Genomic DNA, 43,225 nt, shown 5'->3' with positions numbered 1-43,225 from the left:
GGCCTGGTGGCCATTGCGGGGACCTCAACACCCGATCCCATCCCGAACTCGGCCGTGAAACGCCCCAGCGCCAATGGTACTGCGTCTCAAGACGTGGGAGAGTAGGTCGCCGCCAGGCCCGCTAAGCGCAAACAAAAAAACTCTCTACTATAAACATGCGTCCGTAAGTCGCGGACGACAGGAAAAGGCATCGGAATTCCGCATGCCATTGCCCACCCCCCGATCTCCTGCCAAACCTTATGCAACCGTCGATGACGTCTGTCTCGAACGCGGGCAACGGGCCGTTTTGCGCGAGATTACCGTCTCGCTGCAGGAACATCGGATCGGCCTCGTCGGCCTGAACGGCGCCGGCAAGAGTACCTTCCTCAGACTGTTGAATGGGCTCGTCCGCCCTGATCAGGGCACGGTCGAGGTGTTCGGCCATGACAGCGTGCGCGATGCAAAGCTGCTGCCGCGCCTCGTCGGCATGATGTTCCAGAACCCGGACCATCAGATCATCTTTCCCACCGTGCTGGAGGAAATCGCCTTCGCGCCGCGCCAGTTTGGCGCGAGCAAACGCGAGGCGGAATCCGCCGCGCGGCAATTGTTGCGCGCCCATGGCTGTGAAGACTGGGCAGAGCGACCGGTATCGCTGCTCTCCGAAGGGCAGAAACAGCTGGTCTGCCTGCTGGCGGTGGTGGTGGTCGAGCCCCGGTTGTTGTTGCTCGACGAGCCGTTCGCCAATCTCGACCCGGCTCTGCGGCTGCATTTTCACAAGCTGATGATGCAATTGCCGCAAAAACTGGTGTTGATCAGCCACGATCTTGACTGTCTCGACGGGTTCGACCGGATCCTCTGGTTCGACGCCGGACGTATCATTGGCGATGGGGCTCCTGAGGAGATCCTGCCGCGGTTTCGCGCCCATGCACAGGAGCGGGCGGCGCGACTTTCGGCGGATATGCTGTGACGGGGGTCTATCTGGAAGGGCGCAGCTGGCTGCATCGCTTGCCGGCCTGGGTTAAACTCGTGTGCCTTGCCGTCATGTCGATGCTGCTGTTTCCGGTCACCGACCTCACTCTTCTTGCGGGCGCATTGGCCGGAACCCTCTCCATTTACGCGAGCCTTGGACGCTCGGCTCTGGCGGCCTTGACCGCGTTGCGTCCGGTGTTTTTCCTGCTTGTCTGTCTGTTGCTGTTTCACCTGGTGCTCGGTTCGCTCGCGACCGGGCTGGTGATGTTGCTGCGGCTCGTCTGTCTCGTGCTGCTTGCCTCCATCGTCAGCCTGACCACACGGCTAGACGACATGATCGACGCGCTGGCGCCGGTATTGCGTCCGGCGGAATTGGTTGGTCTTTCCCGGCGGCGGCTGGCGCTGGCGATCGCGCTGGTGCTCCGGTTCGCACCGCAACTTGCGGCGGCGGGCGGGCAACTCGGTGCGGCCTACCGGGCGCGGACAGGGCGGCGCGGCGGGCTCAGATTGGTTGCTCCCCTAGCCCTTCAGGCTCTAAATACCGCCGATCATGTAGCGGAAGCCATTGCCGCGCGCGGCGGTGTCGACCCGCGACCTGTGGATCCAGCGCCTCTGACAAGGAGACCGATGTGAGCAAGACCATGACCGCTGACCGAAGCCTGGTGCATATCGCGATCTATGCGGCAATGATCGGCGCGCTGGGGCTGTTGCCGCCGTTCAGCCTGCCGATGCTGGGCGGGGTGCCGATCACAGCGCAAACCCTCGGGGTGATGCTGGCGGGCACCATGCTTGGCCCGGTGCGCGGCGCCCTCGCGGTGCTGCTCTTCTTGTTTGTCGTCGCCCTCGGCATGCCGCTGCTGGCGGGCGGGCGTGGCGGGCTTGGCGTTTTTGCCGGTCCGTCGGTTGGGTTTCTGATCGGCTGGCCGATTGGTGCGTTCGTCTGCGGCTTGATGATGCAGGCGATGCGCGCGGCGTCGACCTTCACGGCTGCGCTTGTCTCCGCCTTCGTCGGTGGCATCCTCGTCATGTACGCCTTCGGGATTCCGGGGCTTTCCCTCATGACCGATCTCACCCTCGGCCAGGCGGCGCTCGGTGTGCTGATCTATCTGCCGGGGGATACCCTGAAGGCGTTTGCAACGGCGGTGATCGTGCGGGCGGTGGAGCGGGGCCGGCCGGATGCGGTGCTGACCCGGCAATGAGCTTTGTCGGCCAGGCGATCCCGGATCACGCCCGCGACCGGTCCGATGCTCTGGCGCTTTCCTGCGGCGATGCGTGTTTGAGTTGGGAGACCTTTGCCGCGCGGGTCGATGCGCTCAGCGCGGCGGTTCGCGGCAGCGTCGCCCCGGGTGGGCGCGTTGCGCTGACAACCGCCGAACCGGTCTCGCTGCTCTGTGGTTTTTTCGCTGTGGCGCAGGCCGGGCGGGTGGCGGCGGTGTTCGACCCGCGCCAGTTTGCGGCTGGCATCGATGAGACGGCGGCCGAGCTTGCCTGCGCGCAGCTCACGGAGGTCGGAAGCACTTCGATTGCCGGGTATGATGCCGCTGAGAATGTGCCGCATTCGGAGCAGCTCTTCTATATCGGCTTTACCTCCGGCTCCAGTGGTCGGCCCAAGGCGTTTCAGCGCTCGCATCGCTCCTGGACGGAGAGCTTCCGGCTCTGCCGCGAGGCCTTTGCACTGGGACCTGAGGACAGGGTGTTCATTCCCGGCAGCCTTGGTCATTCGCTGCATCTGTTCGGCGCGGTGCAGGCGCTGGACATGGGCAGCTTCGTCGAGATTGCGCCGCAGTTCCATCCCCGGCAGATCCTGACGCGCCTGCGGGACAGCGCGGCGACCGTTCTCTACGGCACGCCAACCCAGCTTCAACTCCTGAGCCGCGCCGCCAGCCAGATCGGGTTGACCTTGCCGGGGGTGCGCCGGGTGCTGGTCAGCGGGTCGAAATGGAATGGCGGCGAACGCGGCGGCGTGCAGGACCTTTTCCCCAAAGCCCGCCTTTTTGAATTTTACGGAACCTCCGAGACCAGTTTCATCTCATATCGGCGAAGCGGGGATGGCAGTCCGGTCGGCTCCGTCGGGCGCCCCTTCCCGGATGTTGCGGTATCGATCCGAACAGTGAGCGGCGACTTCTGTCCGCCCGGCGTGCCGGGCGCGATCTGGATCGCCAGTCCGCTCTTGTTCGACGGCTATGCGCTTGGCGGGGAAGCGGATACCTGTCGCGATGGAGCCTGGCTGACGGTGGGCGATCAGGGTTGGCTCGATGGCGAGGGGCATCTCCATCTGGCCGGTCGTCGCAGCCGCATGCTGGTCACCGCCGGGGTCAATGTCTATGCGGAGGAAATCGAGGCAGTGCTGGCCGCGCGGCCGGATGTGCTCGGCGTGGCGGTATTCGGCCTGCCAGACCCGGTTCGAGGCACGCGGATTGTCGCGGCCATTCGCCCGTCGGGGGAGGCCTTTTGCGGTGACGCCTTGCGGCGGGCCTGTCTTGAGCATCTGCCGCCGATCAAGGTGCCGCGTGCCTTCTATGCGATGGAGGACTGGCCGCTGACGCCAGGCGGCAAGCCGGATCTGCCGGCGCTGGAGGCGCGGGTGCGGCAAAGGGAGAGCGACAATGGCAAGACAGGCGATCCTCGTCGCCGCCCGGCGTAGCCCGGTTGCCCCGCGCGGCGGCGCGCTGAAGACACTTGAGGTCGACGCGCTGGCGGCGCCGGTGCTGACGGCGTGCCTGGACGATGCCGGCCTTGATGGGGCGGCGGTCGATGAGGTGATCGTCGGCAATGCGCTCTATGGCGGCGGCAATCCGGCGCGCCGGCTGGCGCTGTTTGCCGGCGTGTCGGAGAGCGTGCCGGCGCTGACCCTCGACCGGCAATGTTGCTCCGGGCTCGATGCGATCCTGATGGCTGCCCGGCTGATCGAAAGCGGTGCGGCGGACTGCGTGCTGGCCGGCGGGGTGGAGAGTTTTTCCCGTGCGCCCTTGCGGCTTTCGCGGCCACGCGGGCCGGACGAGGCGCCGCGCCCCTATGATCGTCCTCCCTTCACCCCCTGGCCGGAGCGGGATCCGGAGATGGCCGATGCGGCCGCCGCCCTTGCCGCCCATGCGGGGATTGGCCTTGAGGACCAGCTTGCCTATGCGGTGGCAAGCCATGCCAAGGCCTGCGCCGCCCGCGAGGCCGGGCGACTGACGGCGGAGCTGGTGGAAAGCGCCGGGCTCTCGCGGGATGCCTTTGCCCGGGCTCTGTCGATGGCCACCGCACGCCGCTCCCGCGCGATCGCCGGGGAGGGCGAAAGCCGGATCCTGACGGCAACAACCGCCGTGGAAGCGGATGCGGCGGCCTTTGTCTGTGTGGTGTCGGATCGGTTCGCGGCGACGCGCAGCGTGCCCGACGGGTGCCGGCTGATCGGCGGGGCAAGCGCGGGCGCGGATCCGGAACTGCCAGGACTGGCGCCGGTGGTCGCCGGTCAGAAGGTGCTCGCCGCGACCGGATTGCACGCGGGCCGTATGGCGACGGTGGAGGTGATGGAAGCCTATGCGGTGCAGGCCATGGCCTGCGCCCGGGCGCTGGAGCTGCCCGCCGCTAGCCTCAACCGGGGCGGCGGTGCGTTGGCGCGCGGTCATCCCATCGGGGCGTCGGGCGCGATCCTGGCGGTGCGCCTCTTTCACGAGTTGCGCGGCGAGCCAGCCGGCGCCCTGGGCTTTGCGGCCATTGCCAGCGCCGGCGGATTGGGTACCGCTGCGATCCTGCAACGTCTGGCCGGTTGAGGGAAATGCGTTCCCGCGTAGCGGACCTCCGGGTGCATTCTTGACGAAAAAACGAGGTCGAGCCCGCGCGGACGCGGGGAAGTACTGGTCGTGCGGCTGATTTCCTGAGAATATGTCTTCTCTTCCTGCGTCAGTTTGCATAGGCTTTGGTCCATGTATGCGCCGCCACCTGCTTCGGACGATCTTGCGTTGTTCCTCGATTTCGACGGAACGCTTGTCGAAATCGCGGAAACACCGGATGCAATCGAAACCGAGGCCGCGCTGATTGGCAGTCTGCAACGCTTGATCACGCGCCTCGATGGCGCGTTGGCGATTGTCAGCGGCCGGCCGATCGCCGAAATCGACCGCTACCTGCGCCCGTTGAACCTCCCTTGCGCCGGGCTGCATGGGCTGGAAGCGCGGCTCTTCCCGGGTATGCCGGTGGAGCGGGCGCCGGTGCGCCCGGAATTGGAGACGCTGAAGGCGGCCCTCGCCGGCAGCGGGCTGCTGGGGCGCGGCGTGTCGCTGGAGGACAAGGGCGCGGCACTTGCCGTTCATTTTCGCATCGCTCCAGATTGCGAACCGCTGGTGTGGCAGGTGATGAGCGAAGCGATCTGCGATCTGCCGGATCTGCATCTGGTGCGCGGCAAGATGGTGGTGGAGGCAAAGCCCGCCCACCGGGACAAGGGCTGGGCGCTCGAAGCGTTCATGGAGCGGCCGCCGTTTTGCGGCCGCACGCCGGTCTTCGTCGGCGACGATATCACCGATGAGGATGGGATCCGTGCGGCGGAGGCCATCGGCGGCTTCGGCATCAAGGTCGGGGAAGGGGGCAGCCTTGCCCGGTTCCGCCTGCGAAATGTGGCCGACGTCCACCGCTGGCTGGCGCAAGACATGCCCGCCAGCCTGCATCGCCGGAAATCGCGTCCATGAGTGCTGGCGACATGCCCGCTGGTGAACAAGCGACGCTCGACCTGGCGCTTGTCGGCAACTGTTCCTTTGCCGGGCTGATCGACAGGATGGCCCGGGTGGTGTGGTGCTGCCTGCCGCGGTTCGATGGAGATCCGGTGTTCCACGCCCTGCTCGGTTCGCGCGGATCGGCGGCGGATGGCGCCTTTGCCATCGAGCTGGAAGGCGCGGCGCGCAGCGAGCAGGCCTATCTGCAAAACACTGCCATCGTCGTGACGCGGATCTTCGACGGCCAGGGCAATGCCATCGAGATCACCGATTTCGCGCCGCGCTTCCAGGCCAAGGGACGGATGTTCCGGCCAACGGCGCTGGTGCGGCGGGTGAGGCCGCTGGCTGGGCACCCGCGCATCCGTGTGCGCTGCCGGCCGTGTTTCGCCTATGGCAGCCAGGCGCCGGAGCGCTCCTTCGGGTCGAACCACATGCGTTTCGTCGGCGCCGGCCAGGCGATCCGGCTGACCACCAACGCTTCGATCACCTATGTGCGCGAGGAAACGCCGTTTCTGCTCGACGGGCCGCTGTCCTTCTATCTGGGACCGGATGAAAGCCTGACCCGTCATCCCGATACCCTGTGCCGCGAGTTCGAGGAGGAGACCACGCTGTACTGGCGGCTGTGGACCCGGCGCCTCGGGCTTCCCGTCGACTATCAGGAGGCGGTCATTCGGGCGGCGATTACCCTGAAGCTCTGCACCTTCGAGGAAACCGGAGCCATCGTCGCGGCGGTGACCACCTCAATCCCCGAAGCGGGGGGAAGCGAACGCAATTGGGACTACCGCTATTGCTGGCTGCGCGATGCCTTTTTCGTGGTGCGGGCGCTGAATTCGCTCTCCGAAATGGAGACGATGGAAAACTACCTGCGCTATCTCAACAACATCGCCTCCAGCACCAATGGCGATCATGTGCAGCCGCTTTATGGCATCGGGCTAGAGAAGAAGCTGATCGAGCGGACCGTGGATCTGCCGGGCTATCGCGGCATGGGGCCGGTGCGGATCGGCAATCAGGCCTATGAGCATTTCCAGCATGATGTTTATGGCAACATCGTGCTCGGCGCGGCGCAGGCGTTCTTCGACAAGCGGCTGTTGCACCAACCCGGCGTGGACGACTTCGAGCGGCTGGAGCTGATCGGCGAACGGGCCTTTGCCCTGCATGACCAGCCGGATGCGGGGCTCTGGGAGCTGCGGACCCGGGCAAGGGTGCACACCTCGTCCTCGCTGATGTGCTGGGCGGCCTGCGACCGGCTGGCGCGGATCGCGGGCCAGTTCGGACGCATGGAGCGTGCCCGGCTATGGCATGGGCGGGCGGAGCATATTCACCGGACCATCCTGCAATGTGGCTGGAACGAGGAGGTCGGTGCCTTCGTGGAAAGCTTCGGCGGGCGCGATCTCGACGCCAGCTTGTTGCTGATCGCCGAGGTCGGCTTCCTGCCGGCGGAGGATCCGCGCTTCATCGCCACGGTGGAGCGGGTTGGCACGGTGTTGCGGCGGGGCAATCATCTCATTCGCTACCATGCGCCGGATGACTTCGGCACGCCGGAGAATGCTTTCAACATCTGCACCTTCTGGTACATCGACGCGCTGGCCCGGATCGGCCGCAAGGAGGAGGCGCGCGAGATTTACGAGACGATGCTCTCGTGCCGCAATCATGTCGGGCTGTTGTCGGAAGATACCGACCCGCACAGCGGAGAGTTGTGGGGCAACTTCCCGCAGACCTACTCGATGGTGGGGATCATCAATGGCGCGGTGCGCCTGTCCGCCGATTGGGACAGTGTCGTCTAGCGCCCTTGCTACGGGGACCGGTCCGTCTGGCAAGGATTGCGGGGCAAACTAACGGGATTGCGTGTTTCCGGCTCTGCGGGGAACACCCACGCGCGCGGCACAAGCCGCCGGGCGGCCTCTGTCACCGCCGTTTCCCGGACACGCTCTCCGCCGGGGGGAGGGCACCGCTACGAACCAAATGGAGGACCCCAATGTCACGCCTTGTCGTCGTCTCGAACCGTGTCGGCCCGCTGAAGGACACCGGCCGAGCGGGCGGATTGGCGGTCGCGCTGGTGGACGCACTGACGCAGGCGGGGGGCATCTGGTTCGGCTGGAGTGGGGAGATTTCCGAGGAAGGCACCTTCGGCAATGTCCGGAGGGTTGGAGCGCGCAAGGTGCTGATGGCGACCCTCGACATGACCCAGGCCGATTATGATGCCTTCTATGTGGGGTATGCCAACAAGACCCTGTGGCCGGTGCTGCACTATCGGCTCGATCTGGCGGTATTCGACCGCCAGGCCGAGGAAGGCTATCTCAGGGTCAATGATCGCTTCGCGTCGCGGCTGCGTCCGCTTCTGAACGCGGACGACACGATCTGGGTACATGATTATCACTTCCTGCCCTTCGCCGCTTCGCTGCGGGCGATGGAGGTGGAGAACCCGATCGGGTTCTTCCTGCATATTCCCTTCCCGGCGCCGGAGGTGTTGGCGGCCTTGCCGAATGCGGCGCAGATGGTGTGGCGGATGCTCGCCTATGATGTCATCGGTTTTCAGTCCCGCCGCGATGCGGCGAACTTTCGCCGGTTCGCGGTGGAGGAACTGGGCGCCCGTGAGGCGGAAAACGGAGACCTGCTGCTCGGGGGGCGCCGGGCTGTCGTACGCGCTTTTCCGATCGGCATCGACGCGGAAGGGTTTGCCCGGCAGGCGACGACACCGGACGCCCGGCGCCACACCCGGCGGGCGGAAAAACTGCTGGCCGGCCGGCAGCAGATCATCGGTGTCGACCGGATCGACTATTCCAAGGGATTGCCTGAGCGGTTCCGCGCCTTTGGCCGGTTGCTGGAGGATTACCCGGAGAACAGGGGGCGGATTTGCCTGATGCAGGTGGCGCCGCCCTCCCGGGCAGAACTCGATGCCTATGCGGAGATCCGGCGAGAGTTGGAGGAGTTGACCGGCAACATCAACGGCCGTTTCGCGGATCTTGACTGGACGCCGATCCGCTACATGACCCGCTCCTTTACCCGGCGGGCGCTGGCCGGGCTCTACCGGGCCAGCCGGGTGGCCCTGGTGACGCCCTTGCGCGACGGGATGAACCTTGTCGCCAAGGAATATGTGGCGGCGCAGCGGGCGGAGGATCCGGGGGTGGTGGTGCTGTCGCGCTTCGCCGGCGCGGCGGAACAGATGTCCGAGGCGCTGATCGTCAACCCGCATTCGGCCGAAGAAGTGGCGGCGAACCTGCAAGCTGCGCTGACCATGCCGCTGGATGAGCGCCGCGACCGCTGGCAGGCCCTGTTCGACCGGATCTGCGAGAACGATGCCGCATCCTGGGCGCGGGCCTTCCTTGCCGCGCTGGAGAAGGGCCGGGCGATGGCGCCGCCGCGACCTGCCGGTGCCGCCATCACCCATGAGGCTGTCAGAAAGGAACGATAGCCTAGCTGTCCGTGCCCTGCTTCAGCACGCCCCGGCGGATCTGGTCTTCCTCGATGGATTCGAACAGAGCGCGGAAATTGCCCTCGCCGAAGCCCTCATCACCCTTGCGCTGGATGAATTCGAAGAAGATCGGGCCGATCACCGTCTTGGAGAAGATCTGCAGCAGGATCTTGGTGGTGCCGCCATCGATGACGCCCTCGCCGTCGATCAGGATGCCATGGCGCTTCATGCGCTCGATCGGCTCGTCATGGCCATGCACCCGCTCATGGGAACGCGCATAATAGGTCTCCGGCGGGCCGGGCATGAACTTCAGCCCGTTTTCGGCCAGCTTGTCGGTGGCATCGTAGATCCCGTCGGTGCCGACGGCGATGTGCTGGATGCCCTCGCCCTTGTACTTGCGCAGGTATTCCTCAATCTGGCTCTTGTCGTCGGTGGATTCGTTCAGCGGGATGCGGATCTTGCCACAAGGGGAGGTAATCGCCCGCGACACCAGCCCGGTCAGCTTGCCGGCAATGTCGAAGAAGTGGATCTGCCTGAAGTTGAACAGGGTGCGGTAGAAGTCCCACCACTTGTCCATGTTGCCGCGATAGACATTGTGGGTCAGGTGGTCGAGGTAGTAGAAGCCGACGCCCTCGGGCTTCGGGTCGACCGCATCCAGCCAGTCGAATTCCGCCGAATAGGCCGATCCCTTGTCGCCGTAGCGGTCGATGAAATAGAGCAGCGAGCCGCCAATGCCCTTGATCGCCGGGGCGTCAAGGGTCTTGTCGTCGCCCTCATAAGGCTCCGCCCCTTGCGCCACCGCGTGGCGGAAGGCATGGGCCGCGTCGACGACGCGCCAGGCCATCGAGGGGGCGCAAGGCCCGTGCTGTTCCACGAAGCGCGTGGCGAAGGAGCCGGGCTCGGCATTCAGCACATAGGTGATGTCGCCCTGACGATAGAGGGTGATGGCCTTGGTCTTGTGACGGGCCACCGGCACATAGCCCATCTTGCGGAACAGGACATCGAGCTTTTCCGGCTCCGGATGGGCGAACTCGACGAATTCGAAGCCGTCGGTGCCGGCCGGATTGTCGGCGCTGATCCGCGCCGGCGGCGCGTCATGTGGAAACGGTCCCATGGTCTGTCCTCCTGTGCCCCCCGTCCGGGTGCATTTATTTCAGGTTTCAAGGATAGCGGAGCCGGGCCGCACGATGTGTGCAAAGAGGGTTGCTCCTGTGCGGCGATCCGCACAAGATGTGCGCTCTGTTGTGATATGGTGCATGATATGGTCGAGATTGACGGGTTTGATCGGAAGATCCTTGCGCAATTGCAGGAGGATGCCTCTCGCACCAATCAGCAGGTGGGGGAGCGGATCGGCCTGTCGGCCTCGCAGGTGTCCCGGCGCCGGCAGCGGCTGGAGGAGGCGGGGGTCGTCCGTCGTTACCGGGCGGATATCGATCCGGCGGCGGTCGGTCTTGCCGTGGTCGCCTTCGTCGGCGTTGCGCTCAATGCGCACAGCCGGCAGAACGCTCGCCGTTTTCGCGACCTGGTGCGCAGCCTGCCCGAGGTGCAGGAGGCGCATGTGCTGACCGGCGACATGGATTACATGCTGAAGGTGGTGGTCGCGGATCTGGCGGCGCTGTCGGTGTTCATCAACGATGAGCTGTTGCCCCATGATGCGGTACGCAATGTGCGCTCGTCCATCGCGATGGAAACGCTGAAGGACGACAACCGCTTGCCGTTTGCCATGTGAGGGGTTTTCCGCTTGCGCCGACCCGGCGGCCACCCCAAATGCGGGGGCGAGATATTGTCACGCTGGATGGAGACCCTTGCCCATGTTCGACGCGAAAAAACTGCTGGATGGCTTTCTGGGAAACGCGGCGGGCGGCGCGCAGCAAGGTGGCGGCGGCGACATGATGGCGCGCGGTCAGGACTACCTGCGCTCGAACGCGGGCGGCCTGGCGGGCGGTGCTCTCGCCGGCGGGCTGGCCGGCCTGCTGCTCGGCACCAAGGGCGGGCGCAAACTGGGCAAGAAGGCCGTCACCTATGGCGGCATGGCGCTGGTCGCCGGTCTTGCCTACAAGGCCTACCGCGATTGGCAGGGTAACCAGGGGACGGCGGCGCCTGCCCCGGCTTCGGGGGCTGCCTCCGGGGACCCGGCGGTGTTGCCGCCACCGGCGGAGTCTCCCTTTGCCCCGGAGCAGCAGCCGGGCGGCGACCGGGCCTTTGCCCTTGTGCTGCTGACGGCGATGATTTCGGCAGCGAAGGCCGATGGTCATATCGATGCGGAAGAGCAGCGCCGGATCTTCGACAAGCTCGACAGTCTGGAGCTGGACAATGACGCCAAGGCCTTCGTGATGGACGAATTGCGTGCGCCGCTTGACCTGGACCGGGTGGTGGCGGGTGCGTCGACCCAGGAAGCGGCACTGGAGATCTTCGCCGCCTCGCGGCTCGCCATCGATCCGGATCATCCGGCGGAAAAGGCCTATCTCGATCTGCTGGCCGCGCGGCTTGGGCTCGATGCGGGGCTGGTCGCCGAGATCGACCGGGCGGTGCGCGAGACGGAAACGCTCTAAGCCCTTCGTCGCGGTTGCCGGTTCGGAGCTGCGAGGTGGCTTGCCTTTGTCGGCGCCCGGTTGCATCGTTCTGTCCGAAAGCCTGCTGGGAGGATCTATGCGCGAGCTTGGGGATTGGGATTATGTGATCGTTGGTGCGGGGTCGGCCGGATGTGTCCTGGCCAACCGCCTGTCGGCCGATCCGGATGTGCGGGTGCTGCTTTTGGAGGCGGGCGGCAAGGACGATTACATCTGGATCCATATTCCCGTCGGCTATCTTTATTGCATGGGCAATCCGCGAACCGACTGGGGCTTTTTGACCGCTCCGGAGCCGGGCCTCAACGGGCGTTCGCTTGCCTATCCGCGCGGCCGGGTGCTGGGCGGCTGTTCGGCGATCAACGGCATGATCTACATGCGCGGCCAGGCTCGGGATTACGATGGCTGGCGGCAGATGGGGCTGACCGGATGGGGCTGGGACGATCTCGTTCCGCTGTTCCGCCGGGCGGAAGATCACTACGAACTGGATGACGAGATGCACGGGCGTGGCGGCGAATGCCGCGTCGAGCAGCAGCGCCTGTCCTGGGAGATCCTGGATGCGGTGCGTGAGGCCTGCGCCGAAACCGGCATCCCGAAGATCGACGATTTCAACCGGGGTGACAATTACGGCTCCTCCTATTTTCAGGTGACCCAGCGGGGCGGGGTGCGCTGGACCGCCGCCAAGGGCTATCTCAAGCCGGTGCGCTCGCGCGCCAATCTCAAGGTGGTGACGGGGGCGCAGGTGACCCGGCTGCGGCTGGACGGGGGGCGGGTCACCGGGCTCGACCTGACCGTCGGCGGGGAGCCGGCGCGGGCCGGCGTTCTCGGCGAGGCGATCCTGTCCGCCGGGGCCATCGGCTCGCCGCAGATCCTGGAACTGTCGGGGATCGGCGATCCGGCGGTGTTGTCCCGGCACGGTATCGAGGTGACGCAGGCGCTGCCGGCGGTGGGCGGCAATCTGCAGGATCACCTGCAATTGCGCACCGTGTTCAAGGTGGAGGGGGCGGTGACGCTCAATCAGCTTGCCGGCAACATCTTCGGCAAGGCGAAGATCGCCGCCGAATACGCGCTGAAACGCTCTGGGCCGATGTCGATGGCGCCGAGCCAGCTTGGGGTGTTCGCCCGGTCCGATCCCTCGTTCGAGACCGCGAACCTCGAATATCACGTACAACCCCTGTCGCTGGACCGGTTCGGTGAGCCGCTGCATCCCTTCCCGGCGATTACGGCCAGTGTCTGCAACCTGCGTCCCGACAGCCGGGGGCATGTGCATATCGTGTCCGCCGACCCGGGGGCGCATCCGGAGATCCGGCCCAATTACCTATCGACGGACAGCGATCGGAAGGTTGCCGCCGACGCGCTGCGGTTGACCCGCAAGATCATGGCCGCGCCGGCGCTGGCCCGCTACTCGCCGTCGGAGTATCTGCCGGGCCCTCTGCTGCAAAGCGACGAGGAACTGGCCCGTGCGGCCGGCGATATCGGCACGACGATCTTCCATCCGGTCGGCACGTGCCGCATGGGCATCGATGCGGGGGCGGTGGTCGATGAACGGTTGCGGCTGAGCGGCATCGCCGGCCTGCGGGTGGTCGACGCCTCGGTGATGCCGACGATCACCTCGGGCAACACCGCCGCGCCGACCATGGTGATCGCAGAGAAGGCAGCCGATCTGATCCGCGAGGATCGCCGTGCGGCGACGGGACGATAGGGGACAGCGGGGCGATTGCGATTGTCCGCCGCGCTGACCATACGTAAACTGCGGGTATGAGGGATCTGCGGCGCGCGGCACGGCACAATGCCGTCTTTCTTGTTCTGATCTGCCTGTCCGTGCCCGTGACGGTGGTGGCGGGCTGGGTGACGTGGAGTGTCAGTTCCCGGCTTTTTACCGATGAGGTCATCACCCGTTCGCAGGCGCTGCTGGCGGTGCAGGCGGCGACGCTGGAGCGGCAGCTGGACAAGTTTCGCCTGTTGCCGCCCTTGCTGGCGCAGCGGCCGGATGTGCGGGAGCTGGTGCTGACGCGCGACCGGAGCGCCGGCGAGCGGGTCGCGGCGATTGCCGCCGGCATGGCGGGGGCGCAGGAGGTCGCCTTCTACGACCCGGCCGGGCATCTCATTGCCTCCAGCCACATGCTGCCGCGCGGGGCCGGGTTGATGCCGGCCCGCGACATCACTGCCTTGCCGCTGGAGGAAGCGTTGCAAGGGCGGCTTGGCCGCGCCTATCGGCCGGGCAACCGCAGCCTTCCCGGCAGCTATGTGTTCGCCTCGGCAACGCGCGGGGCGCAAGGCTCCAGCGGTGCGGTGGTCGTCTGGGTCAGCCTTGGCGAGGTCGAACAGGCCTGGGCCCTGAGCAAGGCGCCGCTTGTCGCCGTGGATGGCGAGGGGCAGGTGGTTGCAAGCAACCGGCCGGTCTGGCGCGGGCAGCGGTTGTCCGATCAGGTCGAGCCGCTGGGGGCGGTGACGGTGACCCTCGCGGAGACTGACAGTGAGGCGGAGACGGATCCGGCGGTGCTGCCCGGGGTGCTCGGTCTGGTGGGGTTGCCCGACGAAGGGCCGGACCGGTCGTTTTTGAGGATGACCCGCCGGTTGCCTTTGCTGGGCTGGCAGGTGATCGCCTTTGCCGATACCACCGCCGCGCGGTCGCAGGCGTTCAAGGCGACGGCAATCGCGGTGCTGGCCTGCCTGTTGTTCTCTGGCATCGGTTGGGTGGCGCTGGAGCGGCGTCAGGCCGGGCTTCGCCGCATGCGTGAGGATCGGCTTTCGGCGCTCAGGCTGGAACGGCGCGTGCGGCAGCGCACGCGCGATCTCTCCGAGGCCAATACCCGCCTTGCCAGCGAGGTGCGCGAGCGCGAGGCGGCGGAAGAGGAATTGCGCCGGATGCAGGCGGATCTGGTGCAGGCGGCCAAGATGGCGACGCTGGGGCAGATGTCGGCGGCACTTTCCCATGAGTTCAACCAGCCGCTGGCCGCGATCCGCTCGAACGCGGACAACGCCAAGCAGTTCCTCGATCTGGGCCGGCTGGACAAGACCGGCGCCGGGCTCGACAAGATCATCGTCATGGTCGAGCGGATGGCGGAAATCTCGCGCATCCTGAAAGGCTTCAGCCGGCGGGCAGGCACCCGGCTCGGCCCCATCGCCGTCAAGCCGGTGATCGACGAAGCCCTGATGTTGCTCTCGCCGCGCCTGAAGCAGACCGGCGCGCGGCTGGAAGTGCGCCATCTGGACGGACCGATCCAGGTGATCGGCGGGCATGTGCGTCTTGAACAGGTGGTCCTGAACCTTGCCGCCAATGCGCTGGATGCGGTCGAGGATGAGGCGGATGGGGCCGTTGTCCTGAGCACCTATCTTGACGGGGATTTCGGGGTGATCGAGGTGGCCGACAACGGTCCGGGGGTCGCCGACGAGCTGTTGTCGCAGGTGTTCGACCCGTTCTTCACCACCAAGGATGTGGGCAAGGGCCTGGGGCTTGGCCTGTCGATTGCCTACAAGATCGTTCACGATTTTTCCGGCACGCTGGCCATCGGCAGGGGCGAGACCGGCGGGGCGGTGTTCACCGTGCGCCTGCCGCGCGCCGACCGTGCCAGCGAGGCTGCGGCATAGCCATCAAGGGCAGGTGAATGGACAAGGCAACGGTACTTCTGGTCGATGACGAGGCGGATCTGCGCGAGGCGCTGGCCGAGGGGCTGGAACTGGCCGGGCATCAGGTCTCGGCGTTTGCCAGCGCCGCTGGCGTGGCGGAGCATCTGGCGCGCGATCTTTATGGCGTGCTGGTCACCGACATCCGGATGCCGAAGACCGATGGGCTTGCCTTGATGCGCCACGCGCTGGAGATCGATCCGGCCATGCCGGTGATCCTGATCACCGGCCATGGCGATGTGCCGCTGGCGGTGGAGGCGATGCGGTCCGGCGCCTATGACTTCATGGAAAAGCCGTTTCCGGTCAGCCGGCTGGCCAATGTGATCGAGCGGGCGCTGGAAAAGCGCCGGCTGGTGCTGGAAAACCGCATTCTGCGCGAACAACTGGCGCAGCGCACCGGACTGGAAGGGCGGCTCGTCGGGCGCTCGCCGGTGATGGAGCGGCTGCGCGGTCTCGTCGCCACCCTGGCCGATACGGATGCGGATATCCTGATTGTCGGTGAGACCGGGGCGGGCAAGGAGGTGGTGGCCCGGGCCCTGCACGAGGAAGGGCACCGCCACGGCGGGCCGTTCGTCGCGCTCAATTGTGGCGGCCTGCCGGCGGAGGTGATCGAATCGGAGCTGTTCGGCCATGAGCAGGGGGCGTTCACCGGCGCCAGCCGGCAGCGGATCGGCAAGCTGGAGCATGCGCAAGGGGGAACGGTCTTTCTCGACGAGATCGAATCCATGCCGCTCGACCTTCAGGTCAAGCTCCTCAGGGTGATCGAGACGCGGACGATCGAGCGGCTTGGCTCCAACAAGACCATTGCGCTCGATATCCGCTTCCTGGCAGCGACCAAGGACGATCTGGTGGTGGCGGGCAATGAGGGGCGCTTCCGCAAGGATCTGTTTTATCGGCTCAATGTGGTGAGCGTCGAGGTGCCGCCGCTGCGCGCGCGCAAGGAAGACATCCCGTTGCTGTTTCACCATCTGGCACGGGAGGCGCGGGCGCGCTACCGGCGGGAGATCCCCGATGCCACCCCCGCCTTCATCACCGGGCTGATGGCGCGCGACTGGCCCGGCAACGTGCGCGAATTGCGCAATGTCGCCGACCGGTTCGTGCTGGGGTTGGAAAGCGCCGATGGGCCGTCCGGCTTCGAGGCAGGGCAAAGCCTTGCGGAGCGGGTCGGGGCCTATGAGCGGGCGGTGATCCAGGATGCGCTGGCGCGCAACGGCGGCAGCCTGAAGGCCACCTATGAGGCGCTCGGTGTCTCGCGCAAGGCGCTTTACGAAAAGATCCGGAAATACGGTCTCGACCGGGATGCGCCGCTGGCCGAAGGCTGAGCGGGGCAGGCGGAGGGGCGGCGCGGCGCAGGTGGTGTGTCGGTTCCCACCCATTGGGGCGAATGTGATGGGTCGGAACCGACACATGACGCCCGGACGTGTGGCGAGTGTGGTTCTCGGGTGTGGCGGATTCCTGCGGTTTCGCGCGTTTGGCACGCAGGTTGCCTAAGGGGTGAGGCATCTGGCCGGGCTTTTGCCGGCGGCAGATGCCACCGGGGGCACGAGGCACCCCGGGTCAAACCAAGTCTGGGAGGACACCCATGAAGAAGTTCGCCACGGCCGCGCTTGCGGCTGCGTCCCTTGCCTTCGCCGCGCCGGCGTTTGCCGAGGACTGCCAGGACGGCGAGATGGTCATCAAGTTCAGCCATGTGGTGGCGGCGAGCGGCCATCCCAAGGGCGATGCGGCGACCATGCTGGCCAAGCGCGTCAATGAGGAGATGAACGGCAAGGCCTGCATGCAGGTGTTCCCGAACTCCCAGTTGTTCGATGACGACAAGGTGATGGAAGCCCTGCTGCTCGGCGACGTGCAACTGGCTGCGCCGTCGCTCGCCAAGTTCGAGGCCTATACCCTGAAATACCGGTTGTTCGATCTGCCGTTCCTGTTCCAGGATCTGGCCGCGGTCGACCGCTTCGCGGCGAGTGACGCGGGCAAGGGCCTGCTGAACGCCATGACCGACGTGGGTTTCGTCGGGCTCGGCTACTGGAGCTCCGGTCTGAAGCAGTTTTCCGCCAACAAGCCGCTGTTGCTACCGAGCGATGCCAAGGGCCTGAAGTTCCGGGTTCAGACCTCGGACGTGGCCGTCGCCATGATCGAGGCCATGGGCGCCAATGCGCAGAAGCTGGCCTTCAAGGAGGTCTATGGCGCGCTGCAGACCGGCGTTGTCGACGGGCAGGAGAACTCCTGGTCGAACATCTACACCCAGAAGTTCTTCGAGGTGCAGGACGGCATCACCGAAACCAACCATCAGCTGCTTGCCTATCTGCTGGTGACCTCGGACGAATGGCTGAACGGTCTTGATCCGGATGTGCGGGACCAGTTCCTGACGATTGCCCAGGAAGTGACGCTGGCGGCCAATGCCGCCGTGGCGGACAAGGAGGCGGCCAGCCGGCAGCGGATCGTCGATGCGGGAACGGAAATTCGGACCCTCACGCCGGAGCAACGCAAGGCCTGGGTCGATGTGATGAAGCCGGTCTGGGCGAAATTCCAGGACGACATCGGCGTCGATCTGATCGAGGCCGCCGTGGCGTCGAACAACGCCAGCTGATCGTGCCCTGACCATGGTCCGCCGGGGAGGAGCGCCTTCCCGGCGGATGGTCAGGAGACCGGGCTCCCGTGCCCGATGCGGACCGGGTCCGCGCCCCATCACCACTCCATGCCCGGAGAAAAACGATGCAACGCGTCGACAACTGGGTCACGCGCTTTGAGGAAGGCATGCTCGCCGTTCTCATGGCGGCGATGACCATCGTTTCCTTTTCGCAGGTGGTTGCCCGCTACGGTTTCAATTCCGGCTGGACCGGTGCGCTGGAGTTCACGCGGATCCTGTTCGCCTGGCTGATTCTGTTCGGCATGAGCTATGGCATCAAGATCGGCGCGCACCTCGGCGTGGATGCGGTGATCCGCCTGTTCCCGCCGCGCCTGTTCCGGTTCTTCGCCATTTTCGGCGCCCTGTGCGGTGTCGCCTATGCGGCCATTCTGTTCTCCGCCGACTGGCTGCAGTTCTTCGGCATCAACGCCCGTGGCGGCGCGCTCGATTACTGGCTGAAGATGTACAAGATCGGCATCGGCCTCGATGACCTGCGCTATCCGGAGTTCGTTCAGGAGACCTTTGGCACCCAGGAGCGGGTGCAGCGCTGGATCGCCTATCTGATCCTGCCCATCGGCCTCCTGCTGCTGGCCTATCGCTGCCTGCAGGCCACCTGGCAAATCATCACCGGCAAGCGTGACCTGATCATCGCGGCGCACGAAGCGGAAGAGCTCGTCGCCGAAAACAAGAACATCATCAAGGATTAAGGGGGCGTCATGGAGGCCGGTGTACTCTTCATCATGGTTCTCGGGCTGCTGTTCCTCGGCGTCCCGATCGCGATTGCCCTGGGACTGTCCAGTGTCCTGGCGATCGCCTTCTTTTCCTCCGACTCGATCTCTTCGGTCGCGCTACAACTGTTCACCGCCTCGCAGAACTACACCCTGCTGGCGATTCCCTTCTTCATTCTCGCTTCGGCCTTCATGTCGACCGGCGGTGTCGCCCGGCGGATCATCCGCTTCGCCATCGCCTGCGTTGGGCACATCCGTGGCGGTCTGGCCATCGCGGCGGTATTTTCCTGCATGCTGTTCGCCGCCCTGTCGGGCTCCTCACCGGCAACCGTGGTGGCCATCGGCACCATCGCCATCGCCGGTATGCGCCAGGTGGGCTATACCAAGGAGTTCGCCGCCGGTGTGATCGCCAACGCCGGTACGCTGGGCATCCTGATCCCGCCGTCCATCGTCATGGTGGTCTATGCGGCGGCAACGGATGTGTCGGTCGGCCGCATGTTCCTGGCCGGTGTGATCCCCGGTCTGGTCGCCGGCCTGATGCTGATGATCGCCATTTATATCAATGCCCGCATCAAGAACATGCCGAAACAGCCTTTCGCCGGTCTGGGTGAGATCCTGACCTCCGGCGGCGAGGCAGGGTTCGGCCTGCTGCTGATCGTGATCATTCTCGGCGGTATCTACGGCGGCGTCTTCACCCCGACGGAAGCGGCCTCGGTGGCGGCGGTCTATGCCTTCCTGATCGCTGTCTTTCTCTATCGGGACATGGGACCGCTCAAGGGTGTGCCGCTGCGCCGCGACGGCGAGAGCCTTGAAAAGGCCATCCTGCGCAACCTGTGGCTGACGGTGGTCAATTTTCTGCCCGGCTGTTTTCATCCGGAAACCCGCAAGGTGCTGACCGACGCGGCGAAGACGACGATCATGCTGATGTTCATCATCGTCAATGCGCTGCTGTTTGCCCATGTGCTGACCTCGGAGCGCATTCCGCAGACGATCACCGACTGGATGATCGGTGCCGGGTTCAACTGGTTCACCTTCCTGATCGCCGTGAACATCCTGCTTCTCATCGGCGGACAGTTCATGGAGCCTTCGGGTCTACTCTTGATCGTCGCACCGGTGGTGTTCCCGATCGCCATCGAGCTGGGGGTCGATCCGGTACATCTCGGCATCATCATGGTGGTGAACATGGAGATCGGCATGATCACGCCGCCGATCGGGCTCAATCTGTTCGTGACCTCCGGGATCACCGGCATGAGCCTCATTCAGGTGGTGCGGGCCTCCATGCCCTTTGTGCTGATCCTGCTTCTGTTCCTGGTGCTGGTGACCTACACGCCGGCGCTGTCGACCTGGCTGCCCTATTCGCTGATGGGGCCGGAGATCATCACCAACCGCTAAGCGGTCTCGCCATGACGCGGGGCGGTTTGCCGCCCCGCGTTTGTTCTTTCAAGACGTCAGGTATCGGCCTGATCCGGCTATCCGGCGTCCGGACCGACGTAGATCGCGGCGGGTCGCAGCAGGCGTCCGCCGGCCTGCTGTTCCAGCGCATGGGCGCACCAGCCTGGGGTGCGCCCCACCGCGAACAGCGGCGTGAACAGGCGGCGGTCCAGGCCGATCGCATCCAGCAGAACGGCGGTATAAAACTCCACATTGGTGCGAAGCTTTCGATCCGGCTTGTGCCGGGCCAAAAGGCGCTGGGCGGCCGTCTCGATGGCCTCGGCCTTGCGCAGGGCCGGCAGATCGGGGGAGAGCAGGGCAAGCCCCTCCTTCAGCACATCGGCGCGCGGGTCGCGGGTGCGGTAGACCCGGTGGCCGAAGCCCATCAGCCGGCGTCCGGCGGCAAGCTCGTCGGCAATCCACGCCTCCGCAGCCTCGGGGCTTTCGATGGCGTCGATCATGTCGAGCACCGGGCCGGGCGCGCCGCCATGCAGCGGTCCCTTCAGCGCGGCCATGGCCCCCAGCACCGCGTCGCCGAGATCGGCGCCGGTGGAGGCGATCACCCGCGCGGCGAAGGTCGAGGCATTGAGACCATGGTCGAGCACCGTCACCAGATAGCGCTCCAGCGCAGCGATCTCCTCCGGTCGCGCCGGCGTGCCGCGCAGCATTCGCAGCAGATCGGCGGCGCTGCCAAGGGACGGGTCGGCCGGCAGCGGCGCCTTGCCGTCGGCAAGTCGGGCGGCGGCTGCCAGGAGCAGCGGCTGCGCCCCGGCAATGGCGATGGCCGGATGCAGGTCTCCCGCCAAAGGAAGGGCAGCAAGGCCGAGCCGCATCCGCTCATAGACGCCGAGCCCTGTGGGCGCGGCGCACATGGCCGGGAGGGCAGCACTGGCGCGCTCGCGCGCGGCGGCGAACAGGTCCGTCAGGCGGGCAAGATCGGCCTTCGGCAGGAAACCCGCCCAAAGCAAGACGGTTGCCGCCTCGAACGACAAGGTGCCGGCGACGTCGCGCAGCTCATGGCCGCGCAGCAACAGCCGTCCGTTCACCCCGTCCACATGGCTCAACACGGTTTCGGCCACGGCGATGCCCTCAAGGCCGGGAGCGGCAGGCGTGACCGGTGTGACCCCGGCCGGGGTGTCGGCATCGGTACTGGCACTCCTGAGGCCTGGTGTCTGGATGGTCATGGCGATCCCCTTCCTGTCTGGTTGCATGGCATGTGGGGGATCATTCAGGGCGGGGGTTGATATCGTCAATATTGATAAATAAAATCAATCTATGGATACACCTGTCTACCTTTCCGCTCCGGAGGCAGCCAATGAACTCGGCATTCGCCAGGCAACGCTCTACGCCTATGTCAGCCGGGGGTTGATCCGCTCGGTTGCCGGGCCGGGACGCTCACGCCGCTACCATGCGGAGGATGTGCGGCTGTTGCGTGACCGGCGCGAGGGCGGGGAGGCCGATGGCGGCGGGTCGACGCCCGGCGGGCCGGTGCTGGAAAGCGCGCTGACGCTGATCGATGAGGCCGGGCCGATCTACCGCGGGCATGCGGCGGTGGCTCTGGCGGAAACCGCCTCGCTGGAGCGGATCGCCACGCTGTTGTGGGATTGCGCCACCGATCCCTTTGCCCGGCCGGCGCCGGATTTGCCGCTGGTCCCACCGGCGGGACTGCGGCCGCTGGAGCGGGTGATGACCGTGCTGGCGGCCTGGCCGATGGTCGACCCCTCCGCCTATGGGGTGTCACGTCCGGTGCTGGAGCAAAAGGGCGCGGCATTGGTCCGGGTCGGCGTGGCGGCGCTGCTCAATCGCGCCCCTTCGACCGAGCCGGTGCATCTGCAACTGGCGAGCGGCTGGGGCGTTCAGCCCGGGCCGGGGGCGGAGCTGATCCGGGCGGCCTTGGTGCTGTCGGCCGACCATGAGTTCAACACCTCGGCCTTTGCGGTGCGCTGCGCCGCCTCGACGCGAGCTCCCTTGCATGCGGCGCTGGGCGCCGGGCTCGGTGCCTTTTCCGGTGCCCGGCATGGGGCGTCGAGCGAGCGGGTGGAAGGGTGGCTGGACCGGATCGAAAGCGAGGCGGATATCGACAGCCTGATGCAGGAGCGGCTCTATCGCGGCGAGGATCTGCCCGGGTTCGGCCACTCGATCTACACGGTGCCGGATCCGCGGGCCGCCGTCCTTTTGCGCAAGATCGCTGACGCCGGGCTGGAGCATCCGCTGGTGCCGTTGCTGCCGAAACTGACAGACACCGCCACCCGGCTGTTCGGACAGGCGCCGAACATCGACTTTGCGCTGGCGGCGCTGCGAAGGGGGCTGGGCTTGCCGGAATATGCCGGCATGTCGATGTTCTGCGCCGGGCGGCTGGTCGGGTGGATCGCCCATGCGCTGGAGCAATACCAGCGGCCGGAACAGATCCGCCCACGTGCCCGCTATGTGGGCGAGCGCCCGCGCTGAGACGCGGCCGCCCGCAGAGTGGCGGTGTCAGACGATGCTGCCCAGCTTCATGGCGATGCTCATGTCGCCGCTGACCTTGATCTTGCCGGTCATGAAGGCGGTGGTCGGGTTGAGGTCGCCGGCCAGGAGCTTGGCCAGGTTGTCCTTGGAGATGCCGATGGTGCAATCGGCATCGGCATCGTCGTTGCTGACCTCGCTGCCCTTGACGAGGATGACGCCGTCGTCGCCGCAGTCGAATTTCACGCTCTCATCAATGCCGCCGCCGGCGACCTTGCCACGGACGGTGTCGGTGAGTTCGGCAATCGTCATGTCTTTGTCTCCCTTGTCCGGGCGCTTCAGGCCCGGTGATCTGCAGAGGCAGAAAACATGACGTTTACGTAATCGTCAAGGTTGCTTCTGCCTCTCCCCGAATTTTCCGCCGAAGGTTTGGCATGGGCGTGGCAGGGGCCGCAAGACCGGCGGCTGGACCCTAGAGGATCGTCACGCGGTTGTGCGGGACGATCAGGTAGCCGTAGAAATCATAGGTGACAATGACGTCGGCGCCGGCCGACTGGCTGGTCGGTCCCTGATTGACGGTCCAGTCCGCAGTGGCCGGATCGGTGATCGGGTTGCCGGCGAAGTCGAAATTCGTCACTTGATCGCCGCCATCCTTTTGCGACCAGGCTCCGCCGGTCTGGTCGTAGCGAACCCAGTGGTAATCGCCGGGCCAGCCGAGGCGGGTGTTGGCCGGGGAGATCAGCAGGGCGACCGCGTGGCCGTTGCCGACCTTCAGCCAGTTGACTGGATAGTCGGTGCCGAGCCATTGCAGCCCGTCTGCCTTGGCCCCTTCGACAACCGCCTCTCCGGTGGGGGGGAAGTCGAGGAAAATGCCGCTGGCCCGCCCTGGCTGGGCGAAGGAATTGGTGGCGATGTCGCAGCTGTAATTATAGCAGTTGTTGTTTGGCTGGAACCTTGCGGACATGAAGGCGCCGCCGCAATCGGTCGGCGGGGCGTAGACGGTCGCGCCGGTGTTCTCGATCGTATCCCCGTATTTCTGCACGTAGCGGGTCTGGCCGGTCGCCTTGTCGACCACCGGCACGCTCTGCGGCGCAATCACATGGGCCTGGTCCAGAACCACGCTCAAACGCACGTCGTCGGGGTGTACCATTCCGGAAAACTTGGGATGCAGGCTCATGAAGGCCTCTCTATGACTTGCGGAAAGATCAATCAAGGGTAGCATGGGCTGGCGCGAATGCAATATATGCGCGTATATTGTCGGCGGGGCACGTGAAAGTTTTGCCTTCGCCCTCTGACCCTACGGGAGGCCACTCATGTCCTTCGCGATCCGTGTTCTTTATACCGGTGGCACCATCGGTTCGGTGGACAGTCCGCTCGCGCCCCTGTCGGGTGCGGATTTCTGCCAGGCCTTCGACCAACTGGTGGGGCCGACCATCTTGCAGAAATATCCGGATGCGCAGATCAGCTACGATTATCTCGACCCGACGCTGGACAGCACCAACCTGCAACCGGCGGATTGGTGCACCATCGCCGCCCGGTTGATCGGCCAGCCGGGCGATACCACGCTGTATTCCAGCCATGATGCCTTTCTGATCCTGCATGGCACGGACACCATGGCCTGGACCGCCTCGGCACTGTCCTTCCTGCTGACAGGGCTGGGCGCGGATGGCTATGCCAATGCGATCCTGTCCAAGCCGGTGATGGTCACCGGTTCGCAATTGCCGCTGTTTTACCGGGCGACCCCGCAGGACGCGCTGTCGATCCTCTACAACACCGATGCGCTGCGCAACGTGCTTGGCGCCATCGATGCCATGCGCACGGGAATGCCGGCGGTCGGCCTGTTCTTCGATGATCGGCTGATGCTGGGCAACCGGACCTTGAAAACCAATGCCTCGCATTTCGATGCCTTCACCTCGCCGAACCATCCGATCCTCGATCTGACCGGCATCGAGGTCTATCTGGACAATCGCCAGTTCCCGCCGGGACCGTTCCAGTCCTCGCTGGCGCTCGATGACCCGGATGCGCTTGCCCGCCTGCAGGATCAGACGTCCTACGTGGCCGCGCATATCGACGATGCGGATGTACTGAATTTCCTCGCCTTCCCGGCGCAATACGACACCGGCGCCTCACCAACCACCAGTGCGCTGGCCAGCATGCTGCAAGGTGCGCTCAGTGGCGATGGCAAGGTGGGCGGCTTGTTCCTGCAAGGCTATGGCGAGGGCAATTTCCCCTCCGGCGACCCGGACGATCCGGAAAGCGGGGCGGTCTACAAGGTGCTGAAGAGCGCCCATGATGCCGGCATGGTGATCGTTGCCGGCACCCAGGTGATCGCCGGCATCGTCAACTCCACGGCCTATGCCTCCGGCTCCTGGCTGTCCGATTGCGGCTGTATCGGCAATTACGACATGCAGGGACCGGCCACCCAGGCCAAGCTTCTCTATCTGCTGGCGCTGCGCGACTACGAGAGCCGGGGCTGGTCGCAGGCGATGATCGAGGACATGATGCGCACGCCGATCGCCGGCGAGATGATGGATGTCAACCGGCTCGATTGCCGGGGCCTCGGCTTCCTGGCGCCGGGGCAGTCGATTTCCGCCTTCGACGGCAGCGCCACCCTTGTCAACGATCCCGATCTCGGTCCGGTCCTGCAGGATGCGTCCGGCACCCAGCTCTGGCGGGCGATGAGCGGTGCCTTCAATGCGCCGGGCCGGCTGGTGATGCAGGATGACGGCAATCTGGTGCTCTATGACCGGCGCAATGCGCCGGTCTGGGCGACCCGCGACTATTCCGTTGGTCAGGCCTATTCGGCGCTGATCCTGTCCGGCTCGACCACCAGCGGAGATCTGGCGCTCTATGTCTACGACTATCACAACGGCGAGGTGACGGCGGTGCTCTACGGCAGCGTGCCGGGGTGAGCCCCGCGATGGGCGCCGGTCGCTGGCGATCCGGCGCCCGCTCCTGCGCGGGCTATTGCGCCTTCGCCCGCCAGCGCCGCAGCAGGGCGGCATTGGTCACGACGGAAACCGAGGACAGCGCCATGGCCGCCCCGGCGAGCGCCGGGGTCAACAGGCCAAGTGCGGCGAGCGGAATGCCGACGACGTTGTAGGCGAAGGCCCAGAACAGGTTCTGCCGGATCTTGCGCACGGTTGCCCGGGAGACGCCGATGGCATCGGCGACAAGGTCCGGACGCGGGCGCATCAAGGTGATGCCGGCGGTCTCCAGCGCCACTTCCGAGCCGGAGCCCATGGCGATGCCGACGCTGGCAGCGGCCAGGGCCGGGGCGTCATTGACCCCGTCGCCGACCATGGCCACGGTCCGGCCTTCCTCCACCAGCCCGGTGACGGTTTCCGCCTTGCCCTCCGGCGGCACCCCGGCAATCACCTGCTCGATGCCCAGCTCCTCGGCAACGGTGCGGGCCACCGCCTCGGTGTCGCCGGTCAGCATCACCGGGGCGACATTGAGTTCGGCCAGCCGCGCCAGCCCAGCGGGCGTTTCGGGGCGCACCGTGTCGGCGAGGGCGATCACCCCAACCGCATGGCCGGCAATGGCAACGGTGGCGCAGGTCTTGGCCTCGGCGGCGAAGCTGCGGGCGATCTGGTCAGCCATGAAACGGTCGACGCCATGCGCCTGCAACAGCCGGCTGTTGCCGATCAGAACGGTCTCGCCGGCGATCTCGGCGATGATGCCCTGGCCGGGAACGGCGCGGAAATCGCTCGGCCGGGAGAGCTGCAGGCCGCGTTCCTCGGCCGCCTCGATCATCGCCCGGCCCAGCGGGTGCTCGCTCGGCAACTGGGCCGAGGCGGCGATGCGCAACAGCCGGTCGTCGTTGCGGTCGAAGGCGCGGATGTCGGTCACCGCCGGACGGCCTTCGGTCAGCGTTCCGGTCTTGTCGAACACCACCGTGTCGACCTTGTGGGCGATTTCCAGCGCCTCGATGTCGCGGATCAGGATGCCGGCACGGGCGGCAGCGCCGGTTCCGGCGACGAGGGCGGTGGGGGTGGCCAGGCCAAGGGCGCAGGGGCAGGCAATGACCAGCACGGCGACGGTGGCGCCAATGGCCGCATCCAGTTCCGCGCCGGTCAGCCACCAGCCGGCGAAGGTGGCGATTGCAACGAGGACCACGATTGGCACGAAGATCGACGACACCTTGTCGACCAGCTTCTGCACCGGCGCCTTGCTGCTCTGGGCGGCCTCGACCAGTCGGATGATGGCGGAAAGCTTGCTGTCGGCCCCCAGCGCGGTGGTCTCCACCGTCAGCGCGCCGGAGCCGTTGATCGTGCCGCCGATCACCTCATCGCCGACGGTCTTGGCGACCGGCAGGCTCTCGCCGGTGACCAGCGATTCGTCGAGATCGCTGCCCCCCTCCAGCACCCGGCCATCGACGGGCATGCGCTCGCCCGGCTTGACGAGGACCCGGTCGCCGGGAAAGAGCGCATCCACCGGCACGGTTTCGATGCCGCCGCTCTCGGTCAGGCGATGGGCGGTGTCCGGCCGCAGCTCGGTCAGGGCGCGAATGGCGGCGGTGGTGGTGCGCTTGGCCCGGGTTTCCAGCAGCTTGCCAAAGAGAATCAGCGTCAGGATGACCGCCGAGGCCTCGAAGTAGAGGTGCCCGGGGTTTTCCGGCCAGGCGCGCAGGGTCAGGATGGCACTGTAGAGGTAGGCGGCGGTGGTGCCGAGCACCACCAGCACATCCATGTTGGCGCCGCCGCCGGCAAGCGCGCGCGCCGCACCCACGTAAAACCGGCGTCCGACCACGATCTGGACGATGGTCGCCAGAACCATCTGCACCATGGCCGGCGGCATCAGGTCGAGGCCGAAGGGGGCGGTCACCATGCCGGCGACCAGCGGCAGGGTCAAAAGGGTGGAGAAGACCAGAAGCGCGAAGGTGCGCCGCTCCTCCGCCCGGGTCGCCGCATCCGCCTGTTCCTGCCGGGCGCGCTCGCTGCTGGCGTCGCTGGCACGCTCCTCGGCGCCGAAGCCGGCGCCTTCCACCAGGCGGATCAGGGCGTCCGGGCCGGCGCTGCCGTCGGTCTCCACCAGCGCGGTTTCCATCGGCAAGTTGACGACGGCGCGCAGCACGCCGGGGGCGCGGGTGAGCACCTTCTCGATCCGGGCGGCGCAGGCGGCGCAGGTCATGCCGGTGACCTGAAGCTGCACCGCCACGCGGGCGGGGTCGGTGCTGTCCTGCTCAATCTGAAGACCCATCTGGGACATCGGAAAACTCCTTGAATGCCGTTTCTCGCGCCGGCCGAATGTCGGGGAGGACGGGCCACAGCGGCGGGCACGGCGATGCGTTGCCTTGCGTATAGGCATTCCAGTCACTGGAGGGTCAAGCCCCGCCGTAGTCGCGGGCGGCAGCAGGCCAGCGGCATGGGGTCACGGGCCGGCGTCGGCGCGTCCTTCCTCGACCGCGTGGCAGGCAACCGCACTGCTGCCCGCGTTCACGCTGCCAAGTTGCGGCAACTCGCGCCGGCAGCGGTCGTTGGCCAGCGGGCAGCGCGGATGGAAGGTGCAACCGGAGGGCGGGTTGATCGGGTTGGGGATCTCGCCTTCGATGGCGCGCCGTGGCCGGCCGGACATGGTGAGGTCGGGGATCGCTGCCATCAGCATCCGCGTATAGGGATGCTGCGGGCGGGCGAACAGATCGCCGCTGCCCGCGATCTCCACCAGTCGGCCGAGGTACATCACGCCGATGCGCCGGGCCATGTGCCGGACCACGGCCAGGTCGTGGCTGATGAACAGGTAGGTGAGGCCGAATTCGTCCTGAAGGTCGCGCATCAGGTTGAGGATCTGCGCCTGCACCGAGACATCCAGCGCCGAGGTCGGTTCGTCGCAGACGAGAAACTCCGGCCGGGAGGCCAGCGCGCGGGCAATGCAGATGCGCTGGCGCTGGCCGCCGGAAAACTCATGCGGATACTTTTGCCCGTCGCGCGGATGCAGGCGCACCAACTCGAGCAATTCGCCGACACGGGTGGCGATGGCCTGCCGCGAGCGCTCCAACCCAAAGGCGCGGATCGGTTCGGCGATGATCCGGTCGACCCGCCAGCGCGGATTGAGGCTGGCATAAGGGTCCTGAAAGATCATCTGGATGCGGCGGCGCAAATCGCGCATGGCGGCACTGGAGGGCGTTTGCCGGCGCATGTCGATGCCGTCGATGCGGACCTCCCCGGCGCTCGCCTCCAGAAGCCCGACCACAAGCTTGGCGACCGTCGACTTGCCGGAGCCGGATTCGCCGACGAGCGCGAAGGTCTCGCCCTTGTCGATGGCGAAGGTGATGTCCTGGGCAGCCTTGAGAAAGGCCTTCGGCTGGCGTTCCAGCACCCGGTTGAGCCAGGGGCGGGAGACATCGAAGGTACGGCCGAGGCCGCGCACCTCGACCACCGGCTGTGGCTGCAGCGCGCTCATGCGGTCTCTCCTTCGCCGGCCTTTTGTTTGGCCGTATGCACCAGCCAGCATGCGGCCTCGCCTTCACCGGCGGGCATCAGGGCGGGACGCTCCCGCCGGCAGCGGTCGAAGGCTTGGGCGCAGCGCGGGTTGAAGGCGCAGCCGGAGGGGATGGCATCGAGACGGGGCATGGCGCCGGGGATCTGGGTCAGGCGCTGCTGGTCGCCGCTCAAGGTGGGGATCGCCCCCATCAGGCCGACCGTATAGGGGTGGCGCGGGTTGGCGATCACATCCCGCACCGGGCCGATTTCGGCAATGCGCCCCGAGTACATCACCGCCACCCGGTCGGCGGTTTCGGCGATCACCCCCATGTCGTGGGTGATCAGCATCACCGCCGTACGGTGATCGCGGCAGATGCGCTGCAACAGGTGAATGATCTGCGCCTGCACCGATACGTCAAGCGCGGTGGTCGGCTCGTCGGCGATCACCAGCTCCGGTTCGGCGCAGAGCGCCAGCGCGATCACCACCCTTTGACGCATGCCGCCGGAGAACTGATGCGGATAGGCGGAAAGCCGCTGGGCGGCGGCGGGAATGCCCACCTCGTCCAGCAGGGCGATGGCCCGCTTGCGTGCCTCCGCCTCGGAGACCGGCAAATGGGTCATGATCGTCTCGATGATCTGGTCGCCGATGGTGAACAGCGGATTGAGACTGGTGAGCGGATCCTGGAACACCATGCCGATGCGCTTGCCGCGGACCCGGCGCAGGGCCGCCGGCGACAGGGTGTCGATCCGCTCGCCCTTCAGGCGGATCTCACCGCCGGCGATCCGCCCGGGCGGCTCCAGCAGGCCGATCACCGCCGCGCCGGTGAGGGACTTGCCAGCGCCGGATTCGCCCACGACGCCCAGCACCTCGCCTTCGCGCAGGGAAAAGGAAATACCATCGATGGCGGTCAGGACGCCGTGGCGGGTCGGAAATTCGACCCGGAGGTTCTCGACCGAAAGCAAGGGGATCTGTGTCATCGTGCCAGCCCTACCGCAGCTTGGGGTTCAGCGCGTCGCGCAGCCAGTCGCCCAGCAAATTGACCGCAAGCACCAGAATGGCCAGGGCGAAGCCCGGGAACATGGCGATCCACCATTCGCCGGAAAACAGGAAGTCATTGCCGATCCGTACCAGGGTGCCGAGCGAGGGCTGGGTCGGCGGGATGCCGACACCGAGGAAGGAGAGCGTGGCCTCGGTGATGATGGCAAGGCCGAGGCTGATGGTCGCGATCACCAGAACCGGGCCGATGACATTGGGCAACACATGCCGGATCATGATCAGAAAGGGCGGAATGCCGATCAGCCGGGCGGCCTGGACGTATTCCTTGTTGCGCTCCACCAGCGTCGAGCCGCGCACGGTGCGGGCGAATTGCACCCAGAAGGACAGGGCGATGGACAGCACCAGGATCCAGAAGGCATACCGTTCCCGGTCGAGATTGCCGAAGACGGCGCGGGCGACACCGTCGATCAGAAGCGCGATCAGGATCGCCGGAAAGGTGAGCTGCACCTCGGCGATGCGCATGATGATGGCATCGGTGCGCCCGCCGACATAGCCGGCGACAAGGCCGAGCAGGACGCCGACGACCGCCGCCAGCAGCACCGAGACGAACCCGACCGCGAGGGAGATGCGGGCGCCGTAGAGGATGCCGGAGAAGACATCGCGGCCCTGATCGTCGGTGCCCAGCAGATAGAGCGGATCGGCGCCCTCCATGCCAACCGGCGGCAGCTGCGAATCGAGGATCGACAGGCTGGCGAGATCGAACGGATCATGCGGGGCGAGCCAGGGCGCGAAGGCGGCGCCGATGATGGCGGCAAGGGTGATGAGCGCGGAGAGCATCGCGATCTTCGACCGCAGGAAGGAATGCAGCATGTCGCTCTGACGCAGGCGGAAGACGACGCCGCGGCGTTCCGTGTCGAGGTTGTCGCTGATCGGGGACATCGGCTGGCTCCTCAATGGGACGCGCGCTCGACCCGCAGGCGCGGGTCGACGACGAAATAGAGCAGGTCGACGATCAGGTTGATGACGACGAACAGGAAGGCGATCAGCATCAGGTAGGCGGCCATCACCGGAATATCGACATTCTGCACCGATTGCAGGAACAACAGCCCCATGCCCGGCCACTGGAACACGGTCTCGGTGATGATCGCGAAGGCGATGATCGAGCCCAGTTGCAGGCCGGTGATGGTGATCACCGGCACCAGCGTGTTCTTCAGGGCGTGGCGGAAATGGATGCTGCGCTGGCTGAGACCACGGGCGCGGGCGAACTTGATGTAGTCGGTGCGGATCACCTCAAGCATTTCCGAGCGCACCAGCCGCATGATCAGTGTCATCTGGAACAGGCCGAGGGTGATTGCGGGCAGGATCAGCGCCTTGAGGCCGCTGATCGTCAAGAGCCCGGTGCTCCACCAGCCGAAATCCACCACCTCTCCCCGCCCGAAGCTCGGCAGCCATTGCAGGGTCACGGAAAACAGGAAGATCAGCAGGATGCCGATGAAGAAGGTCGGCAGCGATATGCCGATCAGCGAAATGGTGAGAAACAGCTTGGACAGCAGGCTGTCACGGTTGAGGCCGGTGTAGACGCCCATGGGAATGCCGCAGAGCAGGGCCAGCAGCGCGGAGACCAGCGACAGCTCCAGCGTTGCCGGCAAGCGCCGGCCGATCAGATCGACCACCGGCTGGCGGAACTGATAGGAGGTGCCGAAATCCAGTTGTGCCGCGCGGGTGACGAAGCGGGCGAACTGGACCAGAACCGGATCGTTCAGTCCCAGTTGCTCGCGCAAGGCCTCGCGCTGTTCCAGCGAGGTGTCCAGGCCAACCATCTGGTTGACCGGATCGCCGACATAGCGAAACAGGGTGAAGGAAATCAGGGCGACGACGAGCATGACGCCGATGGCCTGGAGCAGACGGCGGATGGTGAAGGCAAGCATGAAGCCTCGATGAGTGGAAAGCCTGGAAAGGTCCGGCGGGCGGCGCGGATGAGGTCGCGGCCCGCCGGAGATCCCGTTGCCGCTATTTCTTCACGACCCAGCGGAAGTGGAACTGGTTGTCCGCCCGTTGCTGCAGCTCGACCCGGTTTGAAACGCCCCAGGCAAGCCCCTGCTGATGCAGCGGAATATAGGCCACATCGTCAAGGGTAAGGCGATAGGCGTCGACGATCAGCTGGTCGCGCGTGTCCGGATCGTTCTCGGCGAAGATCCGCGCGGTGAGGGCATCGACCTCCGGATTGCAGTAGCCGCCGAGATTGAACGGCCCGCCGGTGCCCTTGTCGTTGCGACAGCCATGCAGGTCGGCGAGCACGTTCGAGCTGTCGAAGGACGCCGGGGTCCAGCCGAGCAGATAGAACGAGGTGTCGTAGCCGCCGGAGGCCAGCACCTTGGCGAAATACTGGGCCTTCGGCTGGGCGTTGAGGTCAACCTGGATGCCGATCCGCGCAAGGAAGGCGGCGACCGTCTGGCAGATCGCCTCGTCATTGACATAGCGATCGTTCGGGCAGTCCAGACTGACGCCGAAGCCATCAGGGTAGCCGGCTTCGACCAGAAGCGCCTTCGCCGCCTTCGGATCATAGGGCAGGCGCTCGAAATCACCGGCCCGGGAGAACAGGAAGGGCGAGATCATCAGGGCGGACGGCGTCGACAGGCCGCGCATGATCTTGTCGCGGATCGCGTCAAGATTGAGCGCCTGGTAGAAGGCCTTGCGCACCCGCACATCCTTGAACGGGTTCTTGCCCTTCACTGTCGAATGCAGCAACTCGTCACGGCGCTGGTCGAAGCCGAGAAAGACGGTGCGCAGCTCCGGACCCGTCAGGGCGCGCGTGCCCTCGTTGCTCTCCACCCGCTTGATGTCTTGAACGGGCACCGGATAGACCATGTCGAGATCGCCGGACAGGAGCGCGGCGATGCGGGTCGCGTCCGAGGCGATCGGTGTGAATTCGACCGTATCGAGATTGTGGATCGCGGTGTCCCACCAGTCGTCATAGCGCGCATAGACGGTCTTGACGCCGGCCTCGTGGCTGACGACCGTGAACGGGCCGGTGCCGTTGGCGTGAAGCGAGGCGTAGTTCGGCGTGGTGTCCGAGGCAGAGGTGACCTTGACCGCGTCATTGGCCTCCGTCCACTCCTTGTCCATGATGAACCAGGTGTCCCAGGAGTAGTGAAGGATCGGGTTCGGCTCGGGCAGGACGAAATCGACGGTGAAATCGTCGATCTTCTCCACCTTCACATCCGGATCGATACGCGAGGTCAGGTCGGAGCCTTCCGAGCGGACGCGCCCAGCGGAGAACACCACGTCATCGGCATTGAAATCGTTGCCATTGTGGAATTTCACGCCCTTGCGCAGATAAAAGCGCCAGCGATTCGGCTCGATGATCTCCCAGCGTTCGGCAAGGGCCGGTTCGATTGTGAGGTCCGGTGCCCGGCGGGTCAGCCCCTCATAGACATTGCCATGGGAGCCGAGCGTGAAGGTTTCGTTCAGGGTATAGGGGTCGAGCTGGTTGAGGGTGCCTTGAAAGGCGTATTTCAGTGTCTCGGCGGAGGCTGCCGTAAGGGTTGTCGAGGCTATCGCTCCCGCAAGAGCCAGTTGTCCGATGATGCGCATGTTCCCCTCATTGTTTTCTTTTGTTTTTTCATGCGGATTGCCTCATGCCGATCTTTCGCCAGTCGATCACAAGTGGTCTTAACCATTTTTTGCAATCCGTCGCCTCGCATCTAAACAAGCCTGAAACCGCGCGTCCAGCGTGCTTTCGTCTATTTGCGAGAGGGGCGCGAATCAGATGTTTCAGAAACGGCTGATCGGCGGCGAGCCGCGCCATTTTCAGCCCATTTCATGGGGGGCGGTCCAAGCTGGGCCGTCACCGTCAGGTCCTGTTCATTCCGCCGCGTTTTCCGTCGGGCTGGCGAGAGCTTCGCGCAGCGGTGTGGGCGGGGTCACGGCATAGACGGTCATCGGGCGACTGCGGCCGCGTACTTCGATTTCCGTTTCCCGAGCCGCGTCGCAGGAATATCCGGCGATCCTCAGGACCTGCCGCGAGACGACCAGCGTCTGGCCGAGTTCCTTGGAGGCGGCTTCCAGCCGGCTGGCGATATTGACCACGTCGCCAAGGGCGGTGATGCGGGTGCCAGCTCCCAGGTTGCCGCCATCGGCCGCGCCGATCCGGCCCAGGATCACCTGCCCGGCATGAAGGCCCATGCCGATCCGCAAGGGGGTCTCGAGCTGGCTGGCCAGTTCTACGTTCAGGTGCTCCAGGTTTTCGGCGATGGCATTGGTGGCGGCAAGAGCATTGCGGCAGCCGGACTGGATGCCGTCGGTCATGCCGAAGATCGCCATCACCCCATCGCCGATGAACTTGTCGACATAGCCTCCGCAGGCCTCGATGGCCCGGGCCGTTTCGCCAAGGTAGCGGTTGAGCAGGAACACCACGTCATAGGACAGGCGGCTTTCGGTAATGCCGGTGAAGTTGCGCAGATCGACGAAGAGGATCGCGGCTGGCTGCTCCACCCCCCAGTGGTAGGCATCGCCGGAGGTGACGTTGCGGCGGGGTGCGCCGCGCGCCGGCACCAGCGGCTGTACCTTGAGCGGGGCGGTGGGGCGGATCTGGCAGGCGAGCCGCACGGTGTCATCGGCGCCGATCCGCGCCAGCACCTGTGCTTCCTGGGTGGAGGGCGGCGGCAGGCTGTCGCCGCCGGCCAGAATACGGGTGCGGCAGGTGGAGCAGCGTGCCCGTCCGCCGCAGACATCCGCATGGGCGATGCCGTTCATGCGGCTGACTTCCAGCAATGTCGGGCCCGGGACGACCCTGAGGGTTCTGCCGCCCGGGTATGTGATGGTAATGGTCTCGGCGAAGCGGCGACGGATGGTGCGCACCAGAATCGCGGCCACGACCAAGGCCAGCAGACCGAAAAATCCCCGTTGCAGAATGAGGATCAGCGGATCGGACCAGGTGATCATCTCCCCGGTGAGGGGGAAGGGGACCTGTTCCACCAGGGCCAGCCGTCGGGCCGCGCCGATCCAGCCAAGGGACGCGAGCACCGGCACCAGCACCGCCACGGACAAGAGCCAGGGGAACCAGCGCCGGTAGACCTTGCTGAGGCGGAGCCAGAAATGCAGACCGATCATGCCATGGGTCCAGACCAGCACCATCAAGGTGGTCTGGTTGACGAGCAAACCGGGCCAGAAGATCGTCAGCACATTGCGGTAGGTGTCGGCGTAGCCGAAGCGGGCGGCGAGCCCGGCGGTGCCGATCACATGCGGAATCAGCAGATAGGGAATGGCCAGACCGAGCAGCAACTGGATCCATTGCCAGACCGGCATGCGCCAGGTGCGCCGCCGCGCGGTCTTCCACAGGGCGAGGGCGACATGGGTGAGAATCGCGGTCACGAGCAGGAGCTCGCCCAGCGGGTTGCGCCAGACGGCCAGGAACAGCTCGCGCCCGGCCTCCATCGCCTCAAGCGACCAGAGCCCGAGCATGTGATTGAGGAAATGGGTGAAGGCGAAGGTCAGGAGGGTCAGGCCGCTCACCAGACGCAGGCGCTGCCGAAACGCAGCGGCGCTCGCCGTACCTGTGGTTCCACGCGTTTCGACCATTGCCATTCGCCTTGTGTTGTCGTCCCTATGATGTGCGCAAGAGATGGGGCACGGTCAAATGCCACAAACGTTCCGACATTCAGGGAGAGACGATGACTGTCACGATCTACGGGATCTCCAACTGCGATACCATGAAGAAGGCGCGTTCGTTCCTAGCAGAAAATGGTGTCGATCATGTGTTTCATGACTACCGGAAAGCCGGTCTGGACGCTGATTTGCTTGCGCGTTTCGTGCAGGAGTTGGGCTGGGAGGAGCTCGTCAACCGGCGCGGTACCACGTGGCGCAAGCTGCCGGAGGAGACACGCGCCGGTGTGACCGATGCGGCCTCGGCGATTGCGGTACTGGTGGCGAACCCCTCTTTGATCAAGCGGCCGGTGCTGGATGCGGACGGGCGCTGGCTGGTCGGATTCAACCGGGAGGAATGGGCGACTGTGTGCGCGTGAGGACGCGCCCTCTCCCCGCAGCGCCCGCAAGGCGGCGGGGAGAGGGCTGTTCCAAGGGGGACGTCAGGGGCGCCAGAGGCGTTCAAGATCGAAGGCGTGGATGTCCTGCAGCAGCTCGACGAAGCCGCGCGCGGCATGGTCGAGCGAAGCCTGTCCCTTCGCGGCGCTGGCATTGGCGGCGTTGCCGACGACGCCCGCCGGATTGAGGTCCTGCGCCTTCCAGCCGAACTGGGCCGGCCCATGACCGCGCAGATGCTTGAACTCTTCGATGAAGTCGAGCTGGGTGGAGGCAAAGTCGCGCGCCTTGTCCATCTTGACGAGATCCGGGCGCAGATACAGCATCAGCGAGGTCTCGATATCGCCGCCGTGGATGCCGTAGGTGAACTCCTTCGGCGGAAACAGCCCCTCGGGCTGACCGAAGCGGGACCAGCCGGTGGCGGTGACCAGCATGTCGTGCTTCACCCGCAATTCCCGGGCGACGATGTCGCTGATCGGCACATTGCCGCCGTGAGAGGTGATCAGCACCATCTTGCGGATGCCGGCGCGGAAAACGCTTTCGCCGATCTCGGTCCAGGCGCGGGTGGCGGTGTCCCAGGACAGCGTCAGGCTGCCGGGCGAGGAAATATGTTCGTTCGACTTGCCGACCGCCTGGACGGGCAGGAAGGTCGCCGGAAGATCGTCCGGCAGCAGCTCCAGCACCCGTGAGATCTGTCCTTCGGCGATGCAGGTATCGGTGAAGACCGGCAGGTGCGGGCCGTGTTGTTCGATGGCGGCGACCGGGAGGATCGCGATCCAGTCGGAGGTGTCGGCTTCGGCGAAATCGAATGCCGTCATCTCGTGCCAGAACCTGCGGGGGAGATCGGACATGGCTGCCTCATTGTTGCGGGTCGGATCGTGCTGTGGCGCGGATCGCGCCGGCCGGCGCAAACCATAGCGCATTCCGCATCACGCGCAGCGCCGGGAAGCGGCTCTTGCACATTAAATCGTTTGAATTTTCTCGGCAGGTGCATTTCCTCGCCGCGCCGGACAGGGTATTCGGGGACGCTGCATTTGTCCTGCCTGTCTTTTCTCATCCGGATTTTCCAGCATGCTGCTCAGAACACCGCGTGTCGCCGTTTCGGCGCTCTTCTTCTTCAATGGCGCTTTGTTCGGGTCCTGGGCCTCGCGGGTGCCGAGTGTCCGGGCGGCGCTCGATCTCGGTGAGGGCGAGCTGGGGCTTTACCTCTTGTGCATGGCGCTCGGGGCGATCCTGTCGTTTCCGCTCGCCGGCCGGCTGGCGGATGAGATCGGCGCGGCGCGCACCTCGCGGCTGGTCGCCATTGCCCATGGTCCGGCGCTGGCGATGGTCGCGCTGGCCTCCGAGCCTTGGCATCTGGCACCGTTGCTGTTTTTCCTCGGTGCCTGTCACGGCGGCATGGATGTGGCGATGAATGCCTTCGGCGCGGAGGTGGAGCGGGCACGCGGACGGTCGATCATGGTGTCGTTCCACGCCATGTGGAGCGTTGGCGCCGGGTGCGGCGCGGGCATCGGCGCGCTGGCGATCCTGAATGGCCTTTCCGTTGCCACCCATTTCTCGTTGTTTGCGCTGTTGACCGCCATTCCGGCGCTGTGGCTGTCGGCGATCCCCTGGCAGGGCATTACCGGGCGCGGTCAGAAGAGCCCGTTGATCGCCCTTCCGCGCGGCAGCCTGATCCTCGTCGGCATGCTCGGTTTCTGTGCCATGATCGGCGAGGGGGCGATTGCCGACTGGGGGGCGATCTTCCTGGTCGATGTGCTGAACGCCGGCGAGGCCTATGCGGCGCTGGGCTTCACCTTCTTTTCCATCTTCATGGTGACCTTTCGTTTCGCCGGGGATCGGCTGGTGGTGCGGTTCGGCCCCAGCAATGTCGCCCGGGTCGGCGGGGTCGTGGCGGCGAGCGGCATCCTGACGGTGGTGCTGGCGCCCAATGTGGTGGTGGCCTGGGCCGGATTTGCGCTGACGGGGGCCGGAATGGCGCCCTTGGCGCCGCTGGTCTATTCCCGCGCGGCGAGCGATCCGGTGATCTCGCCGGGGGCGGGGCTCGCCAGTGTCTCGACCCTTGGCTACGGCAGCCTGTTGCTCGGCCCGCCGCTCGTCGGCGCCATTGCCGAGGGGCTGTCGCTCACCGCCGGGTTCGTCTTCCTGGCGGTGATGGCTTTGATGGTGACGGTGCTGGCCCCGTCGCTGCGCAGCGACAGGGCTTGAAATCCGGCAGGGCCGGACGGGCCGGGGGCGGTCAGAAGCTCTCCAGGAACCGGCGCGCTGCGGCGCCATGCTCGGCCCGCAGCCGGTCGATATCGAGATGCACCGGACGTCCGTCCTCCACCGTCCAGTCGCCGGCGATCATCACCCGGTCGGCGGTGTGGGCGCCGCACAGGACAAGGGCGGCGAGCGGATCGCCGGCGCCGGAAAAGCGCAACTCGTCCAGGGTATAGAACGCAAGATCGGCCTGCCTGCCGGGTTTGATGGCGCCGATGTCCTCGCGTCCGAGGCAACGGGCGGAGCCTTCCGTCGCCCAGCGGTAGGTGTCGTGATGGGTGACGCTGGCTGCGTCATAGGTCAGTCGGTTCAGCATCAGGGCGTGGCGCAGGCTCTCCATCAGATTGGAATTGTCATTGGAGGCCGAGCCGTCGACACCGAGGCCGACAGGGCAGCCGGCCGCCTCCAGCTCCTTGGTGCGGCACTGACCGGAGGCCAGCGTCATGTTGGAGGTCGGGCAGTGGCAGACGCCGACACAGGCATGGCCCAGCCGCTTGATCTCGTCATCGTTGAAATGGATGCCATGGGCGAGCCAGACCCGGTCGTTGAGCCAGCCGCATTCCTCCAGATAGTCGACCGGACGGCACTGGAAGTGGTGCAGGCAGTAGTCGTCCTCGTCGATGGTCTCGCCGAGATGGGTGTGCAGGCGGCAGTCGAACCGCTCGGCCAGGGCAACGCTTTCGCGCATGAGCCGCTTGGTCACGGTGAAGGGGGCGCAAGGGGCGAGCGCCACCTGGATGCGCGAGCCTTCGGACCGGTCGTGGTAGCGCGCCAGCACCCGCTCGCAATCGGCGAGGATGGTGTCCTCGTCCTGCACCACCGTATCGGGCGGCAGACCGCCGTCCTTCTGGCTGAGGTTCATCGAGCCGCGGGTGACGGTCATGCGGATGCCGAGCCGGGTGGCCTCCTCCACCTGAATGTCGATGGCGTCTTCCAGGCCGGCGGGAAACAGATAGTGATGGTCGGAGGCGGCGGTGCAGCCGGACATCATCAGTTCTGTGAGCGCCAGCCGCGTGCCCATACGGAAGGTCTCCGGGGTGACGTTGCGCGCCCAGATCGGGTAGAGCGCGGTCAGCCAGGGAAACAGCTCCTTGTTGATGGCGGCGGGATGGGCGCGGGTCAGGGTTTGGAAGAAATGGTGATGGGTGTTGATCAGCCCCGGGATCACCACGTGGCGGGAGGCATCGAAGGTGCGATCGACCGGCTGCGATGGCTGCTGACCGGCGGCGACACATTCGGCGATGCGGCCGTCCTCGATGACGACGCCGCCTTCAGCCTCCGGGGCAAGAATGGCGAGCGGGTTCTTGATCCATTGGCGCATGGATATCCTTCCTGTTGTCGTGTCGACCTGCAGGCTTGGATAGCGGCCTTCGGTGAAGAACCTGGCCGCCCGAGTTCCGCACAGGGAAATCGAAGTGGGGTCCGGCGGTGGCCCGGTACGGCAACTGCCGTCCGGCCGACCCGCCATCAAGAAAAGTAGCAGAGGCCCGGCCGTCGTCGCAATGGCTGCGAGCGTGACCCCGCGTCGCTCAGCCGGCGGCGATGACCTCGACCTCAACGACGAATTCCGGCCGGGCGAAGCCGGAGACGATCATCAGCGTGGAGGCCGGCGGCGGCGAGCCGATGAAGGCGTCGCGCACCTTCATGTAGCCGGGCAGGTGTTCGCGGCCGGTGACGAAGGCATTGATGCGCACGATGTTGTCGTAGCCCAGCCCCGCCTCCTTGAGGATCGCGCCGATGTTTTCAAAGCACAGGCGGGTCTGACCTTCCACATCGGCCGGAACATGATCGTCGGCGGCGATGCCGAGCTGTCCGGAGCACAGCACCAGCCGGGCTCCGGGCGGGACCTCGATGCCGTGGCTGTAGCAGGCGAAGGGCGCGCGGATGCTGGTGGGCGTCAAGGCCTTGGTCATGGCGGCTCCATTTGCGGGAGGTCTTTCGGAAGGCACCATTCCAGCGGGAAACAGCAGTGTTCGCAAGACCCCATCGGGCGGATGCGCATTGTCTGCGTCTTGTGCCGTGGTTGCCGCTTTTTTGTGCGATCAAGCTGGGGTAGGCTTCCTTCGAGGAACGCGGGAGGGGGAGGAGAAATACACGGGCCGGTCAGGCTTTGGGGCACGCCGGAAAGAATTGACGCCCCCTCGCTGGCTGGCACGTGACTTGCTGATACCGGAAAATGAAACAAGTGCCGGGGCTCCCTTGCGGCCCCGTCGCGCCCCTTGGGGCGCGGGAGCGGCAAGAGACTGCGACCGCGAGGATGGTCACGGGCGGCACGGGGACAATCGGAGGCGGACAGCGACATGCACAGGATGTTGGAAATCGGGCGGAAGGCGACCGTTGCGGCGGTGTTCGCCGCCGTGGCCGGTCTTGGCGGGACGAGCGGCGCCCAGGCTCTGGAGAAGGTCAGTTTCGGCACCAACTGGCTCGCCCAGGCCGAGCATGGCGGGTTCTATCAGGCGGTGGCGGATGGTACCTATGCGGCCTGCGGTCTCGATGTCTCCATTGTTCCGGGCGGACCGCAGGTCAACAACCGGGCTCTGCTCCTGGCCGGCAAGCTGGATTTCCACATGGGCGGCAACATGCTGCAGGTGTTCTATGCCAAGCGCGAGGACATCCCGGTGGTGGTGGTCAGCGCGCTGTTCCAGAAGGAACCGCAGGTGATCCTCACCCATCCGGGCAAATATCCAAGCTGGGAGGCGATGGCCGGCAAGGCGCCGCTCCTGATCGGCGACAATGGCTTTGCCTCCTACTACCAGTGGATGATTTCCGAGTTCGGCTTCACCGTCGAGCAGCGCCGGCCCTACACGTTCAATCCGGCGCCCTTCCTCGCCGATCCGAGTGCTGGCCAGCAAGGCTATGCGACGGCGGAGCCCTATGCCATCCAGAAGGCAAGCGGGGTCATGCCGGACGTCTTCCTGATCGCCGATCACGGGTTCAGCACCTATGCCACGACCATCGAGACCATGGCCTCGACCGTGGAGAACCGGAAGGACGTGGTGCAGTGCTTCGTCGATGGTTCGGCGCTTGGTTGGTACACCTACCTCTATGGCGACAACTCAGCGGCCAACAAGCTGATCCAGGAAGCCAATCCGGAGATGGCGGCGGAGCAGATCGCCTTTTCCGTCGAACGGATGAAGGAATACGGGATCGTCGATTCCGGCGACAGCCTGACGCTCGGCATCGGCGCCATGACCGATGGCCGCAACGCCGATTTCTACGCCAAGATGGTGCGGGCCGGGGTTGTCGAGGAGGGACTCGACATCACCTCGACCTACACGCTGGAATTCGTCAACAAGGGTGTCGGGCTCGATCTGAAAAAGAAGCTCACCGGCAAGTGATCCCGCAAGTTCAGGCAATCGATCCGACATGATAGAGCAACAGACGGAGATGCCGGCGTGAGTGCGGCATCCAGTGACGGCGCGCCGCGAGGCATGGCATCGCGGCCGCTGTCCGAAACCCCGCCGATCGTTTCCCTGCAGGGCATCACCAAGAGCTTCTCCAACGCTACGGTCGCGCTGAGGAACCTGTCTCTCGACATCGGCGCGGGAGAGTTTGTCAGCCTGCTCGGGCCCTCGGGCTGCGGCAAGTCGACGGCGCTGCGCCTCATCGCCGGCCTGTCGAGCCCGACCAACGGGCGGATCGTCTGGCCGGGCGAGGCGCCGGGCCAGGGCGATCACGAGCTCGGCTTCGTCTTTCAGGAGCCGACACTGATGCCCTGGGCCAGTGTCTTCGCCAATGTGCACCTGCCGCTGCGGCTGAAGGGGCGCTCGGTGGCGGCGGCGCGCGACGAGGTGATGGACGCCCTCGACATGGTCGGGCTTGCCGGCTTTGCCGACAGCTACCCGCGCGAATTGTCGGGCGGGATGAAGATGCGGGTGTCGATTGCCCGGGCGCTGGTGACACGGCCCAAGCTGCTGCTGATGGACGAACCTTTCGCCGCGCTCGACGAGATCACCCGGTTCAAGCTCAACAACGACATCCTGCGGCTTTGGGAAACCCTCGACTGGACGGTGATCTTCGTCACCCATTCGGTTTTCGAGAGTGTCTACCTGTCGAACCGGATTGTCGTCATGGCGGCCCGGCCGGGGCGGGTGGTGGCGGATCTTGCCGTCGATGCGCCCTATCCGCGCACCGAGGAATTCCGCACCTCGCATCTTTACAGCGACTATTGCCGGCAGGCGTCGGAGGCGCTGCAGGCGACCTTGAACGAAGAGGAGAGGGCAGAGTGAGCAGCGCCGATCTGACCGGCCTGTCCGGGCCGGCGCCCGGGCTCGATGTCGCCGAACGCCGCAAGGCCCGCCGCGCAAGGGTCGAACGGTGGGCCCGATGGCTGTTGCCGGTGGTGGTGATGGCCGCGACCATCGCCCTGTGGCAATGGTATGTGGTGGCCTACAAGGTGCCGCATTACATCCTGCCCGGTCCGGACCGGGTGGTCGATGCACTGGTGCGCGACTGGCCGATGCTCTGGCCGGCGCTGCTGGTCACGTTGCAGATCACCCTCGGCGCGCTGGTGGTCGCCACCATCGGCGGGGTTGGCCTGGCGGTTTTGTTCGCCCAGTCGAAATGGGTGGAGATGTCGTTCTTCCCCTATGCGGTGATCCTGCAGGTGACACCGGTGATCGTCATCGCGCCGCTGATCTTCATCTATGTGCCCTCGAAGATCGTCGGGCTGTTGATCTGCGCCTGGATCGTCGCCTTCTTCCCGATCCTGTCGAACACCACATTGGGGCTGAATTCCGCCGATCACAATCTGCGCAACCTGTTCCAGCTCTATGGTGCGACCCGCTGGCAGACCCTGCGCTATCTGCGGCTGCCGGCGGCGCTGCCCTATTTTCTCGGCGGGCTGCGGATCGCCGGCGGCCTGTCGCTGATCGGCGCGATCGTCGCCGAGTTCGTCGCCGGCACCGGCGGCGTCGGCTCCGGCCTTGCGTTCAAGATCCTGGAGGCCAGCTACCGGCTCAACATCCCGCGCATGTTTGCCGCGATCCTGCTGATCTCGCTGACGGGCATCATTATCTTCGCCGTGCTGAGCC

Annotated in this window: 37 protein-coding genes and 1 rRNA gene (1 of these 38 only partly in view); 24 read left to right on the top strand and 14 right to left on the bottom strand. The window is 65.8% G+C overall.

Going from position 1 to position 43,225, the window contains the following annotated elements; translation table 11 throughout:
• The first annotated feature begins 2 nt into the window (after window positions 1–2).
• From rrf to LC062_RS08395, 9 genes are all read left to right on the top strand, one after another.
• Window positions 3–118, top strand: a 5S ribosomal RNA gene (rrf, locus tag LC062_RS08435).
• A gap of 84 nt (window positions 119–202) precedes the next feature.
• Window positions 203–946: an energy-coupling factor ABC transporter ATP-binding protein gene (locus LC062_RS08430; RefSeq protein WP_224910584.1), complete on the top strand. Its 744-nt coding sequence runs from the start codon at window positions 203–205 to the stop codon at window positions 944–946.
• The gene (locus LC062_RS08425; protein ID WP_224910583.1) at window positions 943–1,581 is read left to right on the top strand and encodes a CbiQ family ECF transporter T component; all 639 of its coding nucleotides are present in this window, start codon (window positions 943–945) and stop codon (window positions 1,579–1,581) included. Before LC062_RS08430 ends, LC062_RS08425 begins: the two co-directional genes overlap by 4 nt.
• Before the next feature lie 8 nt (window positions 1,582–1,589).
• Window positions 1,590–2,147, top strand: a complete 558-nt coding sequence (locus LC062_RS08420) for a biotin transporter BioY (protein WP_224910596.1) — start codon at window positions 1,590–1,592, stop codon at window positions 2,145–2,147.
• The gene (locus tag LC062_RS08415) at window positions 2,144–3,592 is read left to right on the top strand and encodes an AMP-binding protein (RefSeq protein ID WP_224910582.1); all 1,449 of its coding nucleotides are present in this window, start codon (window positions 2,144–2,146) and stop codon (window positions 3,590–3,592) included. Before LC062_RS08420 ends, LC062_RS08415 begins: the two co-directional genes overlap by 4 nt.
• On the top strand, window positions 3,555–4,703 hold the full coding sequence (locus tag LC062_RS08410; protein WP_224910581.1) for a thiolase family protein: 1,149 nt from the start codon (window positions 3,555–3,557) through the stop codon (window positions 4,701–4,703). Before LC062_RS08415 ends, LC062_RS08410 begins: the two co-directional genes overlap by 38 nt.
• Before the next feature lie 153 nt (window positions 4,704–4,856).
• The gene (otsB, locus tag LC062_RS08405) at window positions 4,857–5,612 is read left to right on the top strand and encodes a trehalose-phosphatase (RefSeq protein WP_224910580.1); all 756 of its coding nucleotides are present in this window, start codon (window positions 4,857–4,859) and stop codon (window positions 5,610–5,612) included.
• The gene (locus LC062_RS08400; protein WP_224910579.1) at window positions 5,609–7,420 is read left to right on the top strand and encodes a glycoside hydrolase family 15 protein; all 1,812 of its coding nucleotides are present in this window, start codon (window positions 5,609–5,611) and stop codon (window positions 7,418–7,420) included. Before otsB ends, LC062_RS08400 begins: the two co-directional genes overlap by 4 nt.
• Before the next feature lie 191 nt (window positions 7,421–7,611).
• Window positions 7,612–9,048 (top strand): alpha,alpha-trehalose-phosphate synthase (UDP-forming), encoded by a 1,437-nt coding sequence (locus LC062_RS08395; RefSeq protein ID WP_224910578.1) that lies wholly within the window; start codon window positions 7,612–7,614, stop codon window positions 9,046–9,048.
• Between the two features lies 1 nt (window position 9,049).
• On the opposite strand, the gene hppD is transcribed toward LC062_RS08395, so the two are convergent.
• Complete coding sequence (hppD, locus tag LC062_RS08390) at window positions 9,050–10,162, bottom strand: 4-hydroxyphenylpyruvate dioxygenase (RefSeq protein WP_224910577.1); 1,113 nt, start codon at window positions 10,160–10,162, stop codon at window positions 9,050–9,052.
• Between the two features lie 147 nt (window positions 10,163–10,309).
• Here hppD and LC062_RS08385 point away from each other — a divergent pair, with 147 nt between their 5' ends.
• The 8 genes from LC062_RS08385 to LC062_RS08350 all read left to right on the top strand — a co-directional run bounded on the left by LC062_RS08385 (window position 10,310) and on the right by LC062_RS08350 (window position 19,988).
• Entirely contained in the window at window positions 10,310–10,777 is a 468-nt protein-coding gene (locus tag LC062_RS08385; RefSeq protein ID WP_224910576.1) for an Lrp/AsnC family transcriptional regulator, read from the top strand.
• Between the two features lie 82 nt (window positions 10,778–10,859).
• Window positions 10,860–11,600: a tellurite resistance TerB family protein gene (locus LC062_RS08380; protein WP_224910575.1), complete on the top strand. Its 741-nt coding sequence runs from the start codon at window positions 10,860–10,862 to the stop codon at window positions 11,598–11,600.
• Between the two features lie 97 nt (window positions 11,601–11,697).
• Window positions 11,698–13,317, top strand: coding sequence for a GMC family oxidoreductase (locus tag LC062_RS08375; protein WP_224910574.1), 1,620 nt, complete (start codon window positions 11,698–11,700; stop codon window positions 13,315–13,317).
• Between the two features lie 56 nt (window positions 13,318–13,373).
• On the top strand, window positions 13,374–15,206 hold the full coding sequence (locus LC062_RS08370; protein ID WP_224910573.1) for a sensor histidine kinase: 1,833 nt from the start codon (window positions 13,374–13,376) through the stop codon (window positions 15,204–15,206).
• Window positions 15,207–15,223: 17 nt separating this feature from the next.
• Window positions 15,224–16,564 carry a sigma-54-dependent transcriptional regulator gene (locus tag LC062_RS08365; protein ID WP_224910572.1) on the top strand — a complete coding sequence of 447 codons (1,341 nt, stop codon included), beginning with the start codon at window positions 15,224–15,226 and terminating at the stop codon, window positions 16,562–16,564.
• Window positions 16,565–16,824: 260 nt separating this feature from the next.
• Window positions 16,825–17,829: a DctP family TRAP transporter solute-binding subunit gene (locus tag LC062_RS08360; protein WP_224910571.1), complete on the top strand. Its 1,005-nt coding sequence runs from the start codon at window positions 16,825–16,827 to the stop codon at window positions 17,827–17,829.
• A gap of 125 nt (window positions 17,830–17,954) precedes the next feature.
• A complete protein-coding gene (locus tag LC062_RS08355; protein ID WP_224910570.1) occupies window positions 17,955–18,575 on the top strand; it encodes a TRAP transporter small permease in 621 nt (206 codons plus the stop codon).
• Window positions 18,576–18,584: 9 nt separating this feature from the next.
• On the top strand, window positions 18,585–19,988 hold the full coding sequence (locus LC062_RS08350) for a TRAP transporter large permease (RefSeq protein ID WP_224910569.1): 1,404 nt from the start codon (window positions 18,585–18,587) through the stop codon (window positions 19,986–19,988).
• Window positions 19,989–20,065: 77 nt separating this feature from the next.
• Here LC062_RS08350 and LC062_RS08345 read toward each other — a convergent pair whose 3' ends face one another.
• Window positions 20,066–21,211, bottom strand: coding sequence for a citrate synthase (locus LC062_RS08345; RefSeq protein WP_224910568.1), 1,146 nt, complete (start codon window positions 21,209–21,211; stop codon window positions 20,066–20,068).
• A 91-nt stretch (window positions 21,212–21,302) separates the two neighbouring features.
• Between LC062_RS08345 and LC062_RS08340 the strand changes: the two genes are divergently transcribed.
• Window positions 21,303–22,475, top strand: a complete 1,173-nt coding sequence (locus tag LC062_RS08340; RefSeq protein WP_224910567.1) for a citrate synthase family protein — start codon at window positions 21,303–21,305, stop codon at window positions 22,473–22,475.
• Between the two features lie 27 nt (window positions 22,476–22,502).
• Here LC062_RS08340 and LC062_RS08335 read toward each other — a convergent pair whose 3' ends face one another.
• Together LC062_RS08335 and LC062_RS08330 are read right to left on the bottom strand one after the other, a co-directional pair.
• On the bottom strand, window positions 22,503–22,784 hold the full coding sequence (locus LC062_RS08335; protein WP_181760602.1) for an SCP2 sterol-binding domain-containing protein: 282 nt from the start codon (window positions 22,782–22,784) through the stop codon (window positions 22,503–22,505).
• A 160-nt stretch (window positions 22,785–22,944) separates the two neighbouring features.
• The gene (locus LC062_RS08330; RefSeq protein WP_224910566.1) at window positions 22,945–23,649 is read right to left on the bottom strand and encodes a hypothetical protein; all 705 of its coding nucleotides are present in this window, start codon (window positions 23,647–23,649) and stop codon (window positions 22,945–22,947) included.
• Window positions 23,650–23,785: 136 nt separating this feature from the next.
• Here LC062_RS08330 and LC062_RS08325 point away from each other — a divergent pair, with 136 nt between their 5' ends.
• Entirely contained in the window at window positions 23,786–25,384 is a 1,599-nt protein-coding gene (locus tag LC062_RS08325) for an asparaginase domain-containing protein (RefSeq protein ID WP_224910565.1), read from the top strand.
• A 52-nt stretch (window positions 25,385–25,436) separates the two neighbouring features.
• Here the strand turns inward: LC062_RS08325 and LC062_RS08320 are convergent, their stop codons facing one another.
• From LC062_RS08320 to LC062_RS08290, 7 genes are all read right to left on the bottom strand, one after another.
• Window positions 25,437–27,683 (bottom strand): heavy metal translocating P-type ATPase, encoded by a 2,247-nt coding sequence (locus LC062_RS08320; protein ID WP_224910564.1) that lies wholly within the window; start codon window positions 27,681–27,683, stop codon window positions 25,437–25,439.
• A 162-nt stretch (window positions 27,684–27,845) separates the two neighbouring features.
• Complete coding sequence (locus LC062_RS08315; RefSeq protein ID WP_224910563.1) at window positions 27,846–28,874, bottom strand: ABC transporter ATP-binding protein; 1,029 nt, start codon at window positions 28,872–28,874, stop codon at window positions 27,846–27,848.
• Window positions 28,871–29,872 carry an ABC transporter ATP-binding protein gene (locus LC062_RS08310; protein ID WP_224910562.1) on the bottom strand — a complete coding sequence of 334 codons (1,002 nt, stop codon included), beginning with the start codon at window positions 29,870–29,872 and terminating at the stop codon, window positions 28,871–28,873. The genes LC062_RS08315 and LC062_RS08310 overlap by 4 nt, the downstream gene beginning before the upstream one ends.
• Before the next feature lie 10 nt (window positions 29,873–29,882).
• Window positions 29,883–30,830: an ABC transporter permease gene (locus tag LC062_RS08305; RefSeq protein WP_224910561.1), complete on the bottom strand. Its 948-nt coding sequence runs from the start codon at window positions 30,828–30,830 to the stop codon at window positions 29,883–29,885.
• A gap of 11 nt (window positions 30,831–30,841) precedes the next feature.
• Complete coding sequence (locus LC062_RS08300; protein ID WP_224910560.1) at window positions 30,842–31,819, bottom strand: ABC transporter permease; 978 nt, start codon at window positions 31,817–31,819, stop codon at window positions 30,842–30,844.
• 82 nt (window positions 31,820–31,901) lie between these two features.
• Window positions 31,902–33,485 carry an ABC transporter substrate-binding protein gene (locus LC062_RS08295; protein ID WP_224910559.1) on the bottom strand — a complete coding sequence of 528 codons (1,584 nt, stop codon included), beginning with the start codon at window positions 33,483–33,485 and terminating at the stop codon, window positions 31,902–31,904.
• Window positions 33,486–33,755: 270 nt separating this feature from the next.
• Window positions 33,756–35,471, bottom strand: coding sequence for an adenylate/guanylate cyclase domain-containing protein (locus LC062_RS08290; RefSeq protein WP_224910558.1), 1,716 nt, complete (start codon window positions 35,469–35,471; stop codon window positions 33,756–33,758).
• A 92-nt stretch (window positions 35,472–35,563) separates the two neighbouring features.
• On the opposite strand from LC062_RS08290, the gene LC062_RS08285 reads away from it, so the two are divergent.
• Window positions 35,564–35,914, top strand: coding sequence for an ArsC family reductase (locus LC062_RS08285; protein WP_224910557.1), 351 nt, complete (start codon window positions 35,564–35,566; stop codon window positions 35,912–35,914).
• 63 nt (window positions 35,915–35,977) lie between these two features.
• On the opposite strand, the gene LC062_RS08280 is transcribed toward LC062_RS08285, so the two are convergent.
• Window positions 35,978–36,781, bottom strand: coding sequence for a creatininase family protein (locus tag LC062_RS08280; RefSeq protein WP_181760592.1), 804 nt, complete (start codon window positions 36,779–36,781; stop codon window positions 35,978–35,980).
• Window positions 36,782–37,001: 220 nt separating this feature from the next.
• On the opposite strand from LC062_RS08280, the gene LC062_RS08275 reads away from it, so the two are divergent.
• The gene (locus LC062_RS08275; protein ID WP_224910556.1) at window positions 37,002–38,138 is read left to right on the top strand and encodes an MFS transporter; all 1,137 of its coding nucleotides are present in this window, start codon (window positions 37,002–37,004) and stop codon (window positions 38,136–38,138) included.
• Between the two features lie 31 nt (window positions 38,139–38,169).
• Here the strand turns inward: LC062_RS08275 and LC062_RS08270 are convergent, their stop codons facing one another.
• Together LC062_RS08270 and LC062_RS08265 are read right to left on the bottom strand one after the other, a co-directional pair.
• Complete coding sequence (locus tag LC062_RS08270) at window positions 38,170–39,513, bottom strand: 8-oxoguanine deaminase (RefSeq protein ID WP_224910555.1); 1,344 nt, start codon at window positions 39,511–39,513, stop codon at window positions 38,170–38,172.
• 208 nt (window positions 39,514–39,721) lie between these two features.
• Window positions 39,722–40,105, bottom strand: coding sequence for a RidA family protein (locus LC062_RS08265; protein WP_224910554.1), 384 nt, complete (start codon window positions 40,103–40,105; stop codon window positions 39,722–39,724).
• Window positions 40,106–40,492: 387 nt separating this feature from the next.
• Here LC062_RS08265 and LC062_RS08260 point away from each other — a divergent pair, with 387 nt between their 5' ends.
• The 3 genes from LC062_RS08260 to LC062_RS08250 form a co-directional block, all read left to right on the top strand.
• On the top strand, window positions 40,493–41,530 hold the full coding sequence (locus tag LC062_RS08260) for an ABC transporter substrate-binding protein (protein WP_224910553.1): 1,038 nt from the start codon (window positions 40,493–40,495) through the stop codon (window positions 41,528–41,530).
• A 93-nt stretch (window positions 41,531–41,623) separates the two neighbouring features.
• Window positions 41,624–42,421 carry an ABC transporter ATP-binding protein gene (locus LC062_RS08255; protein ID WP_224910595.1) on the top strand — a complete coding sequence of 266 codons (798 nt, stop codon included), beginning with the start codon at window positions 41,624–41,626 and terminating at the stop codon, window positions 42,419–42,421.
• On the top strand, window positions 42,418–43,225 hold the 5' portion of the coding sequence (locus tag LC062_RS08250; protein ID WP_224910552.1) for an ABC transporter permease. Its footprint extends 59 nt past the window's final position; only the first 808 of its 867 coding nucleotides appear in the window; the start codon lies at window positions 42,418–42,420; its stop codon lies off the right edge, out of view. Before LC062_RS08255 ends, LC062_RS08250 begins: the two co-directional genes overlap by 4 nt.

Origin of the sequence: Stappia indica, from assembly GCF_020177335.1 — a bacterium.
Taxonomy (GTDB): Bacteria; Pseudomonadota; Alphaproteobacteria; order Rhizobiales; family Stappiaceae; genus Stappia; species Stappia indica_B.
The sequence above is the reverse complement of the archived record's forward strand: the minus strand, read 5'-3'. Positions and strand labels throughout refer to the sequence as shown.

Excerpts from the sequence above, each read along its gene's own strand:
- LC062_RS08430 (WP_224910584.1), top strand. The coding sequence starts at position 203 with ATGCCATTGCCCACCCCCCGATCTCCTGCCAAACCTTATGCAACCGTC.
- LC062_RS08420 (WP_224910596.1), top strand. The coding sequence starts at position 1,590 with ATGACCGCTGACCGAAGCCTGGTGCATATCGCGATCTATGCGGCAATG.
- LC062_RS08415 (WP_224910582.1), top strand. The coding sequence starts at position 2,144 with ATGAGCTTTGTCGGCCAGGCGATCCCGGATCACGCCCGCGACCGGTCC.
- LC062_RS08410 (WP_224910581.1), top strand. The coding sequence starts at position 3,555 with ATGGCAAGACAGGCGATCCTCGTCGCCGCCCGGCGTAGCCCGGTTGCC.
- otsB (WP_224910580.1), top strand. The coding sequence starts at position 4,857 with ATGTATGCGCCGCCACCTGCTTCGGACGATCTTGCGTTGTTCCTCGAT.
- LC062_RS08400 (WP_224910579.1), top strand. The coding sequence starts at position 5,609 with ATGAGTGCTGGCGACATGCCCGCTGGTGAACAAGCGACGCTCGACCTG.
- LC062_RS08395 (WP_224910578.1), top strand. The coding sequence starts at position 7,612 with ATGTCACGCCTTGTCGTCGTCTCGAACCGTGTCGGCCCGCTGAAGGAC.
- hppD (WP_224910577.1), bottom strand. The coding sequence starts at position 10,162 with ATGGGACCGTTTCCACATGACGCGCCGCCGGCGCGGATCAGCGCCGAC.
- LC062_RS08385 (WP_224910576.1), top strand. The coding sequence starts at position 10,310 with ATGGTCGAGATTGACGGGTTTGATCGGAAGATCCTTGCGCAATTGCAG.
- LC062_RS08380 (WP_224910575.1), top strand. The coding sequence starts at position 10,860 with ATGTTCGACGCGAAAAAACTGCTGGATGGCTTTCTGGGAAACGCGGCG.
- LC062_RS08375 (WP_224910574.1), top strand. The coding sequence starts at position 11,698 with ATGCGCGAGCTTGGGGATTGGGATTATGTGATCGTTGGTGCGGGGTCG.
- LC062_RS08370 (WP_224910573.1), top strand. The coding sequence starts at position 13,374 with ATGAGGGATCTGCGGCGCGCGGCACGGCACAATGCCGTCTTTCTTGTT.
- LC062_RS08365 (WP_224910572.1), top strand. The coding sequence starts at position 15,224 with ATGGACAAGGCAACGGTACTTCTGGTCGATGACGAGGCGGATCTGCGC.
- LC062_RS08360 (WP_224910571.1), top strand. The coding sequence starts at position 16,825 with ATGAAGAAGTTCGCCACGGCCGCGCTTGCGGCTGCGTCCCTTGCCTTC.
- LC062_RS08355 (WP_224910570.1), top strand. The coding sequence starts at position 17,955 with ATGCAACGCGTCGACAACTGGGTCACGCGCTTTGAGGAAGGCATGCTC.
- LC062_RS08350 (WP_224910569.1), top strand. The coding sequence starts at position 18,585 with ATGGAGGCCGGTGTACTCTTCATCATGGTTCTCGGGCTGCTGTTCCTC.
- LC062_RS08345 (WP_224910568.1), bottom strand. The coding sequence starts at position 21,211 with ATGACCATCCAGACACCAGGCCTCAGGAGTGCCAGTACCGATGCCGAC.
- LC062_RS08340 (WP_224910567.1), top strand. The coding sequence starts at position 21,303 with ATGGATACACCTGTCTACCTTTCCGCTCCGGAGGCAGCCAATGAACTC.
- LC062_RS08335 (WP_181760602.1), bottom strand. The coding sequence starts at position 22,784 with ATGACGATTGCCGAACTCACCGACACCGTCCGTGGCAAGGTCGCCGGC.
- LC062_RS08330 (WP_224910566.1), bottom strand. The coding sequence starts at position 23,649 with ATGAGCCTGCATCCCAAGTTTTCCGGAATGGTACACCCCGACGACGTG.
- LC062_RS08325 (WP_224910565.1), top strand. The coding sequence starts at position 23,786 with ATGTCCTTCGCGATCCGTGTTCTTTATACCGGTGGCACCATCGGTTCG.
- LC062_RS08320 (WP_224910564.1), bottom strand. The coding sequence starts at position 27,683 with ATGTCCCAGATGGGTCTTCAGATTGAGCAGGACAGCACCGACCCCGCC.
- LC062_RS08315 (WP_224910563.1), bottom strand. The coding sequence starts at position 28,874 with ATGAGCGCGCTGCAGCCACAGCCGGTGGTCGAGGTGCGCGGCCTCGGC.
- LC062_RS08310 (WP_224910562.1), bottom strand. The coding sequence starts at position 29,872 with ATGACACAGATCCCCTTGCTTTCGGTCGAGAACCTCCGGGTCGAATTT.
- LC062_RS08305 (WP_224910561.1), bottom strand. The coding sequence starts at position 30,830 with ATGTCCCCGATCAGCGACAACCTCGACACGGAACGCCGCGGCGTCGTC.
- LC062_RS08300 (WP_224910560.1), bottom strand. The coding sequence starts at position 31,819 with ATGCTTGCCTTCACCATCCGCCGTCTGCTCCAGGCCATCGGCGTCATG.
- LC062_RS08295 (WP_224910559.1), bottom strand. The coding sequence starts at position 33,485 with ATGCGCATCATCGGACAACTGGCTCTTGCGGGAGCGATAGCCTCGACA.
- LC062_RS08290 (WP_224910558.1), bottom strand. The coding sequence starts at position 35,471 with ATGGTCGAAACGCGTGGAACCACAGGTACGGCGAGCGCCGCTGCGTTT.
- LC062_RS08285 (WP_224910557.1), top strand. The coding sequence starts at position 35,564 with ATGACTGTCACGATCTACGGGATCTCCAACTGCGATACCATGAAGAAG.
- LC062_RS08280 (WP_181760592.1), bottom strand. The coding sequence starts at position 36,781 with ATGTCCGATCTCCCCCGCAGGTTCTGGCACGAGATGACGGCATTCGAT.
- LC062_RS08275 (WP_224910556.1), top strand. The coding sequence starts at position 37,002 with ATGCTGCTCAGAACACCGCGTGTCGCCGTTTCGGCGCTCTTCTTCTTC.
- LC062_RS08270 (WP_224910555.1), bottom strand. The coding sequence starts at position 39,513 with ATGCGCCAATGGATCAAGAACCCGCTCGCCATTCTTGCCCCGGAGGCT.
- LC062_RS08265 (WP_224910554.1), bottom strand. The coding sequence starts at position 40,105 with ATGACCAAGGCCTTGACGCCCACCAGCATCCGCGCGCCCTTCGCCTGC.
- LC062_RS08260 (WP_224910553.1), top strand. The coding sequence starts at position 40,493 with ATGCACAGGATGTTGGAAATCGGGCGGAAGGCGACCGTTGCGGCGGTG.
- LC062_RS08255 (WP_224910595.1), top strand. The coding sequence starts at position 41,624 with ATGGCATCGCGGCCGCTGTCCGAAACCCCGCCGATCGTTTCCCTGCAG.